The 46,274-nt window shown below is 68.5% G+C and carries 39 protein-coding genes and 3 pseudogenes (1 of these 42 only partly in view); 23 read left to right on the top strand and 19 right to left on the bottom strand.

Translation table 11 applies throughout. The annotated features are described in order from the left end of the window. The 3 genes from JMJ56_RS22665 to JMJ56_RS34080 form a co-directional block, all read right to left on the bottom strand. The coding region (locus JMJ56_RS22665) for an MASE4 domain-containing protein (protein ID WP_202834046.1) at positions 1–839 on the bottom strand (839 nt) is incomplete at its 3' end. A gap of 103 nt (positions 840–942) precedes the next feature. Beyond that, positions 943–2,577, bottom strand: a complete 1,635-nt coding sequence (locus JMJ56_RS35365) for a sensor histidine kinase (protein ID WP_202834045.1) — start codon at positions 2,575–2,577, stop codon at positions 943–945. 430 nt (positions 2,578–3,007) lie between these two features. Then, positions 3,008–3,358, bottom strand: a complete 351-nt coding sequence (locus JMJ56_RS34080) for a hypothetical protein (RefSeq protein ID WP_236038281.1) — start codon at positions 3,356–3,358, stop codon at positions 3,008–3,010. Between JMJ56_RS34080 and JMJ56_RS22655 the strand changes: the two genes are divergently transcribed. Together JMJ56_RS22655 and JMJ56_RS22650 are read left to right on the top strand one after the other, a co-directional pair. Continuing rightward, positions 3,342–5,588, top strand: coding sequence for a PAS domain S-box protein (locus JMJ56_RS22655; RefSeq protein ID WP_202834044.1), 2,247 nt, complete (start codon positions 3,342–3,344; stop codon positions 5,586–5,588). The two genes, JMJ56_RS34080 and JMJ56_RS22655, sit on opposite strands and share 17 nt — an antisense overlap. Positions 5,589–6,099: 511 nt before the next feature. Then, entirely contained in the window at positions 6,100–8,106 is a 2,007-nt protein-coding gene (locus tag JMJ56_RS22650; RefSeq protein WP_202834043.1) for an ATP-binding protein, read from the top strand. Between the two features lie 238 nt (positions 8,107–8,344). Here JMJ56_RS22650 and JMJ56_RS22645 read toward each other — a convergent pair whose 3' ends face one another. Both JMJ56_RS22645 and JMJ56_RS35360 read right to left on the bottom strand, forming a co-directional pair. Continuing rightward, on the bottom strand, positions 8,345–8,722 hold the full coding sequence (locus JMJ56_RS22645; protein WP_202834042.1) for a hypothetical protein: 378 nt from the start codon (positions 8,720–8,722) through the stop codon (positions 8,345–8,347). Between the two features lie 65 nt (positions 8,723–8,787). After that, a complete protein-coding gene (locus JMJ56_RS35360) occupies positions 8,788–10,503 on the bottom strand; it encodes a sensor histidine kinase (protein ID WP_202834041.1) in 1,716 nt (571 codons plus the stop codon). 517 nt (positions 10,504–11,020) lie between these two features. Between JMJ56_RS35360 and JMJ56_RS22635 the strand changes: the two genes are divergently transcribed. Both JMJ56_RS22635 and JMJ56_RS22630 read left to right on the top strand, forming a co-directional pair. After that, positions 11,021–11,221 (top strand): type II toxin-antitoxin system ParD family antitoxin, encoded by a 201-nt coding sequence (locus JMJ56_RS22635; RefSeq protein ID WP_202834040.1) that lies wholly within the window; start codon positions 11,021–11,023, stop codon positions 11,219–11,221. Then, positions 11,218–13,962 carry a PAS domain S-box protein gene (locus tag JMJ56_RS22630; protein WP_202834039.1) on the top strand — a complete coding sequence of 915 codons (2,745 nt, stop codon included), beginning with the start codon at positions 11,218–11,220 and terminating at the stop codon, positions 13,960–13,962. Before JMJ56_RS22635 ends, JMJ56_RS22630 begins: the two co-directional genes overlap by 4 nt. A gap of 953 nt (positions 13,963–14,915) precedes the next feature. Here JMJ56_RS22630 and JMJ56_RS35605 read toward each other — a convergent pair. Further along, complete coding sequence (locus JMJ56_RS35605; protein ID WP_202834056.1) at positions 14,916–15,179, bottom strand: DUF2254 family protein; 264 nt, start codon at positions 15,177–15,179, stop codon at positions 14,916–14,918. Further along, positions 15,180–15,335: a hypothetical protein gene (locus JMJ56_RS22620; protein ID WP_202834038.1), complete on the bottom strand. Its 156-nt coding sequence runs from the start codon at positions 15,333–15,335 to the stop codon at positions 15,180–15,182. Between the two features lie 501 nt (positions 15,336–15,836). Here JMJ56_RS22620 and JMJ56_RS22615 point away from each other — a divergent pair. From JMJ56_RS22615 to JMJ56_RS22605, 3 genes are all read left to right on the top strand, one after another. Beyond that, complete coding sequence (locus tag JMJ56_RS22615; protein WP_202834037.1) at positions 15,837–16,571, top strand: CHRD domain-containing protein; 735 nt, start codon at positions 15,837–15,839, stop codon at positions 16,569–16,571. Positions 16,572–17,720: 1,149 nt separating this feature from the next. Continuing rightward, a complete protein-coding gene (locus JMJ56_RS22610) occupies positions 17,721–18,089 on the top strand; it encodes a LytR C-terminal domain-containing protein (protein ID WP_202834036.1) in 369 nt (122 codons plus the stop codon). 1,188 nt (positions 18,090–19,277) lie between these two features. Next, positions 19,278–19,604 (top strand): beta/alpha barrel domain-containing protein, encoded by a 327-nt coding sequence (locus JMJ56_RS22605; RefSeq protein WP_202834035.1) that lies wholly within the window; start codon positions 19,278–19,280, stop codon positions 19,602–19,604. Positions 19,605–19,722: 118 nt separating this feature from the next. On the opposite strand, the gene JMJ56_RS22600 is transcribed toward JMJ56_RS22605, so the two are convergent. The 3 genes and pseudogenes from JMJ56_RS22600 to JMJ56_RS35595 form a co-directional block, all read right to left on the bottom strand. Beyond that, the gene (locus JMJ56_RS22600; RefSeq protein WP_202834034.1) at positions 19,723–20,196 is read right to left on the bottom strand and encodes a DUF411 domain-containing protein; all 474 of its coding nucleotides are present in this window, start codon (positions 20,194–20,196) and stop codon (positions 19,723–19,725) included. 227 nt (positions 20,197–20,423) lie between these two features. Continuing rightward, a complete protein-coding gene (locus JMJ56_RS35600) occupies positions 20,424–20,693 on the bottom strand; it encodes an ATP-binding protein (RefSeq protein ID WP_407927937.1) in 270 nt (89 codons plus the stop codon). Positions 20,694–21,115: 422 nt separating this feature from the next. Further along, positions 21,116–21,292: pseudogene (locus JMJ56_RS35595) on the bottom strand (HAMP domain-containing protein); the annotation flags it as partial. Between the two features lie 93 nt (positions 21,293–21,385). On the opposite strand from JMJ56_RS35595, the gene JMJ56_RS22590 reads away from it, so the two are divergent. Further along, entirely contained in the window at positions 21,386–21,787 is a 402-nt protein-coding gene (locus JMJ56_RS22590) for a MarR family winged helix-turn-helix transcriptional regulator (RefSeq protein ID WP_202834032.1), read from the top strand. Between the two features lie 174 nt (positions 21,788–21,961). On the opposite strand, the gene JMJ56_RS22585 is transcribed toward JMJ56_RS22590, so the two are convergent. The 3 genes from JMJ56_RS22585 to JMJ56_RS22575 all read right to left on the bottom strand — a co-directional run bounded on the left by JMJ56_RS22585 (position 21,962) and on the right by JMJ56_RS22575 (position 25,402). Further along, on the bottom strand, positions 21,962–22,117 hold the full coding sequence (locus JMJ56_RS22585) for a hypothetical protein (RefSeq protein ID WP_202834031.1): 156 nt from the start codon (positions 22,115–22,117) through the stop codon (positions 21,962–21,964). Positions 22,118–22,254: 137 nt separating this feature from the next. Beyond that, positions 22,255–23,988, bottom strand: a complete 1,734-nt coding sequence (locus JMJ56_RS22580; protein ID WP_202834030.1) for a response regulator — start codon at positions 23,986–23,988, stop codon at positions 22,255–22,257. 244 nt (positions 23,989–24,232) lie between these two features. Next, on the bottom strand, positions 24,233–25,402 hold the full coding sequence (locus tag JMJ56_RS22575; protein ID WP_202834029.1) for a sensor histidine kinase: 1,170 nt from the start codon (positions 25,400–25,402) through the stop codon (positions 24,233–24,235). A 219-nt stretch (positions 25,403–25,621) separates the two neighbouring features. Between JMJ56_RS22575 and JMJ56_RS22570 the strand changes: the two genes are divergently transcribed. The 4 genes and pseudogenes from JMJ56_RS22570 (at position 25,622) to JMJ56_RS22555 (ending at position 27,330) form a co-directional block, all read left to right on the top strand. Then, positions 25,622–25,789, top strand: coding sequence for a DUF1194 domain-containing protein (locus tag JMJ56_RS22570; protein WP_202834055.1), 168 nt, complete (start codon positions 25,622–25,624; stop codon positions 25,787–25,789). Positions 25,790–26,158: 369 nt separating this feature from the next. Beyond that, a complete protein-coding gene (locus JMJ56_RS22565; protein ID WP_236038274.1) occupies positions 26,159–26,299 on the top strand; it encodes a hypothetical protein in 141 nt (46 codons plus the stop codon). A gap of 255 nt (positions 26,300–26,554) precedes the next feature. After that, a pseudogene (locus JMJ56_RS35590) lies at positions 26,555–26,785 on the top strand (PRC-barrel domain-containing protein); the annotation flags it as partial. A gap of 173 nt (positions 26,786–26,958) precedes the next feature. Continuing rightward, positions 26,959–27,330, top strand: a complete 372-nt coding sequence (locus JMJ56_RS22555) for a hypothetical protein (protein WP_236038272.1) — start codon at positions 26,959–26,961, stop codon at positions 27,328–27,330. Positions 27,331–28,289: 959 nt separating this feature from the next. Here the strand turns inward: JMJ56_RS22555 and JMJ56_RS22550 are convergent. Continuing rightward, positions 28,290–28,940, bottom strand: coding sequence for an SOS response-associated peptidase (locus tag JMJ56_RS22550; protein WP_202834026.1), 651 nt, complete (start codon positions 28,938–28,940; stop codon positions 28,290–28,292). Between the two features lie 10 nt (positions 28,941–28,950). Then, the gene (locus JMJ56_RS22545) at positions 28,951–29,160 is read right to left on the bottom strand and encodes a hypothetical protein (RefSeq protein WP_202834025.1); all 210 of its coding nucleotides are present in this window, start codon (positions 29,158–29,160) and stop codon (positions 28,951–28,953) included. 729 nt (positions 29,161–29,889) lie between these two features. Between JMJ56_RS22545 and JMJ56_RS22540 the strand changes: the two genes are divergently transcribed. Then, the gene (locus JMJ56_RS22540) at positions 29,890–30,780 is read left to right on the top strand and encodes a cation diffusion facilitator family transporter (RefSeq protein ID WP_202834024.1); all 891 of its coding nucleotides are present in this window, start codon (positions 29,890–29,892) and stop codon (positions 30,778–30,780) included. A gap of 46 nt (positions 30,781–30,826) precedes the next feature. Here the strand turns inward: JMJ56_RS22540 and JMJ56_RS22535 are convergent, their stop codons facing one another. Beyond that, the gene (locus tag JMJ56_RS22535) at positions 30,827–31,213 is read right to left on the bottom strand and encodes a DoxX family protein (RefSeq protein ID WP_407927936.1); all 387 of its coding nucleotides are present in this window, start codon (positions 31,211–31,213) and stop codon (positions 30,827–30,829) included. Between the two features lie 290 nt (positions 31,214–31,503). On the opposite strand from JMJ56_RS22535, the gene JMJ56_RS22530 reads away from it, so the two are divergent. After that, on the top strand, positions 31,504–32,166 hold the full coding sequence (locus JMJ56_RS22530) for a glycine zipper family protein (RefSeq protein WP_202834023.1): 663 nt from the start codon (positions 31,504–31,506) through the stop codon (positions 32,164–32,166). A 110-nt stretch (positions 32,167–32,276) separates the two neighbouring features. Here JMJ56_RS22530 and JMJ56_RS35355 read toward each other — a convergent pair whose 3' ends face one another. Then, a complete protein-coding gene (locus tag JMJ56_RS35355; protein WP_328702452.1) occupies positions 32,277–32,522 on the bottom strand; it encodes a GDCCVxC domain-containing (seleno)protein in 246 nt (81 codons plus the stop codon). Continuing rightward, on the bottom strand, positions 32,519–34,708 hold the full coding sequence (locus JMJ56_RS22525; protein WP_456318798.1) for a heavy metal translocating P-type ATPase: 2,190 nt from the start codon (positions 34,706–34,708) through the stop codon (positions 32,519–32,521). The genes JMJ56_RS35355 and JMJ56_RS22525 overlap by 4 nt, the downstream gene beginning before the upstream one ends. 90 nt (positions 34,709–34,798) lie before the next feature. Here JMJ56_RS22525 and JMJ56_RS22520 point away from each other — a divergent pair, with 90 nt between their 5' ends. The 9 genes and pseudogenes from JMJ56_RS22520 (at position 34,799) to JMJ56_RS22480 (ending at position 46,119) form a co-directional block, all read left to right on the top strand. Further along, the gene (locus tag JMJ56_RS22520) at positions 34,799–35,236 is read left to right on the top strand and encodes a MerR family transcriptional regulator (RefSeq protein WP_202834022.1); all 438 of its coding nucleotides are present in this window, start codon (positions 34,799–34,801) and stop codon (positions 35,234–35,236) included. 254 nt (positions 35,237–35,490) lie between these two features. Beyond that, positions 35,491–37,059, top strand: coding sequence for an alkaline phosphatase (locus JMJ56_RS22515; protein ID WP_202834021.1), 1,569 nt, complete (start codon positions 35,491–35,493; stop codon positions 37,057–37,059). A 157-nt stretch (positions 37,060–37,216) separates the two neighbouring features. Beyond that, positions 37,217–37,615, top strand: coding sequence for a hypothetical protein (locus JMJ56_RS22510; protein ID WP_202834020.1), 399 nt, complete (start codon positions 37,217–37,219; stop codon positions 37,613–37,615). Between the two features lie 12 nt (positions 37,616–37,627). Continuing rightward, complete coding sequence (locus JMJ56_RS22505) at positions 37,628–37,996, top strand: hypothetical protein (protein ID WP_202834019.1); 369 nt, start codon at positions 37,628–37,630, stop codon at positions 37,994–37,996. Between the two features lie 254 nt (positions 37,997–38,250). Next, a complete protein-coding gene (locus tag JMJ56_RS22500) occupies positions 38,251–39,456 on the top strand; it encodes a TolC family protein (RefSeq protein WP_202834018.1) in 1,206 nt (401 codons plus the stop codon). Between the two features lie 2 nt (positions 39,457–39,458). After that, entirely contained in the window at positions 39,459–40,715 is a 1,257-nt protein-coding gene (locus JMJ56_RS22495) for an efflux RND transporter periplasmic adaptor subunit (protein ID WP_202834017.1), read from the top strand. 11 nt (positions 40,716–40,726) lie between these two features. Continuing rightward, on the top strand, positions 40,727–43,999 hold the full coding sequence (locus JMJ56_RS22490) for an efflux RND transporter permease subunit (RefSeq protein ID WP_202834016.1): 3,273 nt from the start codon (positions 40,727–40,729) through the stop codon (positions 43,997–43,999). A 16-nt stretch (positions 44,000–44,015) separates the two neighbouring features. Further along, positions 44,016–44,770 (top strand): annotated as a pseudogene (locus JMJ56_RS22485) (response regulator transcription factor). Further along, complete coding sequence (locus JMJ56_RS22480) at positions 44,761–46,119, top strand: sensor histidine kinase (RefSeq protein WP_236038267.1); 1,359 nt, start codon at positions 44,761–44,763, stop codon at positions 46,117–46,119. The pseudogene JMJ56_RS22485 and the gene JMJ56_RS22480 overlap by 10 nt, the downstream one beginning before the upstream one ends. Positions 46,120–46,177: 58 nt before the next feature. Here the strand turns inward: JMJ56_RS22480 and JMJ56_RS22475 are convergent, their stop codons facing one another. Further along, positions 46,178–46,274: the final stretch of a hypothetical protein gene (locus JMJ56_RS22475; protein WP_202834015.1), read on the bottom strand. It continues 275 nt past the right edge of the window; 97 of the gene's 372 nt are visible here — the last part of the coding sequence; its start codon lies off the right edge, out of view; the stop codon is at positions 46,178–46,180.

Raw genomic sequence — 46,274 nt, 5'->3', positions numbered from 1 at the left:
TCGACCTGGCGCACGTAGACGGCGAGCAGCATGACGCCGGACAGCAGCGCCCCGAGCCGTCCAGCCAGCCACCCGACCGTACCCCGGGCTGCGCCGGGCAGGGTGACAGCATTGTCCAGCACGAGGAGGAAGAGGGAGACCGCGAGCCAGAGCTGCAGGGCGGTGCGCAGCCGCGTCTGCCGCCACAGGACGGCGAGGGCGATGACGGAGACGGCCAGGACGGCGGGGCCGATGCCGGAGGTCGTCAGCTGTGTGTAGTTGTCGCCCTCGACAGACTTCGGCAGCAGGTGAACGAAGCGCGTCACCCCGAGCGCCACCGCTGCGGCGGTCGCGACCGTCAGCCCGGCCGCCAGCCACCCGAGCCAGGCCGAGCGCCCGCGGGGCTCAGGGCGGCGCCGACCGTCACCCTCCAGCGCGGCATAGCCGAGCGCGAAGAGCGGCGGCCCGAGGTGCCAGAAGGTCCAGAGCCAGATGGTCGTGTCTGGCCCGGATCCGAGGAGGCGTTCCGGGGCGAACACCCCGGGGAAGGAAAGGATCTGCAGGAAGACAGTGAGGGAGACGTAGAGGCTGCCCGCCCCGAGGATGAGCAGGGGAACCGACCGGGCCCGGCGGTACTCGCTGAAGAACAGGTAGGTGGTCAGCGCATAGACAGCGATGAGGGCGCTCTGGTAGGCAGGGATGAAGCCCGGCATGGGCGGCAGCGGGCGCGACGCGATGGGCAGCAGGGCGAAGGTTGCCGCGGCGAACGCTAGGCAGACCAGGCATGCCGTTAGGCGCTGCCTTCGGCTCGGCGCGGCCGTCGCCAGGGTCTCCAACGAGAGGATCTGTCCGCCGTCCATGTCACCCTCAACCCGCGCCCTCAGGATGGAGGGCGGTACGCCGCCGCTTGATATACAGGGTTCCTAGGGAAATGCGCCGCTGGCCGAAACTGCAGGGCATCAGTCACCTTCCGCTCGTAACCCCTGGCAAGAAGCGGACGGTGGCGCGCAGACCGGCGGGCTCAAAGTGCAGCTTCACGGCGGCGCCCGCGCCCAGGTCATGGGGCAGCGCCTGCTCGAGCAAGCGCGTTCCGAAACCGCGTTGCGTTGGAGCCCCGGCGACCGGCGGCCCGCCGCTCTCGATCCATTCGAGCGCTACCCCTCCACTCGGTTCCTCGCGGCAAGCGAGGGCGACCTGCCCTCCCGGCGCCGAAAGCGCCCCATGCTTGGCGGCGTTGGTTGCCAGTTCGTTCAGCGCCAGCGACAAGGCCTGTGCCTGCGCCGGGGAGAGCCGCCCCGCCCGCCCGGTTTCGAGGTCGCAAGAGAGGTCGACGCGGCGTCCGGTGCCGTCTCCGGTCAGCCAAGGCGCGAGCGCGGTGCGGGCTACTGCGTCGAGATCTGCCGCCTCCCACGAGGCGGCGGTGAGTAAGTCGTGCGTCCGCGCCAGCGCACGAAGACGGCCATTGATGTCGGCCGCGAAGCGGGCGGGATCGGCGGACCCCGGACCGCGCAGCGTCTGGGCAACCAAGGACTGCACGGTAGCGAGCACATTCTTTACGCGATGGTTCAGCTCGGCGACGATAAGGCTCCGGTGCCGTTCGCTCCGTGCGCGCTCTTCCAGCGCTGCGGAAAAGGCTGCCGCAAGCTCGTCCGCCTCGCGCAGGCCCGTCGGGCCCAGCGTGGCGCCGCCCAAGACCAACCTGGTCAGGCGCTGAAATGCCGCGACCGTGAGGCGCGCGAGCAGGATCGCAAGGGCGATGCCCGTGGCAGCGACCAGCGTCCCCGGACCCAGGATGCGCGCGAGCGCGGCGCGCAGTGGCGCCTCGAACTCCGCCTCGGGTGTGGTCATTACGTAGGCGTAGCCGCTCCGCGATCCGTGCGCGAAGGCGACGACCGCCGGGACGCCTTCGCGCGTGGTCGTGCCGTGCAAGACGCCCTCGGGCACCGCGGCTAACCGGCTCCGCATCTCCGACCGCATTGGTTGGCCGACGATGCCGTCGCCGCCTTGCGTCCGGGCGACGATGGCTCCCGCGCGATCCACAACCGTGCCGATCCAACCAGGCGCGTCAGGCACGCGCTGCGCCTCGAGCGCCGCGGCCAGGCGCGCCTGTGGAAGAGAAAGCCCGAGGGTCGCCGCCACCGCGCTCCGACCGGCGCCGTCGGGGTGGCCGAAGATGGGCACGCCGACGGCAACGGTGGGCGCGCCGGTCATAGTTCCGCGGAAAAGGTTGGTGATCTCGGCATGCCCTGAGGTCAGCACCCGGAGCGCTGCATCCGGAGCGCGGACCCCTGCCCGGCGTTCCCCTGGTGCCCAGGCGGTCATCAGCGCCATCTGGCCATCGGCGGCGACTAGGGAGAGGGTCGCGTCCCCAAACCGGGCCGAGGCGGCGCGCATTTCGCCCTCGACGGCATCGAGGTCGCCGCGGATCAGAGCGGAGGAGGCGGCGAGGCCGTCGAGCAAAGCTTCGGCACGGTCGAACTCGCGGTCGACGGCGAGCGCCAGCGTCCTTGCGCGACCGAGCAGGGCATCCTCGGCCCGCGTCCGCGCCCCGTCCTGCGCGCGCCAGACGGCGGCAGCGGCCAGCGCGAGAAGGGGCACCGCGACCGCGGCAACAAGGAGCGACAGGCGCCGGGCGAGGGATGATGGAACCGGCCCCGTCGCGGCGTTAGTTGGTCCCACAGGAGTGGACTTGACCGGGATCACTGGGTTCCATTCTGTGTCCTGGTTAGTTTTGCCGCCATGCTCCCAACCATCGGGCGAAAATTCCTGTTCGAAAACACCCATATGCTGGGGAGAGCGGAATACGCAACCCGAGAGCCAATACCGAGTGGCCAAATGGGCGGCGCGGAACGAGCGAAGACCCGCTGAGGCACACTACCTACCGTCTGCCCGCACCAGCATTCCCGCCAAGCCGATACTTCCCGAAACCGCGAGGATTGAACGTGAGGCGGTCGCTCACGTTTCCGGCTGATGGCATCCCGGAGGACCTTCGGTCGTTCGTTGCCGAACCTGATGTGGACAGGCTGATTCACGAAGACTGCTGGTTTCGGACGGAAGAGGATGTCCCTTGGGTGAGGCGGTGAGAAGCACTGAGCAGGAGCTGCTTCGGCAGCAGGCCATTTTGGCCCGATTCGGGGATGTGGCCCTCAGGTCCGACGACCTCGACGAGATCCTGACTGAAGCCTGCCGCCTTGTTGGGGAAGCGCTTGGCACCGACCTCGCCAAGGTCATGGAGCTGAAGGAGGACGGCGAGATCCTGTTCGTTCGCGCGGGCGTGGGCTGGAAGCCGGGCGTGGTCGGCGAGACAACCGTCAAGGCGTCGGACGTGACATCGGAGGCCCATGCCCTGAGGACGGGCGAGGATGATCTCTCCCGACATCGCGCAGGAGACGCGGTTCAGCTACCCGCCGTTCCTGGTCGACAACGGCGTCAGGGCGGTGGCCAACGTCCCCATCATCGGCAGCGACGGCAAGCCCCCCTTCGGCATCCTGCAGGTCGATAGCCGCGAGCCGCGCGAGTTCACCGAGAACGACACCGTCTTCCTGCGCACCTACGCTAACCTGCTCGCGGCCGCGGTGAACCGCCTTCGTACGACAGGGGACCTGCGCGACCGCGAGGCGCGGCTGCGCCGGAGCGAGGAGCGGTTCCGCCGCGTCGCCGAGATCGAGACGGTCGGGGTGATCTTCTTCGTCACCGATGGCCGGATCACCGACGGCAATGCGGCCTTCCTGCGCATGTCCGGCTTCACCCGCGACGACCTGGAGTCAGGCCTGCTGCGCTGGGACGAGCTCACCCCGCCGGAGTGGATGTCGCAGACCCTGCGGGGTATCGAGCAACTGAAGGCAACCGGCCAAGGGGCACCGTTCGAGAAAGAGTACTTCCGCAAGGACGGCTCGCGCTGGTGGGGGCTGTTCGCGGGCAGGATGCTGGACGACGGCACCGCGGTCGAGCTCGTACTCGACATCAGCGATCGCAAGGCCGCCGAGGGGGCGCTGCGCGACAGTGAGGCCCGGCTGCGCTCCCTGGTCGAGGGGATCCCGCAGCTCGTGTTCCGCTCGCGTAGCTCGGGCGAGCGGATCTGGGGCAGCCCGCAGTGGATCGTCTACGTCGGGCAGTCGGAGGAGGAGAGCGTCGGCCTGGGCTGGCTCAACGCCGTCCACCCCGATGACCGTGCCGCAACCATGGCGGCCTGGACCGAGGCGGAGGCGCGCGGGCGCTTCTCCGTCGAGCACCGCACCTACCACGCCGCGGGTGCGACATGGCGTTGGTTCCAGAGCCGCGCCACGCCGGTGCGCGACGCCGCGGGCCGCATCCTCGAGTGGTTCGGTACTTCGACTGACATCGACGACCAGGTGCGCGCCCGTGAGGTGCTGGCGCGCGGCAGCGAGGAGCTGGAAGCGCAGGTCGCCGAGCGCACCGCCGAACTGCGGAAGGCTTTGGAGAGCCTGCGGGCGGAGGTGGAGCAACGCGAGCAGGCCGAGGCGAACTTGCGGCAGATGCAGAAGATGGAGGCGGTGGGACAGCTCACCGGCGGGGTGGCGCACGACTTCAACAACCTGCTGACCGTCATCCGCTCCTCCGCCGGGTTGCTCCGTCGATCGGACCTGCCTGAGGAGCGGCGGCGCCGATATGTCGAGGCGATCGCAGAGACCGCCGACCGCGCCGCCAAGCTGACCGGGCAGCTTCTGGCCTTCGCGCGGCGCCAGCCGCTCAAGCCGGAGGTATTTGCGGTCGGCGAGCGGGTCGGGTCTGTGGTGGAACTGATCCGCCCTCTGGTCGGCGCCCGCATCAGCATCGAAGCGGCGGTCGAATGCGAGTACTGCGCGGTCGAGGCCGACCCGAGCCAGTTCGAGACGGCGTTGGTCAACCTGGCGGTGAACGCGCGCGACGCGATGGAGGGAGAGGGGCAGCTGACATTGCGGACTTGGCTCGTCACTGGGGTGCCGCCCACCCATGGCCACGCGGGCACACCGGGCGCCTTCGTCGCGGTGTCCGTGTCCGATACCGGGTTAGGGATCTCCCCCGAACTGCTGGGCCGCATCTTCGAGCCGTTCTTCACGACAAAGGAATCGGGAAAAGGCACCGGGCTCGGCCTCAGCCAGGTCTATGGCTTCGCCAAGCAATCGGGCGGCGAACTGCACGTCGAGAGCGAGGTCGGGCATGGCACCACCTTCACGCTTTACTTGCCGCGTGTTGAAGCCAAACCGGTGGTGTCGCCCACCCAGCCTAAGAAGGAAGCTGACGCGCCTGTGGATGGACGTCGGAACGTGCTGCTGGTCGAGGACAACGCGCAGGTCGGCGATTTTGCCCGCCAGATGCTGGAAGACCTCGGCTACGTGGCCACCTGGGCACCGAATGCCAAGGCGGCTCTGGAGCTGCTTGGGGAGGACGCAGGCTGCTTCGACGTGGTGTTCTCGGACGTGGTGATGCCGGGAATGAACGGAGTCGAGCTTGGGCAGGAGATCCGCCGAAGGTGGCCGGACCTGCCGATCGTCTTGACCAGCGGCTACAGCCACGTGCTGGCGAATGGTGGCGCCCGGGGCTTCGAGCTGCTGCACAAGCCCTACTCGGCCGAGGGCCTATCGCGGGTGCTGCGATCGAGCCGTTGAGCAGCTTCCGCGCAGCCAAGTGCGCTGTCCGTCCCGCGACGGTTTCAACCCGGAAAGCCCCGGAAGCGGTTGGACCGCTAACCGTCCCGATGGGCATGTGTGCACGGTAACTTGCCCACCGCACGCTGATGCCTTTGACCTCGGGGCGAGCGGCTACCTCGTGAAGCCGGTAAACTCGGACGGTCTGCTCGAGATGATCAAAACCATTGGGGTGTACTGGATGGTTATGTCCGAGCTGCCCTCGGGACCGTCGGATGCATCGCCGCCGTCCTGAGACAGCTGGGACGACGCGTTTTGGTGGTCCTTGCTTGGGGATGAGGCACCGGACACCTGCGCGGCTGGCCCGACGTCACCGAAGTCGCAGACGCGGCTTGTTCCTGAAAAGCATCAACGTGTCGGTAGGCAAAACAGCCTCGACTGTTCTGCCTCTGATCCGCTATTCAGTTGGTAACAAACCCGTGAGCGTCGCCGTAGCCTGGAGCGACTTGCAGGGGAATGAGAACGGAACCGCATGCTGGATACTTTGGCTCGTTGGCTCTTCGACCCGTCCGGGCTGACGCCACATGGCTTCTGCCTGCTGTGGGAGCCTTGGCTCATTTGGACCCACGCCGTGTCGAACATCGCGATTGGCGTGGCGTACTTCACCATTCCATTGGCATTGGCGGTCTTCGCCCGGCGCCGCAGCGACCTCGCCTTCAAGCCAGTGTTCTGGCTCTTCGCCGCCTTCATCCTGCTCTGCGGCACTGGCCATTGGCTCGACCTGCTCACCCTTTGGGTTCCGGCATACGGGCTGGAAGGCGCCGTCAAGGCCGGAACGGCCATGGTCTCGGTGGCGACCGCCGTCGCGCTCTGGCCGCTACTGCCGAAGGCCCTCGCCATGCCGTCGCAGACGCAGCTCCGCGAGGCGAACCAGGCGCTGGAGTTGCTCGCCGAGGAGCGCAGGCTTTCCGCAGAGGCGTTGCGCGAGAGCGAGGCTCAGTACCGCACATTGTTCGCGCAGGCGCCCCTCCCGCTCCATTCGCTCGAGCTCGACGGCCGCATCCTGTCCGTCAGCGAGCGGTGGCTCGAGTTCATGGGTTATGGAAGCCGCGAGGAGGTGCTCGGGCGCCACCTCACCGAGTTCATGGCCGAGGAGGCCAAGCGGGCCTTCAGCACGTGCTGGCCGCGCTTTGTCTCGGAGGGTGGGTTCAATGATCTCGACTTCCAGCTCGTCAAGCGTTCTGGCGAGGTTGCTGAGGTGCTTATCTCGGCCCGCCTCATCCGCGACGAGGCGGGAGCGCCGGTTCGCACCATGGGCGTCATCGTGGACGTCACCGAGCGCAGGCGCGCGGAGGCGGCGCTGCGGGCCAGCGAGGAGTGCCTGCGCCAGGCGCAGAAGATGGAGGCGGTCGGCCAGCTTACGGGTGGCATTGCCCACGACTTCAACAATGTGCTGACCGCCGTCATGGGCAATCTCGGCTTCATCCGCAGGCGGGCGGGCGAGGACCGCCCCGACCTCGTGCGCTTCGCCGACAACGCGCTCGACGCGGCCGGGAAAGCCGCCGGGCTCACGGCGCAGCTCTTGTCCTTCTCGCGCCGCCAACGCCTCGACCCTAAGCCGCTGGACCCGGTCGAAGTCGTGGAGGGCATGCGCACCCTCCTCAAGCGGACGGCAGGGGACAGAATCAGCTTGTTGGTCAACGCCGATAGTGATGTCGGATACTGCCTGGCGGACCGGAACCAGCTGGAGTCGGCGGTGCTGAACCTTGCCATCAATGCCCGCGATGCAATCGCTGGGGCTGGTCGCATCGTCATCTCCCTAGGCACCGAGCGCGTGGCCGCTGGGTCGGACGGCTGCCCGCCGAGCGGTGACTACGTCCGCATCGCCATTCGCGACGACGGACCGGGCATGCCCGAGGACGTTCGCCATCGCGCTTTCGAGCCGTTCTTCACGACCAAGCCTCCCGGACAGGGAACCGGGCTGGGGCTGGCCCAGATCCACGGTTTCGCGCACCAGTCCGGCGGCACGGTGACCATCGACAGCGTGCCGGGGAAGGGGACCGAGGTCACCATCCTGTTGCCGCGGTCCGAGGCCACCCCTAGCGACCGCGGCCGAGTGCGCGACACGGTGCCCGAGGCGCCAGCGGGGCACGGCGAGACCGTCCTGCTGGTCGAGGACGACGCGTCGGTGCGCGGTGTCATGGCTATGACCCTTGTCGAACTGGGCTATCGGGTGCTCGAAGCGGAGGATGCCGACGCGGCGCTGGCAGCGTTCAAGGCCGCCGCAGGCCTGGATGCCGTCGTGACCGACCTGACGATGCCCGGCAGCATGGACGGTCTGGAACTGGCCGAGGCCGTCCGCGCCCGCAGCCCAGAACTCCCCGTTATTCTTATGACGGGTCATCTCGACCCGCTGCGCGAGCAGCGGCTGCCGGACGGCGTGACATTCCTGCAGAAGCCTTGCACGCGCGTCCAACTGGCTGCCGCGCTCCAACGCGCCTTGATCGGAGGAGCGGAGCCCGTTCAAATGTTGGTCTGATCCGCGCCTGACTGGCGCTTAGCAACCAGACCTCGGCGTTGCATGATATGAGCCTGGTTGGCGAGGGTGTCGGGTCGGGCAGCGCCGGAGCTGCGGTGTAAACTGCCACCCTCGGTCCGTCACAGTTCCCTGGTAGGACGGGATCACTGTACCCGACTAGGTCCGTGTCACAGGTCACCGGAGTTACGGCGTCACGGTACCCGTCAGGTCCGCGGCACGGCTTGTCGGCTGGGCCGCGTCACAGGTAATTGGCCAAGCCAGGGTCACGGTTGCCCCCCGAGGGCACCAACGGCGATGCCGCAGCCTGCAGGGCCTCACCCGTCCAGCACTCCCGGAGGATGCGGCGCATTTCCTCGCGGGTGCTGGCGACAACGAAGTCGCTGCGCTCAATGGTACGGTCGCCGTCCTCGACGAGCCGTCGGAGGTATGCCTCGGAAAGGGAATGCCCTACGCCGAGCATCTCGCCGTCAGCGTCTCTGCCCTGCTGTTCCGGCCGTTCGTCCTCGGTTTCCGGCTTCTCGGCCATCGCTTCGGCCTCCACAGTCCGCGCAGCAGTGTGGCACACGTGCTCGGCGCCGGTTGCGAACCGGATGTGGCGGTTGCCGGGCGGCGCCAAGACCGGCCGCATCCGCCCATACCTCGGAGGCGCGTTCGCCTGACTGGAGGCTGTCGACGTTGCCCTCAGGCGCGATTGGGTTGGCCGCGGGCGTGGAAGCGCAGGACCGCCCGCAGGCCATCGGGCTCGAAGTGCATGTCGACGGAGGAACCAGGGCCAAGGTCCTTCGAGATGCCGCGTTGGAGCAGCCGCGTTCCGAACCCGCGTTGCGTCGGCGGACCGGCGACCACCGGCCCGCCCGTCTCGGCCCAGGTCAGCTCGACCAGCGCGTCCTGACCCGCCGCGTCGCCGCCCAGCCTGACCCAGGTCACCTCGGCCCGGCCCTCCGGGCGCGACAGGGCGCCGTACTTGATGGCGTTGGTGGCCAGCTCGTGCAGGGCAAGCGCCAATGCTTGGGCTTGATGCGATGTCAGGTAAACATGCCCGGGGCCAAACGCCGCGACCTGTCCTCCATGGCGCCACGGTGCGAGGGCGGCCGAGACCAGGGTGCCCAGATCCGCGCCTTCCCAGTTCCGAGCCGTCAGCAGGTCATGGGCCTGCGCCAGAGCGCCGAGGCGCCCGGTGAAGTCGCGAACGAAGAGATTAGGGTCGCCGCCCGTGCCCCGCAGCGTCTGCGAGGCGAGGGACTGCACGGTGGCAAGCATGTTCTTCACGCGGTGGTTCAGCTCATGGACCAACAACTCCCGCCAATGCGCCGCCTGCCGGAGCTCGTCGGCGGCCTCCTCTGCCGCCTTGGTGCGCCCCTCGGCGGTGGCTCGGGCGCGGAGCGCGGCGACCGACCGCCAGAGTGCCCGCCGCAGCTCCTCGAACTCGGCGATGCGCTCTGGCGCCAGGGATGCCGGGGTACCCCCCCGGCGCAGGTGGTTGGCATCCGCCGCAAGGGCCCGCAAAGGCCGGAGCAGGCGCTGCGCCAGCAACACGGCGAGCGTGGCGGCGAGGCCCGCCAGGACGGCAGCGCCGACCGCGTATCGCAGCGCGGGCCCGCGCCACTGCCCCTCATAGGGTGCGTAGGGCAGCGTCACCGCCACTACCCAGGATGAGGCCATATCGAGCCGCCTGAACGCCAACACCGCTCGGTACCCGGCCAGCGACATCTCGCCGCGCACCAGTCCCCGGTCCTGGCCCGTGGTGGCATCGATGTACCAGGCCGGGGAGAGCTGGTTGAGGAAGCGCCCGTGGTCCGCCGAGCGCGTTACGACGCGGTGGTTCCCGTCCGTCAGTACCGCGAAGCCACCCTCGTGACCCAGCTCCTGGCGCATAAGGAGCGCGGAGAGGCGTTGTGGATCGAAGGCAAGGAGGAGCACGCGGCGTTTTCCTGGTTCGGCCCCGGCGGTCCCGGCGGGCAGAGCCTGGAAGACGGCGACGACCGGCCGACGGGCGGTGGCGCCAACGAACAGGTCGCTCACCACGGGACCTGTGGTGGTGAGAGCCTGGCTGACGAAAGCATCGCCAGCTCCCTTCGGCAACTCGGTGCCGAGAGGCGGGAGCGTGTTGAAGACCTGCTGCGAGTCCGCCTCGAGGAGGGCGACCCAACCCCCGAAAGCGCGGCCGACTGCGGCCGCCCGGCCGTAAGTGCCAGCGGTGTCGCCCGACGCAATCGAGGTCGAGGCCGCAAGCGTTGAGAGGGCTGTGGCCGCGATCTCAACCTCGCGGTCGAGGGCCGTCGCCAGCGCCTGCGCGGTGCTTGTCAGGCCCGCCTCCTCGGCCCGCTGGTACGCTTGACCAAGCTCCCAGGTTGTAGCCGCCCCCAGCAGCAGGGCCGGGGCGAGCACAAGGAGCACGAGGCCAACCAGGTAGGCGCGCAGGCCTGGGCGCCTACCTGGTTGGCTCCCGGCGGGAGGGGGGTCGGTTTCCGGAATTATGGGTGTTGCCACCACGCGTTCCGCCGTGGGCTCCGGACGTTCGGATAAGGGGACGGCGACGCCGTCAAAAGGCTTGGGCAAGTCTGGCCCCTGGAGCGGCGGGCAAGTGCTTGATCTCATGGGCAGGAGTGCAGACTGCGTTGCGGCCTGGGCGATGCAGTCGCGCCTGACTTGGTCGGGCAGGCCAGGCATGGAAGCCGCCGCTGGGCCTGTGCTTCTCGAACTTTCCTAGCACCCATGCAGACGCCACCTTCAACCCAGCGGAAACGGCGGTCTCGGGGTCGGGTTGCCGCGCCCAGGGCCGCCGTCGCCGCTGGGCTCTTGTCGCCGGACCTGCTCTCCTCCTGACCGCGCGGTGTGGCAAAAACGCCTCGCCATGCCATCGCGCGGGTGGTTGCAAGGTGACACCTCGGCCTCGTACGCCTAGGTGTGCGGCATGCCTGCCCAACACAGCCTCCATGTCGCCCTGACGGCGGAACTGTGCCGCCTCGTCGAGCGCCTCGTCGCCTCCGGCCGTTACCAGACCTCGAGCGAGGTCGTCCGCGCCGGTCTTCGGCTGCTGGAGCGCGCCGAGGCGCTGCCGCCCGAGCCTTCCACCCCTTCGTCCCGCCGCCCTCGCCCCGAGCACCAACGATGAACAGCCGTAAGGTCGACCTCGCCCGCCACCGGCTGCCGAGTTCGGGCCACCTGGCCGAGCTCGTCCTGGAGAACTTGGCCGACTTCGCCGTCTTCACGATCTGCCTCGAGGGCACGATCACCAGCTGGAACAGCGCCGCCGAACGGGTGATGGGCTGGTCGGAAGAGGAGGCCGTCGGCCAGGACGCCTGCATGATCTTCACGCCCGAGGACCGGGCGGAGGATGCTTGCGAGAGGGAGAGGGCGACCGCCCGGCGCTGCGGGCGGGCTGAGGACGAGCGGTGGCACCTGTGCCGGGACGGCAGCCGCTTCTGGGGCTCCGGCGCCTTAACCCGCCTTGAGGACGACGAGACAGGCGAGCACATCGGCTACGTGAAAATCGTCCGTGACCGCACCGAGCAGCATCTGGCCGGGGAGCGCCTGCGGGTGAGCGAGGCGCGCCTGCGGGGTGCCCTCGGCATCAGCACGGTCGGCGTGTTGTTCTGGGGCGAGGGGTTCAGGCTGACGGAGGCGAACGACGCCTTCCTGCGCATGACCGGGTTCAGCCATGAGGAGGCGATCGGCAAGACTTGGCGGGAGCTGACCCCGCCGGAGTTCTACCCGTCCTCTCTCAAGGCGGTTGAGGAGGTGACCACCCTCGGCGAGGCGGTGCCCTACGAGAAGCAGTACTACCGCAAGGATGGCTCGTGCTGGTGGGGCCTGTTCGCGCCGCGGCGTATCGGCGACGAGGTGGTCGAGTTCGTGCTCGACATCACCGACCGCCGGAAGGCCGAGGCAGCGCTGCGGGCGGGCGAGGCGCGCTTCCGGGCCCTGGTGGCCGCCACTGCTTCGGCGGTCTGGACCACCGACGCCCAGGGCTTGGTGCAAGAGGACTCTCCAAGTTGGCGCGCCCTCACCGGCCAGACGTTGGAGCAGTGGCTGGGCACCGGCTGGGCCGACGCTGTCCATCCGGACGATCGCGCCCGTGCGGCCAAGGAATGGGCTACGGCCGTTGCCACGGGCACGCCGTTCGACACCGAGTTCCGGCTGCGCCGGGCGGATGGCGAGTGGCGTCTCGTCGCCGCGCGCGGCGTCCCGGTCCGCGAGCCCGACGGGACCGTCCGCGAGTGGGTCGGCACGAACACCGACATCACCGCCCGGCGCCGGGCCGAGGAGGCGCGGCGCGCCATCGAGGAGCGCTACCACCTCGCCGTGCGGGCGACCAACGACGCCATCTGGGATTGGGACCTGCGGCGCGATCGGATCGAGTGGAACGAGGCGCTTCAAGAGGCATTCGGCCATCGGCTCGACGGCGCCGTCTCCCCCGGTGGATGGTGGCTCGCGCGGATCCACCCCGAGGACCGGGAGCGGGTCTCCCGGTCCATCCACGCCGTTATCGACGGAACGGGCGACCGATGGTCCGACGAGTATCGCTTCCAGCGCGCCGATGGCAGCTACGCCGACGTGCTCGACCGAGGTTTCATGGTCCGCGGCCCGGGCGGCGAGCCACTGCGGATGATTGGCGCCATGCTGGACGTCACCGAGCGCAGGCAGTCCGAGAGGGAGCTGCGGCGGCTGAACGAGCACCTCGAGGTCGAGGTGGCGCGCCGGGCGGAGCAGCTCCGCCTCCAGGAGGAGGCCCTGCGGCAGAGCCAGAAGCTGGAGGCCGTGGGCCAGCTCACGGGCGGCGTGGCGCACGACTTCAACAACCTGCTGACCGTCATCCGCTCGTCCGCAGGGCTCCTCCGGCGCCCCAACCTGCCGGAGGAGCGCCGCCGCCGCTACGTCGAGGCGATCGCCGACACCGCCGACCGCGCCGCCAAGCTGACCGGGCAGCTCCTGGCTTTCGCGCGGCGCCAGCCCCTCAAGCCCGAGGTGTTCGCGGTCGGCGACCGGGTCAAGGCCGTCGTCGAACTCGTCCGTCCGCTGGTCGGCGCCCGCATCAGCATCGAGGCGGCGTTCGAATGCGAGGACTGCACGGTCGAGGCCGACCCGAACCAGTTCGAGACGGCGTTGGTCAACCTGGCGGTGAACGCACGCGACGCTATGGATGGAGAGGGACAGCTGACGCTCCGGACCTGGCTCGCCACCGAGGTGCCGCCCACCCGGGGCCACGCGGGCACGCCGGGCGCCTTCGTCGCGGTGGCCGTGTCCGACACCGGGTCAGGGATCGCCCCCGAGCTGTTGGCCCGGATCTTCGAGCCGTTCTTCACGACCAAGGATTCCGGAAAGGGCACCGGGCTCGGCCTCAGCCAGGTCTACGGCTTCGCCAAGCAGTCCGGTGGCGAGCTGCATGTCGGGAGCGAGCTCGGCCGGGGCTCCACCTTCACGCTCTACCTGCCGCGGGCCGAGGCGAAGCCGCTGGCGGCGCCCACGCAGCCCGCCGAGGAGGTCGACGCGCCTCTAGATGGGCGCCGGAACGTGCTCCTGGTCGAGGACAACACGCAGGTCGGCGACTTTGCTCGCCAGATGCTGGAGGATCTCGGTTACGCGGCAACCTGGGCGCCGAACGCCAAGGCAGCCCTGGAACTGCTGGACGAGGACGCCAGCCGGTTCGACGTGGTGTTCTCGGATGTGGTGATGCCGGGGATGAACGGGGTCGAGCTCGGGAAGGAGATCCGGCGTCGGTGGCCGGACCTGCCGATCGTCCTGACCAGCGGCTACAGCCATGTGCTGGCGAATGGCGGCGCCCAGGGCTTCGAGCTCCTGCACAAGCCCTACTCGGCCGAGAGCGTGTCGCGTGTGCTGCGGTCGAGCCGTTGAGCCGTTGAGCCGTTGAGCGACAGCCACGTCCCGTGGACCCTAACCTCTCGGCGGCGGAAGGCCGCCACGTCGCGGCCCGCTCCGGCCTCGATCGGGGCGCTTTACTGTATGGGTTCCGATCAGCTGGATTTTTGTACAAATTTCCGACCGGAATGACCAAACTGCTGCGGGGATGAAACCGTTCAGGACCTTCAACCCAAGGGGCCAGCAAGAAGCTGTTTTCTGCCGAGCCCTTCCGGCGCCAGGACGGCTCGAAAGCCAGAAGAGACTTGCTTTGGATGGGTCTTGTGTGCCGCCTGAAAACACACGCACGCCGGAAGAGAATAAGCGGCTGCAGAGATACCTGGCTCCATGCGTTCGCATTCCCTGGATGTGAGGGGTCATCAGGCCTGACGCTTGCGAGACGGACCCGGCTTGGCAGAGGCCGATTCAACTGAAGCCTCCTGCGATGACCCAGTGGCGTGCTTCAGACCATCCAACTGGTCGGTCATGGCTGTCTGGAGCCTTTGTTCACGGTGCCGACGCGCAACCTCTCGAACGATGTCGTGGGCAAGTTCTTCCAGCACCAGCTTGGCTGGTATGTTGACGGGCAATGTAAGGTTCCTTTGTAAGGCTCACCGACACATATAGGCTTTTGCTGGCCGTTTCTGTCGGTACCAAATCTGACCGCTCCATCAGGAAACGATCGGTCGCAGCCTGTCTCTGCAATTTGCAGACCGAAAGTGGCTCACTTACGCATTGGCGGTACCCAAGCAGAAAGTGAGGATGGTTAGCGTTGGGTTACACTCCCAATGATGAAGAGGCCCCCAACAGCTACCGTAAGGAGAAGCAGGCTCAAAGGTTGGTCGAGGACCCAAGCCGCGATGAGCTGGATGCCCAACCATCCGACGCTCGGTTCCGTGCCGCCGAACGCTGGCCAGAGGGACCGGGTGGCGAGACCCGGCCAATGCCCTTCACGTATCCAAAACTGCCTGTGGAGCGTTAGTAGAACCCCAGACGCCAGCATCAGCAGTGGGCAGAAGCTCCCGATAATGGGAGCATCTAGAAACAAATGGACCGATTTGAGTGAAGTTACGGAGCAGCCGCGGCCCCATCTGGTTGGAAGCCAGGGTCAGGGCGGCTACGGTAATGGAGAAGGTCGTGCCCGCGACACCGATGGTGGCGGCTGCGATAATCCCAAGTACGTTCCGGGCACCACTCGCGCCGCCCGAGTAGATTCAGCTGCCGATCCAGGACGAGGACCCGAACACGCCCTCAGCCCGGACCAGGATCTCGGCCAGGACCAAAGCGGCCAGCACCATCGCGGTCGGCCTCAGCCAGAACGCGGCGAGGAGGTCGACCCACCACTGCCGGACCTTTGCCCTCGTCACCATGCGAGGCTCGAATGGGGCCTCGCTCGGCCGCCTTGGCTGCTTGCCATGTCGCTGCCGTCCTCCCGTTGTTGCGAGAGCAACGGTCCAGTTTGGGCACGGTTCGACGGTCGAGTGCCGTCACCCGGCTCGGCCTCGTCATGCCCGAAGGCTCCCTGGGAACCTCGGAAGCCATTTCAACGTGCCGGACCGGACAGGCGCATCGACCAGCTGGAGCAGGCCATGCCTCCTTTTGAGGGTTGAGGACGGCACCCTGCGGGCTGAGCGCAACCGCTCCAAGGGGGCTTTGGAGCACCTGCGGCGTGTCGAAGCCTATATGGTCGCTATAGGGAACCGGGCTTTATAAGTAAAATGCAATGGTTCGGCATCAGCATAAAATCCCTTTTGCTATCGGCCAGAGATTTGCAGTTGGAGTGATGGCTTTTTTATTTTACCTGCTGTTCCGCATCCGGCCTGTTTCCTGACCCGTAGGGCATCTGGGTCCATACGGCCCAGGAGGAAGACATGGCACACGATACCTACGTCCAGGACGGCAAGCTGCTCTACTCGACCGACCTGACGGCGCTGAACAACTCAGGCGTCGATGGTAAGGCCATCCTGCTGCTCGACCAGGATGCCCGCACCCTGACCGTGGACATCCAGGCCAGCGGCCTGGAGCCTGGCCCGATGCACATTCAGCACATCCACGGCTTCAACGACGACACCGACGCCAAGTCGCCCACCATCGCCCAGGACAGCGACGGTGACGGCTTCGTGGAACTAGCCGAGGGGCTGGCCACCTACGGCCCGATCCAGCTCAACTTGACGCTGAACCCTGAGAACTCCGCCCACGACCACGGCACGAGTGGCCACGACCACACCGACCAGGCAATGTTTCCGACCGTCGGCGCCGACGGCAAGCTCAGCTACCACGAGGTCTTCACCTTCGCGGTCGACGATGCGAATGCGAGCGCCATCTTCGACGGCATCACGCCGCTTGAGGCCAAGGAAATTGTCATCCATGGCCTGACTACCAACGCCAACCAGGGTGTCGGCACGACTGGCGAGGTCGATGGGACGGACGGGTACAAGCTGGTCCTGCCCGTTGCCTCCGGCGAGTTGAACGGCGTGGCCCCGGCAGCCGACGTGCTTGCGGCTGTCAGCGACCTCGGACTCAACCCGAACGACGTGGTCGACTGGAACGCCATCGCCGCTCATGTCACCGAGAACTTCGAGGCGACCGGGCACTGGTACCTGTGACCCCGGCGGCAACCTAGCCGCTGGGTCTGGCGGGCCGCGCAAGTGGCCCGTCAACGGGAGCTGTGGCCGATCGGCGTCTGTGAAGCGCATCGCCGCGCACGACGAGCTCCGGTGTAGGCCAGCTTTCGGAACTGCCGGTGCAGAACACGGACCGGACGAGTGCTTCGATACCCAATGGCCAGGGAACGAAGAACCGCCATGCTCGACGAGAACGGCTTTGACCGCGACCCGGCCCCGTCCAGGTGGGTGACGATGGCAGTCTGGGCGTCGGTACCGCTGGCGACCCTCGCCTTTGGCTTGGCCGTCGTGGCCTTCTTCGGCGTTCAGACGACCGCCAAGGAGCGAGACTTCGCTGCGGCCAGACTTGCGCGCGCCCGGCAGGCAGAATTGGTTCCGCCACGAGCGGCCGTTGCGAGGAAGGGGAGTGAGGCGAGCGGACCTCCCATACTCCCGCAGAGTGCCATCCAGGAACTTATGAGCTTGTCGCCGCCGGAACCCGCCCGCGACCACCAGCGCACATTGGCAGCCGTTGGCGGCGCGGCCCGGCCGACCGCGGAGCGGCTCGCGGGCGCGGCACAGCCACCTACCGATCAGGATGAGGCGCGGCGGCTGGACGTCCATTCGCCGCCACCTCCCAAACCGGTTGTGGCTTCTGCTTGGGTGGGTTTGGAAACCTCGACGCTGTCTGCGCTCTCGCCGACCGCCGTCGAGCCACCGGTGCCGCAGCGGTCTACTGCTGGCACGGCTTCGACCGCCCTTCCTGCACCGCCGCCCCAGCCAATCGATGACCAGCCCGCGGTGCCGGTGCCAGACCAATCCACCGCTGGCGAGGCTGCATCCACCGTTCCCGTACCGCCGACGCCGCCCATGCTTCCGTCGCCCGCGATTGAGCAGACGGCACCGCAGCCGTCCAATGCTGACGTTGCTGCGTTCGGCCTCCCGGCACCGCCGATGCCATCTGTGCCGCCACCTCCTGCCATCGAGGCACCGGCGCCGCGGTGGACCGTCACCGGCACCTTTTCATCCTCACGCCCTGCCTCGCCGACGGAGCCAATCGATGCTCGGCGCGCGGCACCGATGCCGGGGCACGCGGTTCCCGCATCGCTCCCACCTCAGAACGCGGAAGTGGCTCGAGGGCTCGCGCCAGCGGTGGCTGGCATTGCCCTGGACTGGGAGGCGGAAGCGGCCAGGGCACCCGTGGTGGCGGTGCCGCCTGCGGCGTCCCGCGTTTTCATCCATCAGCCCACGAGCGCGAGGGACGGCGTGGCCGAGGCGGTGGCGCGCCGCCTGGGGCGCCACGGTGTCACCGTGGCGGCAATCAGGCCGGTGCGCGCCACCCCCACTGCACCCGAGATACGCTACTTCCACGCCGACGACAGGGCAGCCGCCCTGAACCTGGCCCGGCAACTGGGGGGTCAGACCTGGCGCGTGCGGGACTTCCTGTCCTACGCGAAGCCGCCCCGTCCCGGGACGCTGGAGATCTGGCTGCCGGGCGGCATGGTCGCCGCTGTGGATTGAGGATGGCGGCGGCTCCGGCGACCTCGATGGGCGCACTTCGAAACCAGCCTGATTTTTTGGGACAGCGGTGCCGAAATCTTCGGCATTCGCTGACGATGAGGGCCAGCGGAATGGCGCGTTCCGCGTCCAGCCCAACGACCCGAACGCACGCGTGGCCGTTGGTGGCGCCACGCCCTCAATGCCGAGGGGACGTTATCCCATGCCCGGCCACCACCGTTCCGCGCGTCACCGATGGCGTCGAGGCGGCTGGGACAATCGCTCCTCTGACCTCGGCGGCGACTTGGTCGTTAAGCCCTGGTGGGCCGTGCGAGCGGTCCACCAGCTGAAGCCGTGGCCTACCGGATTCGGCTAACCGCACCACAGGGCACATTCACCGTCATGAGCACCAAGCTTTCCACACCTTCGGCAACTAGTCCCGGCGACGGCGAGCGCGCCCTGCCGACCCGGATCCGCTCAGGGTCGCCCAATCCAGGGCCCGACGCGCGAGACGCCACCCCTGCGTGGATGCGAGCGAGGCTGAGCCATTCGGCAGGCCGGTTGCCCGCCTCGACCCACCCAGAATTCGGGGAACCGAAAACCACTTTGACTGAGGAGAACGGCCTTGAGCGCGACGCAGCCCCGTCCAGGTGGGTGACGGCCGCGATCTGGGCGTCGGTGCCGCTTGCGGCGGGTGCCTTCGGACTGGCGGTGGTGGCCATTTCCGATGTCCAGTCCACCGCGCGGAGACAGGATGACCTCGCGGCCGCGCTGGCTCGGGCTCGGCAGGCGGAACTGGCCACACCCCATGCGACCGTCGCCACGAGTGAGGTGATTACGCCCCGCACGCCTCCGGCGGTCCGTGAAGTGCTTCCGGATCCGACGTTCATGGAAGCCGCCCGCGGCGACCGGCATCCAAGGGAGGTCGTGGGCAGCGCGTCTCCGCCGACGGAGGCTCGGCTGGAGGCAGACCACCAACCGCGCACCGGCCGAGGGACGATGACGCAGCCCGAAGCTGCATCGCCACCGAGCCCTACAGAGGCATCGGCTTCTACTCGGCGGGTGGCAGAAGCCCAGATGCCGCCTAGTCTCCCGCCGCGAGCCTCACAGCAGGAGGTGCCGGTACCGAACCTGCCTGCGGGCCCGGAGCTCGATCGCAGGCTCGCGCCAGCGGTGGCGAGCCTTGCCGCGGACCCTATGGCGGCGGCCCGGATGCCCGCTGTTCCGCCACCGCTTGCGGCGTCCCGCGTCTTCATCCACCAGCCCGCAAGCGCGACGGACGGCGCGGCCGAGGCGTTGGCGCGTCGCCTCGACCGTCAGGGTGTGGCCGTGGCGGCGATCCGGCCGGTCCGCGTCACTCCATCCGCACCTGAGATCCGCTACTTCTACGAGGCCGACAAGGCGGCGGCCCTGGACCTGGTCCCAATCTTGGCAGGCCTGGCATGGCGCGTGCGGGACTTCTCGTCCTATGCGAAGCCGCCGCGTCCCGGCACATTGGAAATGTGGTTGCCGGGCAGCATGGCCGTCAGCGGAAACTGAAACAATCACGCTTTTCGCCGCAATGTGGCCAAGCGCTGAAGCTGCGTTCCAATACCGCCGTTCGCTTCCGAAGCGCACAAGAGGAGCTGTAGATGCCCTCTCCTCCGACGGTCCGCTCCTAGATCGCCCGGCCCCCCCGGAAGCGCATGAACACGCGGTGCCCGCCGCCGCCGTCGTCGAAGGCGACGACGTCATAGGTATCGTCCGGCTCACTCGGAATCTCCATGCCGGGCGAGCCGGTCGGCATGGCGGGGACGGCCAGCCCGCGCACGCCAGCCGGGCGCTCGGCCAGCAGGCGCCGCACCGCCTCGGCTGGCACGTGCCCCTCCAGCGCGTAGCCGTCCACGGTGGCCGCGTGGCAGGAGAGCAGGTCCGACGGGATGCCAAGCATCCGGCGGACGGGGGCGGGCGAGGCGACGAGGTTGTCCTCGACCCGGAACCCGGCGGCCCGCATGTGGTCCACCCAGCCCGTGCAGCAGCCGCAGCTCGGGTCGCGCCAGACCCGCAGCAGCCGTTCGTCGGCGGCCAGGGCCGAGGCCACGCTCGCGGCACCGGTTGCGGCCAGTGCCGCCAGGAAAAGCCGTCGTCTCATCCATGTCTCCTTTTTCGTGCGGCCGGGTGCCGAAGGTCTGGTGTGGAGTTGGAGCACTCCTAGACGGGGGAGATGGGGAGGCGCCGGGCGACGTCGAGCGCCCTCTCGCGCTTCGTCGACCTGCAGGTTCGCAAGCTAGCTTGCGGCCCATCCAAGACGAACCGGAAGACAATCGCCAGGTGCAGCCACGGCGCGAAGCCAATCTGGACGATCGCGCGAGAGCTCGTCTAGGCCCGCGTGCCCTCTGCGGTCTCCTGCGCGTGCGCCGCCACGACCGGGTCCCTGGGGAGCCGCACTGTCGCCACCAACCCGCCCCCGGGGCGGTTGGCCCAGTCCATGCTGCCGTCGTGGGTATTCACCACATGGCGGGCGATGGCGAGGCCGAGCCCGGTGCCGCCGGTGTCCCGGTTGCGGGAAGCGTCAAGGCGCTGAAACAGTTCGAACACCGTCTCCAGCGCCGTCTCCGGAATGCCGGGCCCGTCGTCCTCGACCCGCACCGTGACGGATCCCGGCCTCTCCTCGAGAGTGACGCGTGCCCCGCCCCGTGCTTGACCGCGTTGTCGACGAGGTTCGCCAGGGCACGCTTGATGCCGACCGGCCGCAGCTGCATCGGGAGCCGGTCGGGCTCGGCGTAGGTCGCCGTGGCGCCGCGGTCGGGGGCGTCGTCCACGAGCGTGGCCAGGATGGCCGTGAGGTCGGTCTGGCGCGGCTCCTCGCTCTCCGTCTCGCCCCGCAGGTAGGCGAGGGGCGACCCGATCATGGCTTCCATCTCGTCGAGGTCGTCGTCGATGGCCCGCTGCGCCTCGACGTGGTCGAGGAAATCCGCGCGCAGGCGCAGGCGCTGGATGGGACTGCGCAGGTCGTGGCTGACGGCGGCGAGCGCCTGCGTGCGGTCGGCGACCAGGCGGTGGATCCTTGCCTGCATAGCGTTGAAGGTCCGCGCGGCCTCCTGGACCTCGCGCGGTCCGCTCTCCGTCAGCGGCACCGGTGCAGTGCCCTTGCTGAAATCCTCGGCAGCCTTGGCGGGGTGCCGCAACGGCTGGGTGATCCAGCGCACGACCAGCAGGGAAATGGGAGGGTCAAGATTGGCGGCCATGCAGGCGGCGAGCAGACATGCTTTATCGCAAACGCTAGCGGGGAGGGTTAGTGGCCTCTTTGCAGGGTGGTTATTTCTGACTACGGTCAGAGGATGCACGAGCGCCATATCGAGCAGGTTCGCCGATTCAACCGAGCCGTCACGCTGCACATCGGCGTGTTGGAGAACAGCTACCTGCAACGTGGTCGCCCGCTCAGCGAGGCCCGGCTGCTGCACGAGGTCGGGCCCAATGGCACCGACGTACGTACCTTGCGCGAGCGGTTGAACCTCGACTCCGGCTATCTAAGCCGCCTGTTGCGCTCGCTTGAAGCGCAGGAACTCATCCAAACGGCGGCGCACTCGAGCGATGCGCGGGTTCGGCGGGTGGTCCTGACGCCCCAAGGGATGACGGAACGGGCGAACTACGAGATGCTCTCGGACGAACTCGCCACGTCGTTCCTGAACCCTCTTGATCCAGCCCAGCGGGACCGGTTGGTCGGCGCCATGGCTCGCTAGCCAGCGCATTCGAACGCCGTGACAAAGGATGTCCGCCGCGGAAAAGCCGCCGCCGCTCGACTCTCAGCCCAGTGCCACGCGGGCTAGGTTATCGACACCGGGTAAGATCACCCGAGACCAAGGATATCAGGGATGCCGAGGAGCACGAGCACATTCAGGAAGGTCATCGCGGGCTTACTCGCGCTGGTTCTGCTCGCCTTGCCGGGTCCCGCCATGCGGCACGCCTCGGCGGCCACGCCCGTCCAGCAGGCCGCCGCCGAGCACTGCGTAGCATAGCGCGACGCCGCCACCTTGATGCAGGTGGCGCCCGTGCATACCGCTTCGGGACACGCGTCCGTCTCCACCAAGGAGACGGGCCAGCCATGCGACAACTCCGGCGGCAAGCTGGGCCTGCCCCGCTGCGTCGCCGCTCAGTGCCCGTCCGCCGTCGGTGCCCTCCTGCCCGCGCACGCCGGTCGGCAGGCGCACTATGGGGGCGGCACGCTGTGCAGCATGGTTGCGATCCGGTCCGCCAGGTATGGACCGGACACCGGCTTGTGCATGAGCTGGAAGGCAGCGGCTCGGGCGTCCTCGTCAGCTGGCGCTGCGGCATTGACTGGATGGCCCGTGATAAGGACGGCAGGCAGTCCGGGCCTGCGTCCCTGTGCCGCCCGGATCAGCTCCACCCCATCCATGCCGGGCATCGACAGATCCGTGACGAGCAAGTCCACCGCTTCTCCCCGATCCAGCATCGCCAGCGCTTCAGCGCCACCCCCGGCCGCCAGCACGGCGTGCCCCGCCTCCGCCAACTGCACCTTGAAGACGCGCAGGACTAACGGGTCGTCGTCCACCAGCAGGATGCGGCGGCCCGGCGGAGAGGCGGGTGGCGAGCTTTGGCCAGGGTCTTCTTCCCCCGCATCCTCCTCTCCGGCCTGTGGCAGCCAAAGGGTCACCGTTGTGCCGCGTCCTGGCTCGCTCTCGATGGCCAACCCGCCGCCGGACTGCTCGGCGAAGCTGCGGCTCGTGGCGAGCCCGAGACCCGTGGCCTTGCCGACATCCTTCGTTGTGAAGAACGGCTCCGGGGCTTGTGCCAGCGTCTCGGCGCTCATGCCCGTCCCGTTGTCGATAACCTTTAAGCGGATGTAGGTGCCCGGCTTCAACCGCGCCCGGTGCGGTATGCCTTTGCACACCGTTTCGGTCGATGCGCCCAGCGTAAGCGCCCCACCATCAGGCATCGCCTCGCGCGCGTTGGCCGCGAGCGCGTTCAGTGCCGCTTCCAACTGGGTCCGGTCTGCCAGGATAGGGGGGAGGTCGTCCGATGCGGCGACCCGCAGGTCGAGCACCCCACCCGCGGATGAGGAAAGCGCACCGCGCAGGTCGGCCAGCAGAGCAGCGACGTTCAACGGCTCCGGGAAGAGCACCCCGCGCCCCGCCAGGGAGAGCAGCCGCCGGGTCACCGAGGCGCCGCGGTCCAAGGCCTCGAGCGCAGCATCGAGCAGGTGGCGGGCGGTGGCCGGGTCGCGCTCGAGGCGCCGGATCGCGAGGCGGATACCGCCACCTGCGGCCTGCAGGACATTGTTCATGTCATGCGCGACGCTGCCCGCGAGTTGGCTGAGCGCCTCCAGCCGCCGCGCCTTTGCCCGCTCCACCAGTGCTGCCTCGCGTGCCGCGACCTCCTGCCCCACCCGGGCCTCCAGGTCGCCGTTCAGTTGGCGCAACGCGATCTCGTCCATAATGATTGTGGCTAAGTCTCGCAGTGTCTCGGTCTCATTGGTGGTCCAATGGTGCGGCACTGTGTCGATGGCGCAGAGCGCGCCGATGACCTGCCCATCCGGCAGCGCGAGCGGCATGCCGAGGTAGGCGACCACGCCGAGATCGGGAATAGCGAGGTTGTCGCGAACCAGTAGGTGCGACCGGGCGTCCTCCACGATGAGCGCCGTTCCGGAAGTGACGACATGCTGGCAAAAGGAATGCGAGAGGGGCGTTTCCCGCCGCGAGGCCCAGGGTTCCGGCAAGCCCGTGGCGCTCTTGAAGAACTGCCGGTTCGCGTCGACCAGTGAGACCAGGGCGACAGGCACCCGCAGCACGCGGCAAACAAGCCGAGTTACGCGGTCAAACGTCTCCTCGGGTGGCGTGTCGAGCAGCCCGGTCCGCTGCAATGCACGGATCCGCGGTCCGTGCCGGATGGTGTCGTTCGAGAGGAGGCTTGACCGCAGATCCACCCGACACTCACCCCATTTCTAGTTTCCAGTGCGGCTTGCAAGCTGCAGAAACGTCCGGAGGGGGGTGAGGTTCAGCGGCCAGGAGTAGTTCGATTCGGTGTTCGGCAGCTTTCTCATGAGCGATCCGGGCCCGGACACCCAGACCTGCACGCAAGCTCACAGCATCAGTGGCAAGAAATCTTAGCCGGACACCTATCCGTCCCCATGCTGCCCCGTGCGGGATGAATGACGGCCCACTAATGCTTCAATGTGAGGTTCCGTGCGTATACTGCAGTCTCGCAATGAAGCGCGTGTGGCTGACGCTCCGGTCAACGTCGAGACCGCCGTGACCACTCAGCAGCCCCTTTACAAGCCGCATGCCCAGCCCGCTGCTGCGTGTTGGGTTGAAGTCGGCGGGTAAGCCAGGCCCCTCGTCCTCGACCACCAGCTCCGCATGGTCCAGGAGCGACTGGCGGAAGACCACGTGAACATTCCCTTTCCCGTACTTGATGGCATTGGTGACGAGCTCGGTCAGGACCAGACCCAGTGTCGTTACCTCGGCGGCGCCCCAGGCCGCCGAATCCGCCTGGAGGTGAATCTCCCGCTCCGCCTGCGCTGGCGCTATCGACGCTCGTAGGTCCTCGATGAGTCCATGCAGGTAGGGGGACACCTCAACTTCAAGCCCGGTGCTGGCACGGTAGAGGCGGTCGTGCAGAGCAGCGATGGTACGCACCCGCGCCGCGCTTTCGGCAAGTGGGGCGGCCGCCTCAGTTGCCGCCGCGGCGCGCGCCTGCAGGGCAAGCATGCTCTGAACCAACTGAAGGCTGTTTTTCACTCGGTGGTGGATTTCGGCCATCAGCAGGTCCTTGGCTGCCGCACCTTCGCGGGCCGCTGCCCACCTCCCGTGGACCTCGACCGCTGCGGCAAGGATGTTGGCAAGCGACTGCAGGAAGGCGATGTCAAAGCGGTCGAAGGCGCCCCGCTCGGTGCAATCCGCCTCGAGCACACCGAAGCGTCTGTCGCCCTCCCCGATAAGCACGTTAATGGCTCTCCGGATGCCGTGCTCGACCATCATCTGTGGCGTCCGAAACCGGTCTTCGTCCTCAAGATGGTTCGAGATGACGGGCTCGCCGGTGCGGAACGCATAGCCGGAGGGGCTGGCGAGGTCGGCGCCAACGCGCGCGCAACCCATCAGGCCAGACCGCCAGCCGACCCCGGCCCGGGCCAGGAAGACACCCTCCGCAGGCAACCATTCCAGCACCTTGGCGAACTTCGTCTCCAGGCCCTCGGCCGCAACCCGGCATGCCTCGTCGAACGTCGCCTGAAGGTCTTCACCGCGCAAGGCGAAGTGACCAAAGCGGGCAACCAGCTCCTGCTGCCGCAAGCGCATGGCGAGCTCTTCCCCGGTGTGGGCGAGAATGGCGCGAATGGGCATGGGTAGCGGTCTCCAAACCAGTTCCTGGCTGTTCAGCGAAGCGGGCCCCATTGGACCGATGTGCCGCTGCACCGCCCGCCGCAGCTAAGATCTGATACTCCCTTCCTAGACCGTGCGGGCGATTCCATGAAGTCGAATCGGGACCGGATTCTGAGGTGACCCGCGGGTGACGCATGGCGTAGCCATCTTGAACGACCACCCAACCTTCGGCGCCGCACCATCCGGCCAGACGAATATCATAGGGACAGCGTTATCGGCGGTCCCGGCGCCTTCCTGGTCGTTGCCGAAGAGTTCAAGAGCTTCGGCGTTGCGGTGCGCTCGTCTCTCCTAGTTATGGCCGCCGTGATCACGGTCAAAAGCAGCAAGGTGGTAGTAATCCTCGGCTGATCCGCCCCCGCTCGCGCCCGAGATGCTGCTCCGAACCGACACGCCCTGAGCCGCGTGGCCCTGGGCAGTTCGCCACAGCCGCAGGCATGGCTGGGCTCCGCCGTGTAGGGACGTCGGCCTGACATGGTCGCAGAGGCGGAAACCGGCGCCCACCTCCGCCGTTGATTACGCCTCAGGGGCGCCGAACCGCAGAGACATGCGCCGCATTGGTTGGGGCTGAGACTGCGGGATGTTGCGTACGGAAATGCGGCGCAGGCGGCTGCTAATTAGGAGGCGAGAGTGCCGTACGACGGGAGCCAAGAGCATTCGGGCACATGCAGGGACAGAATGCCTCATCGAGGGACGTGGCGATTACGGCAGGACTCAGCTATGCCAGTGGAGAGCGACGTATTCGGCCGCTGGCTGCAGCACAGCCTCCACAAGGAGTTCGATGGCATCGCCGCCGAGCCGCTGCCCGCGGAGTGGCTGCGCTTAATTGAGGGGGTCACGCCTGGGCCGCGTGGATCCTGACGAACGGAAATGGCCGCACTGCGAGTGCCTGCACGCATCCGCTGTAGCGGCGCTCGCGAGGGCCAGAGACAAGTCGTCCGCTATCGACCGGACCCCGCCAACCCGTCCCCGTTTTGTTGGCTTCCATCGGCTCCTACGGAGGTGGTCATGTCAGGCATGGCAGGAACGACCTGTACGAGTGAGGGCGATGGTAGTGTTGCAATCAGCGGGACCGACCGGCTAATCGCCTCCGAAAAGGTTTAAGGAAACGCGGTCTACGACCGTCAGGCTAGCCGCCTCGGTTCGGTCCGCAACGTGATGCTCCACAAGTACTCGGGGCAGGTCGCCTACACAGTGTTGAACTTCGGCGGCCTCCTTGGGATTGGCGAGGGTTACCGCCCGGTGTCCTGGCGCCTGCTCATTCACGACACCAGCCTGGGCGGCTACGTAGTGGACATCACGCGCGAGCGACTCGAGCGCGCCAAGCTACGCGCACTTGGCACGTAAAAGTCCTGGAGAGCCGCTGCATCTCATAGCCGTAGCCGTCGTGCGTACACGACATCCTGCGTTTGCGGCGATTCGTGCACAACTCTCCTGAGCCTCCGTGATGCGCTCTCGGATGGAACGAGGCCGTGAAACCGTTCACATCCGCATTAAACCGGCACTGTCTGAGTTGGCCAATGTCACGTCGACTGCGTTGCGGTGCCATGAACGGAAACCATTCACTGCTGCGCTCCGAAGCCTTCAACGAGGCATTCGACGCGTTCGAAGACGCCTTCCTCAAGGCTTTGACAACACCCAACCCATTCGTCTTTGAGATGCACGACACCGTTCTGCGAGCCCTACGCGGAATGTGCGACGAGGACGCTGTTGCCAGGCTGCGTGAAGCAGAACTCAGCCTTTTGCAGCATGCGAGCGGCGAGAGGCCGCTCCACTCGTCAGAAGCCGAAAGGCTTATTATCGCATTGAATTCGCGAGACGCAGAAGCAGTGCAGAACGCGGTTCGGCGACACGGATTAAGCTTAGCGCGCCACGCGCATCACGCATTCTAACCTGGAGGCTTGGCTACCGGCGTGGTGCCAGGAGTTGCAGAGGAGGCACCGGTGCTTCTTTATTAAGGAACGGGCGCTTGGCTCTGTGGTGTTGGCCTTGGGCTGCGGCAGAAACAGCCAAAGATGCCACGAGCAGCGATACGCTTGCGGCAGCGCATAATCTCCCGTTCGCTCCGCGAAATCATCATTGCGCCGATTTTCCAGTGTGGTCTGGCAACTCCGCAAGGCAGGCGGCGGGAATGCAGAAGCTTTTGCGCGGCGGAATCGCCGATGTGGGCTGGCTACCGTCGTCGTAACACTGGGGCATTCCCCCATTGAGTAGGAGGATTCCCGGTCGTGCGTAGAGGTTTCGCATTCTCTTTGGCTGCATTGGCTTGGGTTCTTGGAGGTTGTGCAGAACTCAATCCACGGCCTGGCCCGATCCGCGCCATGGCTCCACGGCCGAATCCGCCATTAGCCAGGTCTGCAGCTTCCGCCACGTTCACCAGGGCTGCTCCTGTCGTAACATCAGCAATAGCAGCACCGGCATCTAGTTCTCAGCTTCGGGTGCGGCAAAACCGCTGGCTCACTCAATTCTGGGAGGAACTAACGCCAGCGCAGCGGCAGCGCATAACAATGCGCACACGTCGCGACATGCCCGCGGCAGACCAGCAGGCGATTGTAGCTTATTGGGACACGCTTGGTCTTGATGGGCGCGTTGAGTTAATCTTCGGAACCTCCCCACTGATGCGGCTGTCCTCTGTAGCCAAGCTCGATTGAGAGCTGGGACGAGCATGGCACCGAGCACAAACTCACCAAGTCCACGGTGAGCGCGCCGACTGCCATGAACCGCCGGGCTGGCCAGTCCCCATGTCTTGCGAGCACGAGGTCGAAGGCTAGCGACGCGAGGACGATTAGGAGGCCGCCGAGAGTGCAGTGGAACACCGCGAACAGCTTCTCGCCTGCCGTCCCGATTCTGTTCAGGCCACCCCCGAATCCTGTCGGTTGCCCTTGGACACGATGAGCATGTCGGCGTCCGGCAGCGGGCGCTGTAGCTTCCGGGCAATCTCCCAGGGCGCCTCGAGCCAAGTCTCCATCTCGTCCGGGGTGGCGAGCAGCACCGGCATGGCCTTGGGGTGGATGGGTCCGACCACGCCATTCGGGTCGCAGGTCAGGAAGCCATAGAGCTTGTGCTCGCCGTCCACAGGATTGGCCTTCGTGCCACGCACCCCAGTCCAAGTGGTCCAGATCCCGGCAAAGGCAAATAGGGGGCGCTCCGCTGATAGGGCGAACCACACCGGGGTTTTCTTCGGCTTGGTGTCCTCCCATTCGCAGAAGGAGGTCACCGGCACCAGGCAGCGATGCGCCGGGCTCAACCAGCGGCGCCAGTGCGGGCTGCGGGTGTTGCGGATGTTGGTGACCGGGGCGCCGCCGAACTGGATCGGCCCCGGCATGCCCCAGCGCATCATGGTGAGTTCGCGCTCACCGTCCTCCGCCTGCCGGACGACCGGCGCCATGGTGTCCGGGAAGATGCTGGGCAGCGGCGGCAAGTTGCCGGTCGTGTCTCTGGTCGCTCGCGCCAAGCCGAGGATGGCCCGCTGGTTACTGGTCATGCTGTAGAGGTTGCACATCGCCCGCGCCTCAAGTCCGCTTCTTCCGCGCCTTGGGCGTTGCGCCGGTCATCGCTGCCGTCCAGAACCCGGTCACCCGGTTGGCGCCCTCGCGCATGGCCGCCGAGTGCTGGCGCCTGACTTGGGCAGTCATGGTGCTGCGGGCGGCTCCGGCCCAGGCATTCGTGCCGCTCAGCATCATGCTCAGCAGCGGGTTCTTCTTCGTCCACAGGTTTGCCATGCTACCCTCCTGACCGGCCGAGGATGTGGCTCCCAAGCCCCATGCCGAACCAAGCGGAGTTACCAGTCACGGGTTGCCCCGTAAGCCCTTCTGTCCATGCAAGCCCTGTTCAGCAGGCATGGAGTTCTGGGAGTTGCAGGAGGGCTGTCCGATCCTGGCCCGAGTGCGTGGATCTGGCGGCGCAAGCCGCTACGGTCCCGCCGAGACGCTGTCCAGGTGGGGGGCGCAGCAGGCGCCCCGCCCGGCCGAGCCGTCCTTCGTCTCGGGCAAGTGGCGTCGCACCGCTCGCGCCGCCGCGGCGTTCCGGTCGGAGTGCAGCGCCGCTTCCCGCGAAGCCACCATCCGACTGGTCCATGCCGCCGATCGCGCTGAACGTCGTATGCCGCCCAGCGGGCACCGACCGGCTCGCGTCGCCGCCGTCCTCGAGATAATGGCGGGCTGCCTGTCCGCCGGACCCTGGGTGACGCCCCGCGAGCTCTGACCGCGAGGTCATTCCTGGCCCCAGGCCGCCCGAGCGCCGTCGGAGGGGCATCTTTGGCATCGAGCAGGCGGAACCGCTGTAACATATGAACAGTTAAGCACCTGTTCATGCGTGCCCTATGATGTCGGAAGCCAATGTGGCTGGACGTGCTCCTGTTCAACGTGCCGAGCCCGCTTGCCTGGCGCGCCACGCCTGCGGTCCCGCTCCGGGCCACGGTCGGGGTGTCCAGAGAGACCGGAGTTCCCCCCATGCCTCGCACTGTCCAACTCGCTCTTGGCAGCCTCGTCGTCGGTTGCTTGGTCCTGACCACCAAGTTCGCCGCCTGGTGGGTGACCGGCAGCGTTGCCCTCTACTCGGACGCGCTCGAGAGCATCATCAACGTGGCGGCGGCCGCCGCCGCCGTGGTAGCGCTGCGGGTCAGCGCCCTGCCGCCGGACGCGAACCACCCCTACGGCCACTACAAGGCGGAGTACTTTTCCGCCGTCATCGAGGGTGTCCTCGTCCTCGTGGCCGCCATGTCCATCCTGCGCGAGGCGTATCAAGGCTTCCTGAACCCGTCCCCGGTGGATGCGCCGCTGCTCGGCATGGCCATCAACGGGGTGGCGACGGTGATGAACGCCGCTTGGTCCTCAGTCCTGTTGCGCTTCGGTCGGCGCTGGCGCTCACCTGCCCTGACCGCCGACGGCAAGCATCTGCTGACCGACGTCTTCACCTCGGGCGGCGTCCTGGTCGGCTTCGCGCTGGTGCCGCTCACCGGGTGGGCTTGGCTCGACCCGGCGCTAGCGGCCGTCGTGGCCCTCAACATCCTCTGGACCGGCTGGGGCCTGGTCCGGGAATCGGTTGGTGGCCTGATGGACGCCGCCCCGGCTAAGGAGGTGCTCGACCGCATCCGGGCCGTTATCTCGGAGAATGCCGAAGGCGCCATCGAGGCGCACGACCTCCGGGTCCGGCACGCGGGCAGGGTGACCTTCATCGAGTTCCACCTCGTGGTCCCCCGCGAGATGCCGGTCGGCGAGGCGCACGACGTCTGCGACCGCGTCGAGCACGCGCTCCGCGAGGAAACCGGAGACGCCCTGATCACCATCCACCTCGAGCCGCCGCACAAGGCCAAGCAGTCGGGCGTGCTCGTCCTGCCCTGACCGGCATCCGAAGCCGCCGTTCAAGGCGGCCCTGGCCAAGCAGGACTCAGCTGGCGATGACGTTCTGCCCGACGCCGAGCGACTTCCGCTCCCTGGCATGGTCGAGGCTCCAGACGCCGCCGCCAGCCGCGGACATATAGAGGAACACGAAGCAGTAAAGGATGGCGGCGTCGCCGCCGTTCAGCACCGGGAACAGGTTCCGCGGCGCGTGGCCGATGAAGTAGGCGAAAGCCATTTCACCCGCGAGGAGGAACGCCACCGGCCGCGTGAAAAGACCGAGCAGCAGCAGGACCCCGCCGACAACCTCAATTACCGCCGCGAACCACAGCAGGGAGAAGGTCTCGGGTCCCATGCCGCTGGCGCGCGGCGGGAAACCGAACAGCTTTTGGGTGCCGTGCTCGAGAAAGATGAGCGCGGCGACGATGCGGAGCACGCTGAGCAGGCGGTGCGCTCACTCGACGGCGAGGGTCTGGGTCTTCAGCATGCTGCACTCCGGTTTGAAACGATGGTCGGCATCGGTTGACGGATCCCCTGGGTCTGGCGCTGGTCGCACGCTGAACCCCTGATGGTGGCCGGTCCTCGGATACCCCATGCTCGGCTGTTCGTCGCGGCTCGCGCGGGCGGCAGCCCAGGGCCGGGCTGAACCGATGGTCCGCAAGGACGTTTTTCCCACAAGCCCGCCCGGCTAGGCACAGCTGTGAAGCGGGCCGGAGAAACGCCGCCATGTCGGGCCTCAGGTTTACCTCCGCACTCGCCGGGGCGCTCGCCCTCGGCGCCTGCGCTGTCGCGCCGCCGACGGGTCCCAACGTCTGGATGGTTCCAGCGGAGGGGAAGAACCTTGCTCAGTTCCAGCAAGAGGACGCCGCCTGCCGCGGCCACGCGCAGCAGCAGATCGGCGGCTCGCCCCAGCAGGCGGCGAACCAGAGTGCGGTCGGCAGCGCCGCCGTGGGCACGGCGCTCGGCGCCAGTGCGGGTGCCCTGCTCGGGGCGGCGGGCGGCAATGCGGGGGCGGGGGCCGCGATCGGCGCCGGAGGCGGCCTGCTGGCGGGATCGGCCGTTGGCGCCGGGAACGCTCAGGCGTCGGCGGGCAGCCTGCAGCAGCGTTACGACGCGGCCTACGTTCAGTGCATGACCGCGAGCGGCAACAAGATGCCGACGACGGCGGCGAGCACGCCCTACCTTTATGCCCCGAACACCTACTACGGTGCCCCGTCCTACTGGGGCGCCCCGTCCTACGCTCCTTACTGGGGCGGCCCTGCCGTGTCGTTCGGCTTCTTCGGCGGCGGCTGGGGCCATCGCCACCACCATCACTTTGGCCACCGTCATCACTTCGGTGGCCACCACCACTTCGGCGGCCGCCATGGTGGCGGTGGCCGCCGTCACTAGGGCTGCGGATGGAATCGCCGATCTGCCCATGGCGCCCCAGCTGCGAGGTGGATGGGCGACGCCCAGGGTGCCGCCTGCACGGTCGGCAGGGTCATAAGGGCCCGCGCCTATCATCCTTCGTCCATTGGAGACGCGACTGGCGGCACCGTGGCGCGGCAGCAGCCCCGGCCTTCGGCATGCACGGGCGGGCACGGGACCGTGCCGTAGGAGCAGAACACGCAGCAGTCGCCCGGCTTTGGGCGGAGCAGCCTTCCGCATCCCGTGCAATTGTAGAAAAACTGGCAGGCGTCGGTCGGCATGGTCTCAGTCTTTGCGGTGCCGCAGACCGGGCAGGTGATGGTCGATTCTAGGATCACCGGTCATCCTTGAAGCGGAACCGGTGCCCGAGGAGGCGCAGGGCGTTGATCGTCACCAGCACCGTGGCACCCGTGTCAGCGAGGACGGCGGGCCACAGACCGGTGACGCCGATGACCGTCGTCACCAGGAAGACCGCCTTCAGACCGAGTGCGATGGCCACGTTCTGATGGATGTTCGCCAGCGTCGCGCGCGACAGCCCAACTAAGGCAGCGACGTCCACGACGCGGCTGTTCAGCAGCGCGGCGTCGGCGGTCTCGAGCGCCACGTCGGTCCCGCCACCCATGGCAATGCCGACCGACGCGGCGGCCAGCGCGGGGGCGTCGTTGATGCCGTCGCCAACCATGGCCACCGGCGCCCTCTCCTTCAGGACACCAATTTCGCGTAGCTTGTCCTCTGGCAGCAAGCCCGCCTGCACATCGAGGCCGAGCGCGGCGGCGATGGCCTTGCCGGTTCGCGGATTGTCCCCTGTCAGCATCACTGGCCGCACTCCGAAGTCGCGCAGCGCCCGAATGCCAGCGGCAGCGTCGGCGCGAGGCTCGTCGCGGACGGCGACTAGGCCGATGGGGCTGCCGTCCACGGATACGACGACCACCGTTTTTCCTTCGCCCTCCCACCCGCCCACCGCCTGCTTCACGTCGGCTGGGAGCGGCGCCTGTGCGCTCGCATGTGAGGGCGAGCCGACGCTGACCTGCTTGCCGGTGACGACGGCCTCGACGGCCTTGCCGGGAATGGTCCGCGAGTCTTTTGCAGGGCGCAGCGGGATGCCGTCCGCTGCCGCTCGCTCAAGAATGGCGCGGCCGAGCGGGTGGCTGGACCCGTTCTCCACGGCAGCGGCGAGGCCGAGCATGGTACGCTCGGAGCCGGTCAGCACCAGGACGTCGGTAACGCGCGGGCGCCCCTCGGTCAGGGTACCGGTCTTGTCGAAAGCAACCGTGCGGACGCGGCCGATGGTCTCCAGGGCGCCGCCGCCCTTCACGAGCAGGCCGCGCCGGGCACCGACCGCTAGGCCGGAGGCGATGGCCGCGGGTGTTGAGAGGATGAGAGCGCAGGGGCAGGCCACCAGCAGCAGCGCCAGCCCGCGGTAGACCCAGGTGTCCCAGTCAGCACCGAGGAGGAGCGGCGGCGCCACGGCGACCAAGGCCGCGATGGAGACGGCAATAGGCGTGTAGACGGCAGAGAAGCGTTCGATGAAGCGGGCGGTGGGCGCCTTGGCTTCTTGGGCCTCCTCCACCAAGCGGATGATGCGGGCGATGGTGTTGTCCGAGGCAGGCTTCGTCACCCGGACCTGAAGCGCGCCCGAGGCATTGACGCTACCCGCGAAGACCGGGGTGCCCTCAGCCTTGGACACCGGCACGGATTCGCCGGTGACGGGACTCTCGTCCACCTCGGACGCGCCCTCGACCACTTCGCCATCCGCAGAGACGCGGTCGCCTGGGCGGACCAGCACGAGGTCGCCCACCTTCAGCCTGGCAGCGGACACCTCTCGCGCCGTGCCGTTCTCAACGAGCAGCGCCGTCTTCGGCACCAGGGCACCGAGCGCTTCGATGCCCGCCCGCGCCCGACCGGCCGCGACGCCCTCGAGGAGCTCGCCGATGGTGAACAGGAAGACCACAACCGCCGCCTCGGAGGCAGCGCCGATAGCAATGGCGCCGACCGTGGCAATCGACATCAGCATCTCGATGCTGAAGGGCGACCCGGCACGCGCTGCGGCGATCGCCTTCCGGCCGAAGAATGCGAGGCCGAACAGGGCGGCGGGCAGGTAGGCCCAATGGTCCAGGGCGGGGGCGACGAGCGAGGCGGCGAACCCGACCGCGGTCAGCCCACCGAGCACGGCGGCCAGCTGGGCCTTGGCGCCCCTCCACCAGCGCTGGCGGACAGGACTGCGGACCTCGGGCTCGGCGGCGCCCGGTTCACCCGCAATGACCCGTGGCCCCTCAACCGGCGCGATGGCGTAGCCGAGCTTGCGGACCTGGTCCTCGATGGCCGATCGGGGCGTGGCTGCCTCGTCCAGCCGGAAGGCCAGGATCTGGGTGCCGTAGTTGACCCGGATGTCCTCGGCGCCCGCCACCCGGCCGACAGCCGTCTCGATCTTCGAGGCGCAGGAGGGGCAATCCATGCCCTCGACCCGGTACCGCAGGGTCGCTGGGGACCTCGCGTCCACCTCAACCAGTTCGCCGTCCGCCATCGCCACCATCCCGTTCTCGGGTTGCCCTGGGTTGCGCCAGGGGAGCATGGCGCCTCATATGGACCCTGTGGCCGCTACAGGGTCAAGGTCATGCCGTCGGAAATCTCATTCAGCATCGGCGACCTGGCGAAGGCGACCGGCACCAAAGTAGAGACGATTCGCTGGTACGAGCGGGTCGGTGTCCTCGCGGCGCCTGAGCGGACCTCTGGGAACTACCGGGCCTACGGGGCGGAGCATCTGGAGCGGCTGAGCTTCGTTCGGCGTGCCCGAGACCTCGGGTTCTCGCTCGACCAGGTGCGCGACCTGCTCCAGCTCGCCGACGACCGAAACCAGCCCTGCGACGCCGTGGACCGGGTGGCCCGCGAGCACCTGGAGAAGGTCGAGCGCAAGATTGCCGACCTCGAGGCGCTCCGGCATGAACTGCGGGACCTCATCGGCCAGTGCCGTCACGGTACCGTCGCCGAGTGCCGCATCGTGCAGGCGTTGTCACCGCAGTTTGGCCCAGCGGGTATCTCCCGGAGGGCGTGACGCCGCTGAGGGGTGGCATGGCTGGCGTCTGCCTGACGCTTCTCCGGCTGAGAGAGATGTATTGCGAGTAACCGGCCGCCTACAAACCCGGGTGCAAGCGCGCTGCCTGCTTGGCAATGACATTGCCGACCCTTTGGTAACGCTACAGGAACTTAACCTCACATCCATCGACGCCCCTCATCGCTCCCGCTTCATTGCCGCGCCCGTCGTCATCCAAGCGGCCACGGGCACAGGCAAGCCGCACGGGGGCAGACATGGCAGACATGGAATCCGGAACATCCCAGCCAGTGGGCGACGACGCCGCGAGCGGCTCGGGACCGATCAAGAACATCATCGTCATGGTTGCCGATGGCGGTGGCTTCAATACGCTCGAGGCCACCCGCCAGTACCTGGGGGACGCACGAGGCGGTCCGGTCGGCGAGCTTGCCATTGACGGGGATGGGTTCGTCGAGGTGGCGCAATCGGTTTACCCGCTCGACACACGCAGCGAGCCGCTCCCGGCCCCTGCCGGTCTCCTCCAGAACCCCGCGACCGTCTACTCTCCGGAGCAGAACTACGACTTCACCCCCGTCGAGGGGGAGAACGCCGACGGCTTCACGCGCGGCTTCGACGGATACGACTGGAACCGGGGCACGGCGCCGGATTCTGCGAACACGATGACCTCGATGATGACCGGGGTGAAGACCTACAACAACGCGGTCAACGTGGACGGCGCCGGTGACCCGCTACTCACTCTGGCCGAGGCCGCCAACGCCGAGGGCAAGGCGACCGGCGTGGTCTCCACCGTCCAGTTCAGCGACGCGACGCCCGCCGCGGGCGGCGGGGCGCACAACGTCGCGCGGTCCAATCGCACCGAGATCGCTGAGGAGATGTTCAAGGCCGGTGTCCTCGACGTCATCGGCGGCACCGGCAACCCGGACTACGACGACGACGGTCAGCCAGTTGCCGAGGCCCGCTACGACTGGGTCGGCGAGGACGTCTGGACGGCCCTCAAGGACGGCACCTTCCGGTCGGACGACGGCTCCTCCTGGGAGCTCCTGCAGGACCGCGCCGACATCCAGGCGGCTGGGTCGGGCGACCCGACGGACGACCGGCTGGCGATGATCGCCCAGGCGTTCACCGGCACCAACTTCTACCGCGCGGACGGCGACCCTGAGAACGAGAAGCCGTATGACGTTCCCCGCCTGGAGAGCTCGCCGACGTTGACTGAACTGTCGCAGGCGGCGCTCAACAAGCTCGGCACCGATGACGACGGCTTCTACCTCACCATCGAAGGCGGCGGCGTGGACCGGGCGATGCACGGCAACAACTTCGGCCGAATGATCGAGGAGTACGTCGATTTCGACGCCGCCGTGAAGTCAACCATCGACTGGGTCAACTCGGAGGAGAGCGCGGCGACGTTCGAGGACACGCTGCTCATCGTCACCGCCGACCACGACCACCTGCTGTTTGGGCCGGAGGGCGAGACCATCCCCTACCAGCGCGTCCAGGAGGACCGCGACGGCGACGGCGTGCCCGAGTATCAGTGGTTTGGCGACAGCCACTCGAACCAACTCGTGCCGCTCTACGCCTTCGGCGCCGGTGCGGAGGGTGTGGCCGCCCTTGCTGATCAGAAGGACGCCGTCCTCGACGCGGACGGCAACCGGGTTGCGGGCAGCGGCCGTGACTACACCGACCAGGCCGAGCTCGGCGCTTACCTGCTGGACCAGGTCGGCGAGGACGGGACTGACGAGCCGGTCGCGCCGCAGGAGCCGGTGGACTGGAACGCCCTCGCGGCTCAGGTCCTCGCCAACTACGAGGCCACCGGGAACTGGTATCTCTGACCACTGAACCGGGATGCTTGGCGGTCGACGGACCGCCAGGCACTCTGGGCCTCCGTCCGTTCGGGCAGTTGGCGCCCCCTTGGCATGACACCGGCGCCACTTGAAGGCGGGCACCCTCTACCTTACCATTTGGTCACGTTGGTGGAGGTCAGTCGGCTTGGACCGCAGGTTGTTGCTCGCTGGCGGCTTAGCGCCGATCCTGGTTTGGGCCGCGGGTGCGCGCGCCCAGGGCTCTGGACACGGGCACGCGCACAGCGGGAACGAGGTAAAGATCGGCCGCCACGAGGTCGAGCTGACTGTTCGTGGTGCCGAGGCCACCCTATTGGTCCGGGACGAGCGGGACCAGCCTGTGGACGCGGCCTCCTATAGCGCGTCCGCCGTAGTGCTGGCCCGTGGCAATGAGCGCCGTACGCTCGAGTTCCGCCCGGCGGGTGCCAACCGAATGGTGGCGCCGGTGGACTTCCCCTTCGACGGCAAGTTCCGGGCGACAGTGACCCTGCGCGGCCCCGGCGGCGACCTCGGAACCGGCCGCTTCAACCTCGACCCGGTGCGCTGAGGCGGGCCGACCATGAACCTGGGCACAAGCAGGATGAGGCTGGTGAAGGGGTGGGCGGTCATCGCCCGCCTTCTCGCCGTCGCCTTCCTGCTCGCCTCCCTGCTGGTGCCATCCGCCGCCGACGCCGTTCCCTCCGGCGCCGAACCGGTGACGGTGGCCGCGTCGACCGCCGCGGACCAGGACGGTGGTCTGGACACGCCGTCGCGCCCGCACGGCATCCTTCACTCGGGCGCCCACTGCGCCTGCCAGTTGGCGGACCGCCTGGCACCACCGCTGGCCGTCGCACCCATCGCCTTCATCATCGTGGGCCACCCGGCTTACACGACACGCGCCCACGCCTCGCTTGAGGCGCCCCCGCCAGCACGCCCACCGCGGGCCTGACCGAAGCAGAGCCGTCATAGCCACCGTGCCCTGGACAGACCGGGGACGGCGGCACGCCTCGTATTCAGTCAGTCCCGGGTGCCATGCCGATTCATCTCCGTTGCCGATTTCTGCTCGCCTTGGTGGGCGCGGCGATCCTCGCCACGACCGCCACTCCGTCCGACGCGGCCGACCCTCCGGCACGCCACCGGGTGGCGCAGGCGGCCCCTGCCCGGGTGGCGTCGCCTCCCACTGAAGCGGGAACCGCGCTCCTGGTGACTTCGCCCGAGCAGGCGGTCGCGCTCGCCCTGGCGCGCGCGCCCATCCTGCGCAGCGCGGAGGCCGGAAGGCAGGCGGCGCAGGGTGACCGGGTGACAGCCGGGCTGCGCCCGAACCCAGACTTCTCCTTCAACGCCGAGAACATCGGCGGCAGCGGATCCTACGGCGGCATCCGTTCCCTCGAGACCACCTACAGCCTGTCCCAGCGCATCGAGACCGGTGGCAAGCGGCAGGCGCGCATGACGGCCGCGGACCGCGCCGTGGCGCTGACCAGCCTCGATGTCGAGGCCGTGCGCCTGGACTTGGCGCGCGAGGTGGTCCGGGCCTTGGCCGAGGCGGTGGCGTCTGGCCGAGCGGTGGAGATCGCCCGCGAGCGGGTGCGCCTGGCCGACGAGGTGCTGCGCGCGACCCGCGCCAGGGTCGAGGCCGGGCGCGAGGCGTTCCCGCAGCAGCGCCGCGCCGAGGTCGCGCGGGAGACCGCCGCGGTCTTCGCCGAGCGCTCGCAACGGGAGGCGGGGTCGGCACTTCGCGCCCTCTCGGTGCTTCTGGCGACGTTGGGGGTCGACGTCATGCCCGCCCGGGCAGCGTGGTTCGACGACCTCGGCCCGCGCCCCGAGCCTGCCCGGGCGGCGGCCTTGCCGCCGGGGCAACTCGACCGCACCCGGCTGGACGCGCTCATCGACCAGCGTCGCGCCGAGTTGGACCTGCAGCGCCGCAACGCCATCCCGGACGTCGCCGTGGGTGGTGGCGTCCGGCGGTTCCGGGAAGCGAGCGGGGACACCGCCTTCGTGCTCGGCCTCAGCGTGCCGTTGCCCATCTTCGACAGGAACCAGGGCAACATCCTCCGGGCCGGTGCCGAGTTGAACCGGGCTGAGGCGGAGGCCGAGCGCGGTCGGCTTTACCTCGACGCATCCCTGGCCAACGCTGAGCGGCGCTTGGACCAGGCGTGGCGCGCTGCGGACTCGCTCCGCCGTGTCGTCCTGCCAGCCGCCGGGGAGGCCGCCGCCTCGGCCCGGGAAGGGTACGCTGGGGGCAAGTTCTCGCTGCTCGAGGTGCTCGACGCCCAGCGCGCCCTGTCCGACGCCCGCGAGCAACTCAACGCCGCCCTGCTCGAGGTGCAGCAGGTCCGCGCCGACATCGCCCGGCTGCGCGGCCGCGCGACCGTCCCCGTTTCGGCTCCTGATCCTTCAGCGAGGCAGTGACCATGAAGTACATCCTCGGCTTCCTCGCCGGTATCGTGGTGGCCCTTGGCGGCGCCGTGCTGTTGCCCAGCGTTCCCGCCACGCTGCGGTCCAGTCTCGGCCTTGCTCCAGCGGTTGAGATGGCAGCTCCAACCCGTGCCGCCGAGCATGCCGAAGGCAAGGGCCACGCCCACAGTCCGGGGGAGGAACACGGCGACGAGGCCCCCGAAGGCACCCTCCGCATGACGGAGCAGCAAATCGCGGGCGCCAAGATCGAGGTGGCGGAGGCGGGCCCCGGCTCCGTGGCGCGACGGGTTTCACTGCCGGGGACCGTGGCCGCGAACGCCGAACGACTGGCCCATGTCCCCGCCCGGGTGGCGGGTATCGTCACCGCCCTGAACCGGCGCCTTGGCGACACGGTCGCGGCGGGCGAGGTGCTGGCAGTGGTCGAGAGTGCCGAGATCGCCACCGCGAAAGGGGAGTACCTGGCCGCGCTGCGCACCACCGAACTCGCCCGCGTCACCTTCGAGCGCGAGCAGCGACTATGGCAACGCCGGATCTCCGCCGAGCAGGACTTCCTTAAGGCGCGGACCGACTGGCAGGAAGCGCAGATCCGCCTCGACCTCGCCCGCCAGAAGCTGGCCGCCATCGGCCTCGGCGGGGCCGAGATCGAGGCTCTGCCGCGCCAGCCCATCGAGGCACTCAGGCGCCAGGAGGTTCACGCGCCCATCGGGGGGCGGATCACCGCCCGCCCCAAGATGCTCGGCGATGCGGTATCGGCCGAAGCCGAGGTCTACACGCTCGCCGACCTGTCAACCGTCTGGGTGGAGATGGCGGTGCCACCGGGCGACCTGTCCTTCGTGAAGGAGGGCATGCCGGTCCGCATCCGAGGCGAGGGCGAGGTGCGCGGCGAGGGCCGTATCGTCTTTCTCAGCCCAGTGCTGGACCCGGAGACGCGTTCGGCCCGCGCCGTGGTCGAGGTGCCGAATCCGGACGGCGCCTTCCGGCCCGGCGGCTTCGCCACCGCCGAGGTCGCCAGCGAGGAGCAGCGTGTCGATGTGCTGGTGCCCCGCAGCGCGGTTCAGGAGATCGAGGGCGAGACCGTCGTCTTCGTCCGCACGCCCGAGGGTTTCGAAAGGCGCGAGGTGGTGCTCGGCCGCGGGGACCAAGAGGGCGTCGAGGTGGTCTTCGGCCTCGATGCGGGTGAGCGCTACGCCGCCGCGAACACCTTCGTCCTCAAGGCCGAACTCGGGAAATCCGAAGCCGAGCACTCGCACTAGGGCTGCAGCACATGATCGCACGCATCCTCGACTTCTCGGTCCACCAGCGCTGGCTCGTTGTCCTGCTGGTGGCTGCCGCCGCGGCATTCGGCCTACGTTCGCTGCAGTCGCTGCCCATCGACGCGGTGCCGGACATCACCAACAACCAAGTGCAGATCAACACCCTGGCGCCCGCCCTCTCGCCCTATGAGGTCGAGAAACAGGTCACATTCCCGGTCGAGACCGCACTGGCGGGCATCCGCGGGCTGCAGTCCACGCGCTCGCTCTCGCGGAACGGCTTCAGCCAGGTCGTCGCCATCTTCCGCGACGACGTGGACATCTACTACGCGCGCCAGCAGGTGCTGGAGCGGCTGACCGAAGCGCGTGAGCTGCTGCCGCCCGGCGCCGAGCCGCGCATGGGCCCGATCTCGACCGGCCTCGGTGAGGTCTACATGTGGACCGTGGACTGGGCGCCCCGGAAAGAGGGCGACACCGTACGCGACGGCAGACCGGGTTGGCAGGCGGACGGGAGCTATCTGACTCCCGAAGGACAGCGCCTCGCCACGGAGCTAGAGCGAACGGCCTACCTTCGCACCCTGCAGGACTGGGTCATCCGGCCGCAGCTCCGGAACGTGCCGGGCGTGGCGGGTGTGGACGCCATCGGCGGGTTCGTGAAGCAGTACCACGTCCAGCCCGACCCGGCCCGGCTGATCGGACTCGGCCTGTCCTTCGCCGACGTGGCGGAGGCACTCGAGCGCAACAACGCCAGCCGCGGCGCAGGCTACCTCGAGCGTGGCGGCGAGGGCTACGTCGTCCGCTCGGGCGGACGTCTGGAGACCCTGGACGACATCGGCAACGTGGTGGTGGCGACCCGCGAGGGTGTGCCGCTGCGGGTGCGCGACATCGCCCGGGTCGAGGTCGGGCGGGAGTTGCGGACCGGCAGCGCCAGCGCGGACGGGAAGGAGGCGGTGGTCGGCACCGCGCTGATGCTGATCGGTGAGAACAGCCGCACGGTCGCCGCGGCGGTGGATGCCAAGGTGAAGGAGATTGCCCGCAGCCTGCCGCCCGGCGTCCAGCTGCGCACCGTTCTCAACCGCACTGAGCTAGTCGACGCCACTATACACACGGTGGCCAAGAACCTCGCCGAGGGCGCGCTGCTGGTCGTGGTCGTGCTGTTCCTGCTGCTCGGCAACCTGCGGGCGGCGGTGGTCACCGCGCTCGTCATCCCCGTGACCATGCTGTTGACCGCGACCGGCATGCTGGAGGGCGGCATCAGCGCCAACCTGATGAGCCTCGGCGCGCTCGACTTTGGCCTCATCGTGGACGGCGCCGTCATCATCGCCGAGAACAGCCTGCGCCACCTGGCGGGGCGGCAGCACGCGCTCGGGCGCGCCCTTTCCCTGGAGGAGCGCCTCCGGACGGTGGCCGCCTCGGCCCGGGAGATGATCCGGCCATCGGTGTTCGGCCAAGGAATCATCATCCTGGTTTACGTGCCGCTGCTCACCTTTCAGGGCGTCGAGGGCAAGATGTTCGCGCCCATGGCGTTGACCGTCATCATCGCGCTGGCGGTAGCCTTCGTCCTCTCGCTGACCTTCGTCCCCGCAATGGTGGCGCTGGTCGTGACCGGCAAGGTGCAGGAGAAGGACAACTGGCTGGTGCTGGCCCTCAAGCGCGCCTACGCCCCGACCTTGCGTTTGGCCCTGCGGCGCCCGTTGCCGGTCATCGGCGCCTCGGCGCTGCTCTTCGTCGGCTCGCTTCTTCTCGGCGCCCGGCTCGGCTCGGAGTTCATCCCGCAGCTCGACGAGGGCAACATCGCCATGCACGCGCTGCGCATCCCCTCGACCTCCCTGACCCAGTCGCAGGCGATGCAGCTCCGGGTCGAGGACGCGGTCTCCCGCTTTCCCGAAGCCGCAGTGGTTTTCTCGAGAACCGGCACGGCGGAGGTGGCGGCCGACCCGATGCCGGTCAACGTCTCGGACGCCTTCATCATCCTGAAGCCGCGCGACCAGTGGCCCGACCCGACACTGCCCAAGGAGGAGCTGGTGCGGCGTATCGAGGAGGCCGTGGGACAACTGCCCGGCAACAACTACGAATTCACCCAGCCCATTCAGATGCGTTTCAACGAGCTGCTGGCGGGCACACGCGGCGACCTCGCCGTAAAGGTTTTCGGCGAAGAGTTCGGGCCGATGCTCGCGGCCGCCAACCAAGTCGCGGGCATCCTGCGCGGCGTGGCGGGCGCCGAGGACGTTCGGGTTGAGCAGGCGACCGGGCTGCCCTTCCTCGAGATCACCGTTGACAAGGGCGAGATCGCGCGGCGCGGGCTCAGCCTGAGCGCGGTGCAGGAGGTCATCGGCACAGCCATCGGCGGGCGGGAGGCGGGATGGGTTTTCGAGGGTGACCGCCGCTTTGCCATTGTCGTCCGGGTGCCGGAGGCGGTGCGCGCCGACTTCGAGGCCCTGCGTAACCTGCCGGTGGCCCTGCCCGGGGAGACCCGCGCGGGTGGTGCCGCCACGGTGCCGCTCCGCAGCCTCGCCTCCTTCCGCCTGACCGAGGGTCCGAACCAGGTCAGCCGCGAGAACGGCAGGCGCCGCGTCGTGGTCACCGCCAACGTCCGCGGGCGCGACATCGCCTCCGTGGTGGCCGAGGCGCAGGCGCGGGTGGAGCGTGAGGTCCGGCCGCCGCCCGGCTACTTCGTCACCTGGGGCGGGCAGTTCGAGAACCTGGATGCGGCGCGCACCCGGCTGATGGTGGTGGTGCCCGGGGTCTTCTTCCTGGTTTTCCTGCTGCTCTACACGGCGCTCGGATCGCCGCGCGACGCCCTGCTGGTGTTCAGCGCGGTGCCCCTGGCGCTGACCGGCGGCATCGCCTTGCTCTGGTTGCGTGGCATGCCGCTGTCGGTCTCAGCGGCGGTCGGCTTCATCGCGCTCTCGGGCGTGGCGGTGCTGAATGGCCTGGTCATGCTGAACCACATCAAGCAGCTGCGCGGCGAGGGGCTGGGCCGGGACGAGGCCATCCGGCAGGGGGCGATGGACCGGCTGCGGCCGGTGGCGATGACCGCGCTCGTCGCCTCGCTCGGCTTCGTGCCGATGGCGATTGCCACCGGGGCGGGCGCCGAGGTCCAGAAGCCGATCGCCACGGTGGTCATCGGTGGCCTGATTACCGCGACCTTGCTCACCCTGATGGTGCTCCCCGCCCTCTACGCCCGGTTCGGCAGCGCCGATGCGCCGCCGGAGGATGCGGGGCTACGGCCCGTGCCGGAACCCGAGGTCGCCGCGCGGGCGGGCCGTCCCGCCCCGGCCAGATAAGCGAGGGGACGCGGGCATGACCACGGCCGACCCGGCGCCGGTCCTCTCGGGAGAGGGCCGCCACATCCTTGTCGTCGAGGACGACGGGGAGCTGCGGCCGCTGCTGCTGTCCCTGTTGCGCCGGAGTGGCTTCCGGGCGACCGGCGCGCGCAACGGCGTCGAGATGGCCGAGGTGCTGGCGGATGTGGCCGGTGTGGACCTGGTCCTCTTGGACGTCATGCTTCCCGGCCGCTCGGGTTTCGAGCTCTGCCGCGACATCCGGGCGCGGGGCGGCTTCCGATCATCCTGCTGACCGCACTCGGCGAGGCGCCCGACCGCGTCGTGGGACTCGAGCTCGGCGCCGACGACTACGTCGTAAAACCGCCCGACCCGCGCGAGCTCGTCGCCCGCATCCGCGCCGTGCTGCGGCGCCGGGATGGCGACTGGGCGTCCACCGAGACCGGCGCTCGGGACCGCGCCGCCTTCGGCGGCTGGACGCTCGACACGCGGCGGCGCGAGCTCACCTCGCCGGGCGGTGGACGGGTCGAATTGACCAGCGGCGAGTACGACCTGCTGCTCGCCTTCGTCGAGCGGCCGCAGCGCGTGCTCTCCCGTGACCAGCTGCTCGACCTGGCGCGCGGGCGCGCCTTCGGTGGACTTGGCCGTTCGGTCGACGCCCAGGTCAGCCGCCTGCGCGGCAAGCTCGGCGGTCGACAGGACGAGGCGGCCGGGGTGATCAAAACCCTTCGCGGTGCCGGGTACATGCTTGCCTGCGACGTGGAATGGCGATGACCGCCGCACGGCGGCGCTGGCCGCCGGACACGCTCCTTGTCCGTATCCTCGCTCCCGGCGTGTTCGCCCTCGTGGTCCTGCTGTTGGTGAGCCTTATCGTGCACGCGGCCCTCCTGCGGCAGGCGGCCGAACGGGGTGCCGCCGAGGTCGCGGCCCACCGCATAGCCGGGGCGGTCGACGCCGTTGCGGCGGCTGCGGTTCCCGACCGCAAGCGCCTCGCCCAAGTCCTTTCCGGCTCCGATCTCGCCCTTTCCTGGGGCGATGCGCCGGACCTGCCGTCGGACCGCGCCAGGGCGGCATCGGACCTGGCCCATGTCGGCCGCCTGGCCGAGGTGACGCGGGAGATCCGTATCGCCGCTGGCCTGTCCGACGCCGAGCACGGCGCCCTTCAGGACGTGGCTGTCAGCGTACGACTCGCGGACGGCTCCTGGGTGAACGCGCGTGTCCTGGCCGTGTCGTTGATCGCCGCGGACGACACGGCATTCCGGGTTGCCGTCGGCGCGGTCGCCGTCGCGCTGCTGCTCTGCGTAGCCTTGGCCTCGCGTGTCTCGGCGGCGCCGCTGGCCAAGCTGGCGCGCACGGTCCGGCATTTGCAGCCCGACGGTGACGCGCCGCTGCCACAGGTGGGAGGGCCGCGGGAGGTGCGTGATGTCGCGGAAGCGCTCGACGGAGCCTTGCATCGGGTCCGCGACCTGCTGCGCCAGCGCTCGCTCGCCCTCGGGGCGCTCTCGCACGACCTGATGTCGCCGCTCGCGCGGCTGAAACTGCGCGCCGACGAATTGCCGGACCCCGCCCTCCGCCGGACGGTGCAGCGCGACCTTGCAGAGATGGAGGGCATGGTCGGCTACGTTCTCGCCTACCTGCGTGGCGCGGACGGCGGCGGTGAACCCGCCGTTCCGGTTTCGGTCACGGACCTGGTGCAGGTGGTGGTGGACGAGTTCGCCGAAACCGGCACCGATGTGGAGGAGCGGCACCTCAACGAGGCCACGGTGCTGGCGCGGCCGGTGGCGCTGAAGCGCGTCCTTCGCAACCTCGTCGAGAACGCGGTCAAGTACGGCGCCAACCCCTGGGTCGAGGTGACGGTGAGGGAGGGCGGCGTCGAGGTGCGGGTCGGAGACCGCGGTCCCGGCGTGCCGCCGGAGGATCTGGCCCGGGTTTTCGAGCCATTCTTCCGCGGCGATCGGGCGCGCGCGGCGGGCGGCGGCAGCGGCCTCGGCCTACCGACCGCCAAGGCGATCGCCGAGGCCCACGGGGGAGCGCTGGAACTCGCCAGCGCTCCGGGAGGGGGCACGATCGCCGTCCTCAAGCTGCCATTGTCTCCACCAACGTCGGCGGTCACGCCTGCCTAGCCGCGGTCAATCCCTGGCATCTAGTAACGGCAGGCGGGTACCCGGCGGGAGGTGGCGCTCAGCGCCCCGGCTGGGGCGCGCCACGGCCGGGGGCATGCGGCTGTTGGCCGCCGCCCTGGGTCGCGTCGAAGTGGGCGGGTGCGCCGCTGGGCGAC

Origin of the sequence: Belnapia arida (assembly GCF_016773205.1) — a bacterium.
GTDB lineage: Bacteria > Pseudomonadota > Alphaproteobacteria > Acetobacterales > Acetobacteraceae > Belnapia > Belnapia arida.
The sequence above is the reverse complement of the archived record's forward strand: the minus strand, read 5'-3'. Positions and strand labels throughout refer to the sequence as shown.

Bases quoted from the DNA above. Each gene is read 5' to 3' on its own strand.
- JMJ56_RS22655 (WP_202834044.1), top strand. From the start codon at position 3,342: ATGATCTCTCCCGACATCGCGCAGGAGACGCGGTTCAGCTACCCGCCG.
- JMJ56_RS34080 (WP_236038281.1), bottom strand. From the start codon at position 3,358: ATGTCGGGAGAGATCATCCTCGCCCGTCCTCAGGGCATGGGCCTCCGA.
- JMJ56_RS22650 (WP_202834043.1), top strand. From the start codon at position 6,100: ATGCTGGATACTTTGGCTCGTTGGCTCTTCGACCCGTCCGGGCTGACG.
- JMJ56_RS22635 (WP_202834040.1), top strand. From the start codon at position 11,021: ATGCCTGCCCAACACAGCCTCCATGTCGCCCTGACGGCGGAACTGTGC.
- JMJ56_RS22630 (WP_202834039.1), top strand. From the start codon at position 11,218: ATGAACAGCCGTAAGGTCGACCTCGCCCGCCACCGGCTGCCGAGTTCG.
- JMJ56_RS22620 (WP_202834038.1), bottom strand. From the start codon at position 15,335: ATGGTGACGAGGGCAAAGGTCCGGCAGTGGTGGGTCGACCTCCTCGCC.
- JMJ56_RS22615 (WP_202834037.1), top strand. From the start codon at position 15,837: ATGGCACACGATACCTACGTCCAGGACGGCAAGCTGCTCTACTCGACC.
- JMJ56_RS22605 (WP_202834035.1), top strand. From the start codon at position 19,278: ATGCCCGCTGTTCCGCCACCGCTTGCGGCGTCCCGCGTCTTCATCCAC.
- JMJ56_RS22600 (WP_202834034.1), bottom strand. From the start codon at position 20,196: ATGAGACGACGGCTTTTCCTGGCGGCACTGGCCGCAACCGGTGCCGCG.
- JMJ56_RS22590 (WP_202834032.1), top strand. From the start codon at position 21,386: ATGCACGAGCGCCATATCGAGCAGGTTCGCCGATTCAACCGAGCCGTC.
- JMJ56_RS22575 (WP_202834029.1), bottom strand. From the start codon at position 25,402: ATGCCCATTCGCGCCATTCTCGCCCACACCGGGGAAGAGCTCGCCATG.
- JMJ56_RS22565 (WP_236038274.1), top strand. From the start codon at position 26,159: ATGCCAGTGGAGAGCGACGTATTCGGCCGCTGGCTGCAGCACAGCCTC.
- JMJ56_RS22555 (WP_236038272.1), top strand. From the start codon at position 26,959: ATGTCACGTCGACTGCGTTGCGGTGCCATGAACGGAAACCATTCACTG.
- JMJ56_RS22550 (WP_202834026.1), bottom strand. From the start codon at position 28,940: ATGTGCAACCTCTACAGCATGACCAGTAACCAGCGGGCCATCCTCGGC.
- JMJ56_RS22545 (WP_202834025.1), bottom strand. From the start codon at position 29,160: ATGGCAAACCTGTGGACGAAGAAGAACCCGCTGCTGAGCATGATGCTG.
- JMJ56_RS22540 (WP_202834024.1), top strand. From the start codon at position 29,890: ATGCCTCGCACTGTCCAACTCGCTCTTGGCAGCCTCGTCGTCGGTTGC.
- JMJ56_RS22530 (WP_202834023.1), top strand. From the start codon at position 31,504: ATGTCGGGCCTCAGGTTTACCTCCGCACTCGCCGGGGCGCTCGCCCTC.
- JMJ56_RS22525 (WP_456318798.1), bottom strand. From the start codon at position 34,708: ATGGCGGACGGCGAACTGGTTGAGGTGGACGCGAGGTCCCCAGCGACC.
- JMJ56_RS22520 (WP_202834022.1), top strand. From the start codon at position 34,799: ATGCCGTCGGAAATCTCATTCAGCATCGGCGACCTGGCGAAGGCGACC.
- JMJ56_RS22515 (WP_202834021.1), top strand. From the start codon at position 35,491: ATGGCAGACATGGAATCCGGAACATCCCAGCCAGTGGGCGACGACGCC.
- JMJ56_RS22505 (WP_202834019.1), top strand. From the start codon at position 37,628: ATGAACCTGGGCACAAGCAGGATGAGGCTGGTGAAGGGGTGGGCGGTC.
- JMJ56_RS22495 (WP_202834017.1), top strand. From the start codon at position 39,459: ATGAAGTACATCCTCGGCTTCCTCGCCGGTATCGTGGTGGCCCTTGGC.
- JMJ56_RS22490 (WP_202834016.1), top strand. From the start codon at position 40,727: ATGATCGCACGCATCCTCGACTTCTCGGTCCACCAGCGCTGGCTCGTT.
- JMJ56_RS22480 (WP_236038267.1), top strand. From the start codon at position 44,761: ATGGCGATGACCGCCGCACGGCGGCGCTGGCCGCCGGACACGCTCCTT.